Source organism: Streptomyces sp. NPDC055506 (assembly GCF_053643595.1).
In genome coordinates, this window is the sequence record NZ_JBSHKH010000050.1 from 1 (window position 1) to 53,359 (window position 53,359).

Here is a 53,359-nt window from a genome sequence, read left to right on the forward strand (position 1 = left end):
GCGTCTCCTCACCGAGGAGGCGCGGTCCGGGCCGCCGCGCCGTGCGGCCCTGGCCGAACTGACGGACGACTGGCTCACCGGTCTGTTCGCCGCGGGCGCGGAGGGACTGCGCGGGGCCTCCCTGGTCGCCGTCGGCGGCTACGGACGCGGCGAGCTGTCCCCACGCAGCGACCTCGACCTGCTCCTGCTGCACGACGGCAGCGACACCAAGGCGGTCGCCGCCCTCGCCGACCGGCTCTGGTACCCCGTCTGGGACCTGGGTCTGGACCTCGACCACTCCGTGCGCACGCCCGTCGAGGCCCGCAAGACGGCCGGCGAGGACCTCAAGGTGCAGCTCGGCCTGCTGGACGCCCGGCACATCGCCGGCGACCTCGGCCTCACCGCCGGACTGCGCACGGCCGTGCTGGCCGACTGGCGCAACCAGGCGCCGAAACGCCTCCCCGAACTCCAGGAACTGTGCGCCGAGCGCGCCGAGCGCCAGGGCGAGCTGCAGTACCTGCTGGAACCCGATCTGAAGGAGGCCCGGGGCGGGCTGCGCGACGCCACCGCCCTGCGCGCCGTCGCCGCCTCCTGGCTGGCCGACGCCCCGCGCGAGGGCCTCGCCGACGCCCGGCGCCGGCTCCTCGACGTACGGGACGCCCTGCACCTGGCCACCGGGCGGGCGACCGACCGGCTCGCCCTCCAGGAGCAGGACCAGGTGGCCGCCGAGCTCGGCCTGCTCGACGCCGACACGCTGCTGCGGCAGGTGTACGAGGCGGCACGGGTCGTCTCGTACGCCAGTGATGTCACCTGGCGCGAGGTGGGGCGCGTGCTGCGGTCGCGCGCTGTGCGGCCCCGGCTGCGCGCCATGCTGGGCGGTGGCAAGCCCGTGACGGAGCGGTCTCCGCTGGCCGAGGGGGTGGTGGAGCAGGACGGCGAGGTGGTGCTCGCCCGTGCCGCGCGCCCCGAGCGCGACCCGGTGCTGCCGCTGCGCGCCGCCGCGGCCGCCGCGCAGGCCGGACTCCCGCTCTCCCTGCACGCCGTACGGCGCATGGCCGCCGCCGGGCGCCCGGTGCCCACGCCCTGGCCCGCCGAGGCACGCGAACAGCTCGTGACCCTGCTCGGCTCCGGCCGCCCGACCGTCGAGGTCTGGGAGGCACTGGAGGCCGAGGGGCTGATCACCCGGCTGCTGCCCGACTGGGAGCGGGTGCGCTGTCGCCCGCAGCGCAACGCCGTGCACCTGTGGACCGTCGACCGGCACCTCATCGAGACCGCCGTACAGGCCTCCGAGTTCACCCGCCGGGTCAGCCGTCCCGACCTGCTGCTGGTCGCCGCGCTGCTGCACGACATCGGCAAGGGCTGGCCCGGTGACCACTCGGTGGCCGGCGAGATCATCGCCAAGGACGTGGCCGCCCGTATCGGCTTCGACCGCCACGACGTGACGGTCGTCGCCACCCTCGTACGGCACCATCTGCTCCTGGTCGAGACGGCCACCCGGCGTGACCTGGAGGACCCGGCCACCGTGCGCTCCGTCGCCGAGGCCGTCGGCTCCCAGGGCACCCTGGAACTGCTGCACGCGCTCACCGAGGCCGACGCCCTGGCCACCGGACCGGCCGCCTGGTCGTCCTGGCGCGGCTCGCTCGTCGCCGACCTCGTCAAGCGGGTCTCGGCGGTGCTCGCCGGGGACGCCCCGGACGACCTCGAGGAGGGCGCGCCGACCGCCGAGCAGGAGCGCCTCGCCCTCGAGGCGGCGGCGACCGGCAGCCCGGTCCTCGCCCTGCGGGCACAGACCGAGCCGCCCGCCGGGCAGGAGCCGTCCGGCGACCCCGAGCCGCTGGGTGTGGAACTTCTCATCGCCGTCCCCGACCAGCCGGGCGTCCTGCCCGCCGTGGCCGGTGTCCTCGCCATGCACCGGCTGACCGTGCGCACGGCGGAACTGCGCTCCCTGACCCTCCCGGACGGCGTCGACGGCTCCGTGCTGCTGCTGGACTGGCGGGTCGCCGCCGAGTACGGCTCGCTGCCCCAGGCCGCCCGGCTGCGCGCGGACCTCGTGAGGGCCCTGGACGGCTCACTGGACATCGCCGGCCGCCTCGCCGAACGGGACGCGGCCTATCCGCGCCGCCGAGGCCTGTCCGCCCCGCCGCCCCGGGTCTCCGTCCACCCGGCCGCCTCCCGGCTGGCCACGGTGATCGAGGTCCGCTCCCAGGACGCCCCGGGCCTGCTGTTCCGCATCGGCCGCGCCTTGGAGGACGCGAGCGTACGGGTGCGCAGCGCACATGTCTCGACACTCGGCGCCAACGCCGTGGACGCCTTCTACGTGACCGGCCCGGAGGGCGCGCCCCTGCCCGGGGACGAGGCGGTGTCGGTGGCTCGGAAGCTGGAGGAGACACTGCGTGGGTGAGGCCGACCCGGCGACTTGTCACGCCGGGATACCCTGGAGGGCGATTCCCTGTAGCCACCAACCCTGAGGACCGCGAGCGCCGTGTTCGATACTCTTTCCGATCGCCTCTCAGCGACCTTCAAGAACCTGCGCGGCAAGGGGCGTCTCAGCGAAGCGGACATCGACGCCACGGCCCGGGACATCCGGATCGCGCTCCTCGAGGCGGACGTGGCGCTGCCGGTCGTCCGGGCGTTCATCAAGAACGTCAAGGAGCGCGCCCTCGGTGCCGAGGTCAGCAAGGCGCTGAACCCCGCCCAGCAGGTCCTCAAGATCGTCAACGAGGAACTCGTCACCATCCTCGGCGGCGAGACCCGGCGCCTGCGCTTCGCCAAGCAGCCGCCCACCGTGATCATGCTGGCGGGTCTGCAGGGTGCCGGTAAGACCACCCTGGCGGGCAAGCTCGGCCGCTGGCTGAAGGAGCAGGGCCACTCGCCGCTGCTGGTCGCCTGTGACCTCCAGCGCCCGAACGCCGTGAACCAGCTCAGCGTCGTCGCCGAGCGCGCGGGCGTCGGCATCTACGCGCCGGAGCCGGGCAACGGCGTCGGCGACCCGGTCAAGGTCGCCAAGGACTCCGTCGAGCACGCCAAGTCCAAGGTCCACGACATCGTGATCGTGGACACCGCCGGCCGCCTCGGCATCGACCAGGAGATGATGCAGCAGGCTGCGGACATCCGCGACGCCGTCTCCCCGGACGAGATCCTGTTCGTCGTCGACGCGATGATCGGCCAGGACGCGGTCAACACCGCCGAGGCCTTCCGCGACGGCGTGGGCTTCGACGGCGTGGTGCTCTCCAAGCTCGACGGTGACGCCCGTGGTGGTGCGGCCCTGTCGATCCGGCAGATCACCGGCAAGCCGATCATGTTCGCGTCGAACGGCGAGAAGCTCGACGACTTCGACGCCTTCCACCCTGACCGGATGGCCTCCCGCATCCTCGACATGGGTGACCTGCTCACCCTGATCGAGCAGGCGGAGAAGACGTTCAGCCAGGAAGAGGCCGAGAAGATGGCCTCCAAGCTGGCGTCCAAGAAGGGCCAGGACTTCACCCTGGACGACTTCCTGGCCCAGATGGAGCAGGTCAGGAAGATGGGCTCCATCTCCAAGCTGCTCGGCATGCTCCCGGGCATGGGCCAGATGAAGGACCAGATCCAGAACCTGGACGAGCGGGACGTCGACCGTACGGCCGCCATCATCAAGTCGATGACCCCGGCCGAGCGCCAGGAGCCGACGATCATCAACGGCTCGCGCCGCGCCCGTATCGCGCGTGGTTCCGGTGTCGACGTCAGCGCGGTGAAGAACCTGGTCGAGCGGTTCTTCGAGGCCCGGAAGATGATGTCCCGCATGGCCCAGGGCGGCGGCATGCCCGGGATGCCCGGCATGCCGGGCATGGGCGGCGGTCCCGGCCGGACGAAGAAGAAGCAGAAGCAGGCCAAGGGCAAGCAGCGCTCCGGCAACCCGATGAAGCGCAAGCAGCAGGAGCAGGAGGAGGCCGCCCGCCGGGCCGCCGCCGCCGAGGGCGGCAGCGCCTTCGGACTGCCGCAGCAGGGCGCCAAGGACTTCGAACTCCCCGACGAGTTCAAGAAGTTCATGGGCTGACGGCCCCACTTGGCACGACACCGAGGGCGCCCCCCTTATCTTTCCGAAGGGGGGCGCCCTCAGCGCTCTGTCAGCGGTCCGCGGGTCAGGCGCCGGGGAACTTCCAGACGTAGGGCTCGCCGTCCTCCTCGGACCAGTTGACCTCGATGCTCTTGGCGTTGGCCGGGATCACGTACGTCTCGCAGAAGACATGGCTCTCGCCCTTCTTCCAACTGTCGACGTCGTACGGGTCCTCGCAGCCCGCGGCGTCCTCGGAGGCGCCGATGAGGACGGTGCCGCGCTGTCCGTCGGCGGAGACCGTGGTGCTGTCGTGCACGTCGGAACCGTCGGTGAGGGCGGGGCCGCTCTTGTGCGTGTACTTCAGGTACGCGGTGGCCAGCACCTTGCCCTTGACCTTGTCCGGTTCCGAGACGGCCTTGGCGGCCTCGGCCTCGGTGCCCACGTCGACCTTCTGCGCCAGGATCTCGTAGGTGACCTTGCCCGGGTCCTCCTCGACCGTGCCCGTGGCGCTCTCGCCGCTTTCCATCTCGCCGCCGGACGTCGGCTCCGGCGAAGGGTAGACCTTGGCCTTCTCGGTGGCCGGGCTCTTCGCGTCGGCGTTGTCGTCGCCGCCACCGCAGGCGGTGAGCGACAGAGCGAGGACGGCGACGGGCGCGACGAGACGCAGCGCGGTCTTGTGGTGCGGCAAAGCAGCTCCTGTATGCAGATGTGTAGATCCCCCGAGCAGTGGATCAGATTAAGCGGTCATGATCCACTTGAGGGCGCCAGAAGCACCGCACCGTGCTTTCTTCACGCCATTCACACCTGCACCGGACACAGTCCGATCTTTATGGAACCCGGGCGATCAGATACCGAAAGACATTGGGCATCCACACGGTTCCGTCCTGCCGCTGGTGCGGATGCAGTGCCTCGGTCAGCTCCTTGTCGACCTGCACCTGGTCGGTCGCGGTCATCGCCGCGTCGAACAGCCCCGTCGACTTGAGCCCGCGTACCGCGCTGTCCACGTCCGCGTAGCCGAAGGGGCACGCCACCCGTCCGGACCCGTCCGGCTTGAGCCCGGCCCGCTGGGCGACGTCCTCCAGGTCGTCGCGGAGGGCGGGACGCCAGCTGCCCGTATTGCGCAGCGGCTCCGCCAGCTTCGTGGCCACCCGCAGCACGGACGCCGTGGCGCACCGCTCCGGCGGACCCCAGCCGGCCAGCACCACGGCCGCACCGCGCTCGGCGAGCGGCGTCGCCTCCGCGAGCAGCCCGCTCATCCCCTCCGAGTCGCCCGCCAGGCACCCGATCGGTTCGAAAGCGGTCACCAGGGTGTACGCCGGAGCACCCGATGCCGTCGCGTCCCGGGGCGAGCCCGCGATCAGCCGGGCCTCCGCCCGCGCGCGCGTGCCCCACGCCTCGGGCCGCAGCCGCTCCCGCGCGAAGGTCATTCTTTCGGGGGAGGAGTCGACACCGGTGACCGCCGCTCCCCGGGCGGCGGCCATCAGCAGGGCGAGCCCGGAACCGCAGCCGAGGCCGAGCAGCCGCGTGGCGGGACCCACGTCCAGTCGCTCGTGTACGGCCTCGTAGAGCGGCACGAGCATCCGCTCCTGGATCTCGGACCAGTCACGCGCGCGTGCACGCAGGTCCACGCGGGGTGCGGCCCCCGCGTGAGGCACGTGCTGCCGCACGAGCGTAGGTGTCATAAGTAAGCGCCCCAATCCGCCGAGAGTTGCCTCTTGCCCGATTCCATGGCCCCCGTGACAGTGCGCTCGCACTACCCCCGTATGCCAGGAAACTCCCCCCTCGACCTGTCGTCCAGTGGAATGCGCCCGGGCATGTGAGTTGTCATGTGCCTATGGCGAGATTTCACATTCCGGCAACTTGGGCCCGTACCATCTCGCCATGGCCAAGGCACCCGTTCTCACCTCCCAGGCGGACGATTTCCCGCGCTGGTACCAGGATTTGATCACCAAGGCGGAGCTCGCCGACAACGGTCCGGTGCGCGGCACCATGGTCATCCGACCGTACGGGTACGGCTTGTGGGAGCGGATGCAGTCCGAGATGGACACCCGCATCAAGGAGACGGGCACCCAGAACGCGTACTTCCCGCTGCTGATCCCCCAGTCGTACCTGACCAGGGAGGCGGACCACGTCGAGGGCTTCGCGCCCGAACTGGCCGTGGTCACCCACGGCGGCGGCAAGGAACTCGAAGAGCCCGCCGTGGTCCGGCCCACCTCCGAGATGATCATCAACGACTACTTCTCGAAGTGGGTGCAGAGCTACCGCGACCTGCCGCTCCTCATCAACCAGTGGGCGAACGTCGTGCGCTGGGAGCTCAGGCCCCGCCTGTTCCTGCGCACGTCCGAGTTCCTCTGGCAGGAGGGCCACACCGCGCACGCCACGTACGAGGAGGCGCGCGACTTCGCCGCCCACATTCACCGGCGGGTCTACGAGGACTTCATGGTGAACGTGCTCGCGATGGACGTCGTCCCGGGCCGCAAGACCGTCAAGGAGCGGTTCGCCGGCGCCGTCAACACCCTCACGCTCGAAGGCATGATGGGCGACGGCAAGGCCCTCCAGATGGCCACGAGCCATGAACTGGGCCAGAACTTCGCGAAGGCCTTCAACACCCGGTACCTGTCCAAGGACGGCCGGCAGGAGCTGGTCTGGCAGACCTCCTGGGGCTCCACCACCCGCATGATCGGCGCCCTGGTGATGATGCACGGCGACGACAACGGCCTGCGCGTCCCGCCGCGGCTCGCGCAGATCCAGGCCGTCGTGCTCGCGATCAAGGGCGACGACGCGGTTCTGGCCAAGGTCCGCGAACTCGGCGACCGGCTGAAGGCGGCCGGTGTCCGCGTCCAGGTCGACGACCGCACCGACACCCCCTTCGGCCGCCGTGCCGTCGACTGGGAGCTCAAGGGCGTCCCGGTGCGCATCGAGGTCGGCCCGCGCGACCTGGAGAACGGCACGGCGATGCTGGCGCGCCGCATCCCGGGAGGCAAGGAGCCGGTGTCCCTGGACTCCCTGGTGTCGCTGCTGCCCAAGATCCTGGAGGAGGACCAGGCGCTGCTGCTGAAGCAGTCCCGCGAGCGCCGTGAGTCCCGTACCACCGAGGTCTCCACGTTCGAGGAGGCCGTCGAGGCGGCCACCGCCGGCGGCTGGGCACGCATCCCCTGGTCCGTGCTCGGCGAGGAGGGCGAGTCCAAGCTCGCCGATCACGCCGCGACCGTACGGTGTCTGGTCACCGAGGACGGGGCGGTGCCGGACGCCGACGACGCACCCGGTAACGTCGCCGTCGTGGCACGCGCTTACTGAGCGGGACGCAAGGCGGCCGAAACGCCTCTTGCGTACGCGCGAACCCCTGCTTCCCCGGCGCGTGGACTGATCTACGCGCCGGTGCGTACGCGGAACTACGCACCACCTTGTGGTGAGCTGCGAGGCTTCTCCACAGATCAGCGCACGCGCCCTCGTCAGGTCGCATCAGAGGCAACTGACGGGTACGTGCAAATTATTTGGGATGGCCCGGAATCGGAACACTGTGGCCCCCCGGCTCGTTGTCATTACGTGAGCACGACACAGACACCACCTGTTCTCGCCGCAGAGCTGGCACAGGCGTGGGCCGATATTCAGCGGTACCACCCCGAGTTGCCCGACCTTGCCGCGCCAGAGTCCCTGATCGGGGAGTCGTCGTCCGCGTGCGGTCACGAGCTCTCCTTCGAGCGACTGCTCCATGAGGCAGTCCATGGCATCGCCGCCTCGCGCGGCGTCCGCGACACCTCCCGTGCCGGCCGCTACCACAACCGCAGATTCCTCGCGATCGCCGAGGAGCTGGGCCTGGACCACCCCGAGGAACCGCATCCCAGCAGCGGTTTCTCCCTGGTCACGCTCACCCCCGAGGCGAAGCGCCGCTACCGCCCGACGATGGAACGCCTCCAGCGCGCCCTGAAGGCCCACACGGCCGCGACCTCCTCCGACACCTCCCGCACCTTCCGGGGCCCGGCCGCACGCCACGGCTCCTCCGGCGGCGGCGTACGCGTCAAGGCGGTCTGCGACTGCGGCCGCAACGTCCGCGTGGTGCCGTCGGTGCTCGCCCAGGCGCCGATCGTCTGCGGTGGCTGCGGCAAGCCGTTCCGTATCCCGGACGTCGTGGGGGCGGGAGCCGTGGCGGGCTGACGTCGGCACCGGCATCTCGTGGCTGCCGGTCGAGACGCGCTGCCGGGGTGTGCACCCGACGTACCTAACCTCCGCGCCGGGTGCCGGCCCGGCATGCCCGGGCAGCGGCGCACCCCCGGCAAGGCGGCCCGGCGGGGTGTGGCACAATGGCTAGCTGTACTCGACAGTCGCACAGGACCCCTCTCTCCTCCGGCTGACGCGTCCATCGGGCACTCGGGTACCGCAACCCCACGCGGCTTCTCTCGCCGTGCCCAACCACGTCAAATCCAGGAGAATCCACTCCCGTGGCAGTCAAGATCAAGCTGAAGCGTCTGGGCAAGATCCGTTCGCCTCACTACCGCATCGTCGTCGCCGACTCCCGTACCCGCCGTGACGGCCGGGCCATCGAGGAGATCGGCAAGTACCACCCGACGTACAACCCGTCGGTGATCGAGGTCGACGCCGAGCGTGTGGCGTACTGGCTGGGTGTCGGCGCGCAGCCGACCGAGCCCGTGCTTGCCATCCTCAAGAAGACCGGCGACTGGCAGAAGTACAAGGGCGAGCCCGCCCCGGCTCCGCTGCTGCAGGCCGCCGAGAAGTCGGCCCGCCCGTCGTTCGAGGCCCTCGGTGGCGAGGACGAGGGCAAGGGTGAGGCGATCACCCAGAAGAAGAAGGCTGAGAAGAAGGACGAGGCGGCCGCTGAGTCCGCGTCGACCGAGGCCTGAGCATGCTCGAGGAGGCTCTCGAGCACCTCGTGAAGGGCATCGTCGACAACCCTGACGATGTGCAGGTCGCCTCGCGCAACCTGCGCCGCGGCCGGGTGCTCGAGGTCCGGGTGCACCCGGACGACCTCGGCAAGGTGATCGGCCGCAACGGCCGCACCGCACGCGCCCTGCGCACCGTCGTGGGCGCCATCGGCGGTCGCGGTGTCCGCGTCGACCTCGTCGACGTGGACCACGTCCGCTGACGCTTATCGAAACCGGCTCGGGCCGGGGAGGGCCCACAGGGCCGTCCCCGGCCCGCAGTCGTATGACAGGAGAGTTGGACACGTGCAGCTGGTAGTCGCACGGATCGGCCGTGCCCATGGCATCAAGGGTGAGGTCACCGTCGAGGTCCGTACCGACGAGCCGGAGCTCAGGCTCGCGCCCGGCGCCGTACTCGCCACCGATCCCGCCACCACGGGACCGCTCACCATCGAGACGGGACGCGTCCACAGCGGCCGCCTCCTCCTGCGCTTCGAGGGCGTCAGCGACCGCACCGGCGCCGAGGCCCTGCGCAACACCCTCCTGATCGCCGAGATCGACCCGGAGGAACTGCCCGAGGGCGAGGACGAGTACTACGACCACCAGCTCATCGACCTCGACGTGGTCACCGCGGACGGCACGGAGGTCGGCCGGATCACGGAGATCTCGCACCTGCCCTCCCAGGACCTGTTCATCGTGGAGCGCCCCGACGGCAGCGAGGTGCTGATCCCCTTCGTCGAGGAGATCGTCGCCGAGATCGACCTCGAGGAGCAGAAGGCCGTCATCACCCCGCCGCCGGGCCTGATCGACGACCGCGCCGAGATCGCGTCCAGCCGGGACGAGTCGTAATGCGCCTCGACGTCGTCACGATCTTCCCCGAGTACCTGGAACCGCTGAACGTCTCACTCGTCGGCAAGGCACGCGCGCGTGGACAGCTCGACGTCCATGTGCACGACCTGCGTTCCTGGACCTACGACCGTCACAACACCGTCGACGACACGCCCTACGGCGGCGGCCCCGGCATGGTGATGAAGACCGACCCCTGGGGGGACGCGCTCGACACCGTGCTGGCCGACGGTTACGAGACCGGCTCCCGCGAGCCCGCCCTCATCGTGCCCACGCCCAGCGGGCGCCCCTTCACCCAGGAACTCGCCGTCGAGCTCTCCGAGCGCCCCTGGCTGATCTTCACGCCGGCCCGCTACGAGGGCATCGACCGGCGGGTCGTGGACGAGTACGCGACCCGGATGCCGGTGTACGAGGTGTCCATCGGCGACTACGTCCTGGCCGGTGGCGAGGCGGCCGTCCTGGTCGTCACGGAGGCCGTGGCGCGGCTGCTGCCGGGCGTCCTGGGCAACGCCGAGTCTCACCGGGACGACTCCTTCGCGCCCGGTGCCATGGCGAACCTGCTGGAGGGGCCCGTCTACACCAAGCCGCCCGAGTGGCGCGGCCGGGACATCCCCGACGTGCTGCTCAGCGGCCACCACGGCAAGATCGCGCGCTGGCGCCGGGACGAGGCGCTGAAGCGTACGACCGCCCACCGGCCCGACCTCATCGAGCGGTGCGACCCCAAGGCCTTCGACAAGAAGGACCGCGAGATGCTGTCCATCCTGGGCTGGTCACCGGACCCCGCGGGGGAGCCGTACGGCCGATTTTGGCGCAGGACCAAGGGCATGGAACAATAGGTCGCTGTTGTGCGTCCGTCCGGCGTGCGCCCCTGCCACAGGGGGAGATGACGCCCGTTCCGACGCGTACAGCCCTGATCCGAAACACCTAGATTCCGTTGATGACCTGTGGCATCAGCGAGGAAAGCAGACGAAATGTCTCACCTGCTCGACACCGTCGACTCCGCGTCGCTGCGCAGCGATGTCCCCGCCTTCCGCCCGGGCGACACGGTCAACGTCCACGTCCGCGTCATCGAGGGCAACCGCTCCCGTGTGCAGCAGTTCAAGGGCGTTGTGATCCGCCGCCAGGGTTCCGGCGTGCGCGAGACCTTCACGGTCCGCAAGGTCTCCTTCTCCGTCGGCGTCGAGCGCACCTTCCCGGTGCACACCCCGATCGTCGAGAAGATCGAGCTCGTCACCAAGGGTGACGTCCGCCGCGCCAAGCTGTACTACCTGCGCGAGCTGCGCGGCAAGGCCGCGAAGATCAAGGAGAAGCGCGAGAACTGAGCGCTCTCCGGGGTTCGCGTCGGGGCCGGATAACATCTGGCTCCGATGGACACCGAAGCACAGCAGACGGAGCGCGACCGCTCCTCCCGCCCTTCCGACTCCGAGGAGACCTCGGACCCAGGAGGGCCGGAGGAACGGTCGCGTTTCGCGTTGGTGTCGCGTGTCAGTGCATGGGTTCCGGGCGGCCGGATCACTCTGACCTTGTTGACCTGCCTGATTTTCCTGCTGCTGCTCAGTACGTTCGTGCTGCGGCCGTTTCAGATCCCCAGCGGATCCATGGAGCGGGGATTGAGGATCGGGGACCGGGTTCTCGTAAATAAGTTGGCGTACCGTTTCGGTGCCCAGCCGCGGCGGGGAGACATCGTCGTGTTCGACGGGACGGGGTACTTCGGGCACGCGGACTACATCAAGCGCGTTGTCGGTGTGGGGGCGGACCGCGTGGTCTGCTGCGACAAGAAGGGGAGGATCCAGGTGAACGGCCGGCCGGTCGACGAGTCGGGCTTCCTGTACCCCGGAGACAGCCCATCCGCGGTTCCCTTCGACGTCGTGGTGCCCGACGGCACCCTGTTCGTGCTCGGCGACCACCGCGCCGACTCCAGCGACTCCCGCGACCACCTCGGCTCCCCGGGCGGCGGCATGGTCCCGGTCGGCGAAGTGATCGGCCGCGCCGACTGGATCGTCTGGCCCTTCGGCCACGCCACCCGGCTGCAGCGCCCGGACACCTACGCGCGCGTGCCCGCTCCCGCCGCCGGTAGGGCGGGCGCCCATGGGTAACCGCGGCAAGCCGCGCGGCGTCGCCACGAGCGCCGCGGAAAACCTGCTGCCCACCGGCGCCCGGCGCGCCGCGAGCCCGTCCGGCGGACGTACCCGCGCCGAGCGGCGCAAGCTCCAGCGCAAGGTCAAGCGGCGCCGCAGGCGCGGTGCCGTCAAGGAGATACCGCTCCTCGTCGGCGTCGCCGTCCTCATAGCCCTCGTGCTGAAGACGTTCCTCGTCCAGGCCTTCGTCATCCCGTCGGGCTCCATGGAGCAGACGATCCAGATCGGCGACCGCGTCCTGGTCGACAAGCTCACCCCGTGGTTCGGCTCCGAGCCGCAGCGCGGTGACGTCGTCGTCTTCAAGGACCCGGGCGGCTGGCTCCAGGACGACCAGACCGCCACCCCGAAGGAAGACCCCGTCGTCATCAAGCAGGTCAAGGAAGGGCTCACCTTCATCGGCCTGCTGCCGTCCGAGGACGAGAAGGACCTCATCAAGCGGGTCGTCGGCGTCGGCGGCGACAAGGTCAAGTGCTGCGACACCCAAGGCCGCGTGACCGTCAACGGCATCCCACTGAACGAGGACTACCTGTACCCCGGCAACGCCCCGTCCGACACGCCGTTCGAGATCACGGTCCCCCAGGGGCGGTACTGGGTGATGGGCGACCACCGGAACAACTCCGCGGACTCCCGCGCCCACCAGGACACCGACTACGGGGGCACGGTCTCCGAGGACGAGGTCGTGGGCCGCGCCATGGTCATCGCCTGGCCCTTCGGTCACTGGAACATGCTGGAGGAACCGAATACCTACGCCTCCGTGTCCGACTCGGCCACCGGGTCGACCGCTGCCGCCCCGCTGTCGCATAGGGTTGCCTCCGACGATTCGAACGGAACGATCCAGCTCCCGACCCCTGCGGAACTCCCGCTCGTTATGGGAGTGGTGGGCCTGCGCCGTGTATGGGGCAGGCGGCGGCACAGAGTGAGGAGTTGGCGTGGGGGATGTGGCGGTCGGCGCACGGTCCGGACACGACGGCGAGGAGCATCGCGGGCGCCCCGCGGAATCCGTCGTCCCGGCCGCGGACAGCGCCGTGACCTCCGGGAATGACTCCGGGGCAGCCGAGGGTGACAGGGTGACAGGCGCGCACAGCACAGCGGATGGCCAAGGGCCGGGCGGTACGAACCGGACGCCGAAGAAGGCACGCTCCTTCTGGAAGGAACTGCCCATTCTGATCGGCATCGCGCTGGTGCTGGCGCTGCTGATCAAGACCTTCCTGGTGCAGGCGTTCTCCATCCCCTCCGACTCGATGCAGAACACGCTCCAGCAGGGTGACCGCGTCCTGGTCGACAAGCTCACCCCATGGTTCGGCTCCGAGCCCGAGCGCGGCGAGGTCGTCGTCTTCCACGACCCCGACAACTGGCTGGCGGGTGAGCCGACCACGGATCCGAACGCCCTGCAGACCTTCCTCAGCTGGATCGGCCTCATGCCGTCCGCGGAGGAGAAGGACCTGATCAAGCGGGTCGTCGGCGTCGGCGGCGACACGATCGAGTGCAAGGGCACGGGCCCGCTGACGGTCAACGGCAAGGCGCTGGACGAGCGGTCGTACGTCTACCCGGGCAACACGCCGTGCAGCGTCGACGACCAGGGCGGCCAGTTCAAGGTGAAGGTCCCCGAGGGCTCCATCTGGGTCATGGGCGACCACCGGCAGAACTCCCGGGACTCCCGCTACAACCAGGCGGACCGGCACAAGGGCATGGTCCCGGTGAAGGAGGTCGTCGGACGGGCCGTCGTCATCGCCTGGCCGATCAACCGCTGGGACAACCTGCCGGTGCCGGACACCTTCGACCAGTCCGGTCTGAACGCCCAGCCGGCCGCGGCCGACTTGACGGTGGCGCCGCAGGGGCTGGCGCTCGCCGGTGCGGTGCCTGTGGTGCTGTGGTGGCGCCGGAAGCGGTGATTCCGACGGCGGGCTGACCCCGGCTGGTACCCCCGGGTAGGGTGCGGACCCATGGGTGGCGAGAGCATGACGCACACGGCCCCGCGCAGCGGTGGCACAGGTACGGGCCCGGTGGGCAGCCGGACCGGACAGCGGTTGTCCGGGCTGGCCGTCGCGCTGGGCCTCGTGCTTTTCCTCGGGGGGTTCGCCTGGGGAGCGGTGGTCTACCGGCCGTACACCGTGCCGACCAGCTCGATGACGCCGACGATCGACGCGGGGGACCGGATCCTCGCGCAGCGTGTCGACGGTGATCAGGTGCGCCGCGGCGATGTCGTCGTCTTCAAGGACGCGACCTGGGCCAACGCGCCGATGGTCAAGCGCGTGGTCGCCATCGGCGGCGACACGGTCTCCTGCTGCCAGGACGGCAAGCTCAAGGTCAACGGCAAGGAGATCGACGAGCCCTACCTGCCCAAGGGCACGGCGGCCGAGATCAGCAACTTCCCGACCGTGACCGTCCCCAAGGGGCGGCTGTTTCTGCTCGGAGACGAGCGCGGCAGCTCCGTGGACTCCACCGCCCACCTGACCGACGCCGCGAGTGGCACGGTGGCGCGCTCCGCCGTCGACGCCCGCGTCGACTCCGTCGTGTACCCCATGAAGGGCATGCTGGAGCGCCCGACCGGCTTCGAGGCGCTCGGCAGCCTCTCCTCGCCCGGACCGCTGCGGACGATCACCGCCGCGGTGATCGCCGGCGCCGTGCTCGTCCTGGGCGGGGGCGCCTACGGCCCGATCGCCAAGCGCGCGGGCGCGGCCCGTGCCCGGCGGGGCAGTGCGGAGCCCGCGGGTGTCCGCTGAGGCTGTGGGGGCGGGTCAGGACTCCTACGAGGGCGGGCTGCGCAAGGTCGCCCGGGTGGTGCTGCTCGACCCGCAGGACCGCATCCTGCTGCTGCACGGGCACGAGCCGGACGATCCGGCCGACGACTGGTGGTTCACCCCCGGCGGCGGAGTGGAGGGCGACGAGACCCGTGAACAGGCTGCCCTGCGGGAACTCGCCGAGGAGACGGGCATCACCGAGGTCGAGCTCGGCCCGGTGCTGTGGCGGCGGAAGTGCTCGTTCCCGTTCGCGGGCCGCCGCTGGGACCAGGACGAGTGGTACTACCTGGCTCGTACGGACCGCACGGAGATCGCCGCCGCCGGGCTGACCGAGCTGGAGCGGCGGAGTGTCGCCGGAGCGCGCTGGTGGACGTGTCCGGAACTGACCCGGGCACATGAGACGGTGTATCCGACCAGACTCGCCGGGCTGCTGCGTACGCTGCTCGACGAAGGTCCCCCGGCCAGGCCCGTGATCCTTGACCCGGAAATCGTCTAGGGGCTCACAGGACTGGCGCACAATGGTGGGATCGCACGGCTGAAGGGGAACATGCCATGAGCGCCGAGGACCTCGAGAAGTACGAGACCGAGATGGAGCTGAAGCTCTACCGGGAGTACCGCGATGTCGTCGGTCTGTTCAAATACGTGATCGAGACCGAGCGGCGTTTCTACCTGACCAACGACTACGAGATGCAGGTGCACTCGGTCCAGGGTGAGGTGTTCTTCGAGGTGTCCATGGCGGATGCCTGGGTGTGGGACATGTACCGGCCGGCGCGGTTCGTGAAGCAGGTTCGGGTTCTTACGTTCAAGGACGTGAACATCGAGGAGCTGAACAAGAGCGACCTCGAGCTGCCGAGTGGGTGACGGAGTTATCCACAATCACTGAGCCTTCCACCAAGATCCACTTCATGGGGGCGGGTGCGTGATCGTTGGCGCCGGAGGTGGTGCCGACATGAACGCACAGCGGGCGCGCAGCGCCATGGGCAAGTACGGCGAGAGCCTGGCCGCGCGGCGGCTGGCCGAGGCCGGTCTGACGGTGGTGGAGCGCAACTGGCGCTCCGGCCGGACGGGTGAGATCGACATCGTGGCCAGGGACGGTGACGTCCTGGTCGTCTGCGAGGTGAAGACCCGCAGGGAGGGTCCCTTCGAGCATCCGATGGCGGCCGTGACCCCGCAGAAGGCGGAGCGGCTGCGGGATCTCGCCGAGCGGTGGATCCAGAGCCACGGGGGCGCACCGCCCGGCGGGGTCCGCATCGACGTGGTCGGCGTGCTGCTGCCGTACCGCGGCGCGGCCGTGGTCGAGCATGTGCGGGGGGTGGCCTGATGGGATTCGCCCGTACGTGTTCGGTGGCGCTGGTGGGCGTCGAGGGCGTGGTCGTCGAGGTCCAGGCCGATCTCGAACCGGGCGTCGCGGCGTTCACGCTGGTGGGGCTGCCCGACAAGAGCCTGACGGAGAGCAAGGACCGGGTGCGCGCCGCGGTCGTCAACTCGGGCGCGGCCTGGCCGCAGAAGAAACTCACGGTCGGCCTGAGCCCGGCCTCCGTCCCGAAGTCCGGCAGCGGCTTCGACCTGGCCGTCGCCGCGGCGGTCCTCGGCGCGGCGGAGCGCATCGATCCCCGGGTCCTCGCCGACATCGTGATGATCGGGGAACTGGGCCTTGACGGGCGGGTCCGGCCGGTCCGCGGGGTGCTGCCGGCGGTGCTGGCGGCGGCGGACGCGGGGTATGAGCAGGTGGTGGTGCCGGAGTGCGCCGCCGCCGAGGCGTCCCTGGTGCCAGGGGTGTCGGTGCTGGGCGTCCGGAGCCTGCGGCAGCTGATCGCCATCCTGGCCGACGAACCCGTGCCCGACGAGGAGCCGGACGAACAGGGTCGCCCGGACCCGCTCCTCGCCGGCCTGCGCGTGCCCGGTACGGGCGCGGCCACAGGCATGCACAGCGTCGGAGCGGCCCAGCACGACCACGGTCACGACCTCGCGGACGTCGTGGGGCAGACCTCGGCGCGCACGGCCGTGGAGGTGGCCGCGGCGGGCGGGCACCACCTGTTCCTCGAAGGGCCTCCCGGCGCGGGCAAGACGATGCTCGCGGAGCGGCTGCCGGCCATCCTGCCCCTGCTCGGCCGGCAGGAGTCGCTGGAGGTCACCGCGGTCCACTCGGTGGCGGGCCTGCTGCCCCCGGGCAAGCCGTTGATCGACGTCGCTCCCTACTGCGCCCCGCATCACTCGGCCACGATGCAGGCACTCGTCGGCGGCGGCCCGGGTGTCGCGAGGCCCGGTGCGGTGTCGCTGTCCCACCGGGGAGTCCTCTTCTTGGACGAGACGCCCGAGTTCAGCAGCCGGGCCCTGGACGCCCTGCGCCAGCCGCTGGAGGCGGGGCATGTCGTGATCGCGCGCAGCGCGGGAGTCGTGCGCTTCCCTGCGAAGTTCCTCATGGTGCTCGCGGCCAACCCCTGCCCGTGCGGCCGGTTCTCGCAGCGGGACGATCTGTGCGAGTGCCCGCCCTCGGCGATCCGCCGCTACCAGGCCAGGCTCTCCGGCCCGCTCCTCGACCGGGTCGACCTGCGCGTCGAGGTGGACCGCGTCACCCGCACCGAGCTGACCGCCCTCGGCGCGCGGGGCGACTCCACGGCCACGGTCGCCGACCGGGTACGGGCGGCCCGGGAACGGGCCTCGGAGCGCCTCGCCGGCACCCCCTGGCGCACCAACAGCGAGGTACCCGGCCGCGAGCTGCGCAGCCGCTGGTACGCGGTGCCCGGCGCCATGGACGAGGCCGAGCGGAACCTGGAGCGGGGTGTCCTGACCGCCCGTGGACTGGACCGCGTCCTGCGGGTGGCCTGGACCGTCGCCGATCTCGTCGGCCATGACCGGCCCGACGCGACGGACGTCGCCCTCGCGCTCCAGCTGCGCACCGGTGTGCCGCGGGGCGTCCCGATGGCCATCGGAGCGCTGACGTGAGTGCCGTCGGCGAACCGGACGACGAACTGCTCGCCCGGGTGTTCCTCACCCGGGTCCTCGAGCCCGGGGACGAGGCCGGTGGGCGGTGGGTGCGGGAGTTCGGGGTCGGGGAGGTGGTTCGGAGGCTGGTGGAGGGCCGGCAGGGCCTGCCCGGGATCAGCGGCAAGCGGTGGCAGGGGCTGCTGGCCAGAGCCGAGACGGCACGGCCCCGAGAGGACCTCGCCGTCGCCCGGGAGGCCGGGGTGCGGTTCGTGTGCCCCGGGCACCCGGAGTGGCCGGGACAGCTCGACGACCTCGGGGATGCCAGGCCCATCGGGCTGTGGGTGCGGGGGCGGGCCGGTCTGCGGATGTGGGCGCTGAAGTCCGTGGCCGTCGTCGGCGCCCGGGCCTGCACCGAGTACGGGGCGCACATGGCGGCCACCCTCGCCGCCGGCCTCGCCGAGCAGGGCTGGGTCGTGGTGTCCGGCGGCGCCTACGGAGTCGACGGCGCCGCCCACCGCGGCGCCCTCGGCGCGGGCGGCGCCACCGTCGCCGTCCTCGCCTGCGGCGTCGACCGCCCCTACCCGCGCGGACACACCCAGCTGATCGGCAGAATCGCCGAACAGGGCCTGGTCATCGGCGAGTTGCCGCCCGGCGACCATCCGACACCGAGCCGCTTCATCCTGCGCAACCGGGTGATCGCGGCCCTCACCCGCGGCACCGTGGTCGTGGAAGCCGCCCACCGCAGCGGCTCCCTGGTCACGGCGCGGGCGGCACAGCGCCTCGGCCGTCACACGATGGGAGTACCGGGCCCGGCCACCAGCGGGCTCTCCGCCGGAGTGCACGAACTTCTGCGCGGCGAGGCGGCCCTGGTCACCGACGCCGCGGACGTCGTCGAGCTGGTCGGCACCATCGGACAGCTGGCTCCCGACCGGCGCGGCCCTGTCCTGCCCCGGGATCTGCTCGAACCCGCCGCCCGACAGGTGCTCGCCGCCCTCCCGGGCGGCCGGGCCGCCGGGCCGGACGAGATCGCGCGCCGCGCACAGACCACACAGGAGGACGCGATCGCGAGACTGTACGAACTGCGGGCACTCGGTTACGTCGAACGACACGGCGATGGCTGGAAGTTGACACGCCAGGCGGTGATGTCGGTCCGCGGCGGTCCCGGACCATGCTGACCGCGCGTGTTCGGCCGTCCGGGGGAACCTCGACACCCCTTGGAAATGCGCCCAGTTGGGCTCCTCCGGTGATCACGCTGAGCGACCGCGGCGCTCCGCCGGAGCCCCTGCGGAACGTATCCGGGTCCGCCTTGGCCTCCGTTCTTCGCACACCGCGACACCGCAGTCACGCTACGCTCACGAGGATCCCGACACGGACAGGCAACTCGACATCAGACAGACAGCTCACCCTGGCAGCACCACTCCGCAGCAGAACGGCACAAGGCGACGAATGCCCCAGCACACCTCCGGGTCCGACCGGGCGGCGATCCCCCCAGCCGCCCGTGACGGTGGCAGCGTACGGCCGCCCGCTCCCTCGACGCTCGACGAGTTGTGGCGGTCGTACAAGGCGACGGGGGACGAGCGGCTGCGGGAGCAGCTGATCCTGCACTACTCGCCGCTCGTGAAGTACGTCGCGGGACGCGTCAGCGTGGGCCTGCCGTCCAATGTGGAGCAGGCGGACTTCGTCTCGTCCGGGGTGTTCGGGCTGATCGACGCGATCGAGAAGTTCGACATCGACCGGGAGATCAAGTTCGAGACGTACGCGATCACCCGGATCCGCGGCGCGATGATCGACGAGCTGCGGGCGCTCGACTGGATCCCCCGCTCGGTGCGGCAGAAGGCACGCAATGTGGAGCGGGCCTACGCCACGCTGGAGGCGCGGCTGCGGCGGACGCCGACGGAGGGCGAGGTGGCCGGCGAGCTGGGCATCGCGGTGGAGGAACTCCACGCGGTGTTCAGCCAGTTGTCGCTGGCCAACGTGGTGGCCCTGGAGGAGCTGCTGCACGGCGGGGGAGAGGGCGGTGACGGGCTGAGCGTGATGGACACGCTGGAGGACACCGCCGCCGACAACCCCGTGGAGGTCGCCGAGGACCGGGAGCTGCGGAGGTTCCTGGCCCGGGCGATCAACACGCTGCCCGAGCGGGAGAAGACCGTGGTCACGCTCTACTACTACGAGGGCCTCACCCTGGCCGAGATCGGGAACGTGCTGGGCGTGACCGAGAGCCGGGTCAGCCAGATCCACACCAAGTCCGTGCTGCAGCTCAGAGCGAAACTGGCGAGCTTCGGGCGCTGACCTGGGCGGATGCCGATGGGTCGAGGCGAGCCACTCCCGTCGGGCGCGACGCGTCCGTAGAGTGTTGACGTGCCAAGGATTCGAGCGGCCTCCGTGGCCGAGCACCGGTCGATGCAGCGAGCCGCCCTGCTGGACGCGGCTCGTTCCTTGTTGTCCGAGGGCGGTACGGAGGCGCTGACCTTCCCGGCCCTCGCCGAGCGGACGGGCCTCGCGCGATCGTCCGTCTACGAGTACTTCCGGTCACGGGCGGCCGTGGTCGAGGAGCTGTGCGAGGTCGACTTCCCCGTCTGGGCGGCGGACGTGTGGGCGGCGATGGAGCGGGCGGAGACGGCCGAGGCCAAGGTCGAGGCGTATGTGCGCCGACAGCTGGAGCTGGTCGGGGACCGGCGGCACCGGGCCGTGGTCGCGATCTCCGCGAGCGAGCTCGATGCGGGGGCCCGGGAGAAGATCCGGGCGGCGCACGGTGGGCTGGTCGCGATGATCGTCGAGGCGCTGGCCGAGATGGGGCATGCGCAGCCTCGGCTGGCGGCGATGTTGTTGCAGGGGGTTGTGGACGCGGCCGTTCGGAGGATCGAGCTGGGGGCGGCGGAGGAGCCGGACGCCATCGCGGAGGCGGCGGTGAGTATGGCGCTGCGGGGTGTGCTGGGCTGAGGGGCGTCGGGGCCGGCGCCGGGTGGGTGCGCAGCCCGGCGTAGCGGGGTGCAGCCTGCGCCCACCCGTGCCGCCCCAGCGGCACGACTGCCCGCAGGCTCAGGGGCTCAGTACACCGGCAACAGCCTCGACGGGCCCCTGTGCAGGAGCCACGGGGGCAGTAGCGACAACGGGTTCAAGTACGTCTCGCCTCTGCGCAGGCCCCAGTGCACACACGTGGTCGTGCAGTGTGAGCCGGCGGCTTCCACCGTGCCGATCACCTCGCCCGGTTCCACCTCCTCGCCCTCCTCCACCGTCGCCGTCACCGGTTCGTGTGTCGTGCGCAAGGGTGGATCGCCGGTCCCCGTGAGTTCCACTGACACGACCCCCTTGCCGGCCACCCGGCCCGCGAAGGACACCCGGCCCCCGGCCACCGCCCGTACCGGCGTTCCCGGCGCTGCCGCCAGGTCCACGCCCCGGTGGCCCCGGCCGTACGCCGTCGCCGGGGGTTCCCAGCCGCGGAGGACCTGCGGGCGTAACCCGACGGGCCACGCGCGTCCCAGCGCCGGGACGGTGGGGTCCGGGGCGGGCGCCGCGGCGAACAGCCGCGGCGGCGGGGACAGCAGGACGGCCGTCGTCAGAACCAGCAGCAGGATCAGCCGCGTACACGTACGCACACATCGCTTCGCTCGCATGCGCAGAGCGTCCCGTACCACCGCCGGTCACCGTGCGTGGCTGTGGACCGTTGTTCGGTTGTGGACAACGGCGTCACCCGGTACCCCGCGGGTCCCGTACACTTCTGGTGGCGACCCGGGTCACCGGGTCGACTTCGCACGCCCCGATACGCACCCCGGCAACGGGCTGTATCAGCGCCCCTCGGTCCCTCGTGGAACGGCGCGCAGTGGGCGTCAGGCGCGGAAGCCGTCCGGCATCCGCGGCACAACCGAGAAATTCAAGGAGATACGGCCATGGCCGTCGTCACGATGCGGGAGCTGCTGGAGAGCGGCGTCCACTTCGGTCACCAGACCCGTCGTTGGAACCCGAAGATGAAGCGCTTCATCTTCACGGAGCGCAACGGCATCTACATCATCGACCTGCTCCAGTCGCTGTCGTACATCGACCGCGCCTTCGAGTTCGTCAAGGAGACCGTCGCCCACGGCGGCACGGTCATGTTCGTCGGCACGAAGAAGCAGGCGCAGGAGGCCATCGCCGAGCAGGCCACCCGCGTCGGCATGCCCTTCGTCAACCAGCGCTGGCTGGGCGGCATGCTCACCAACTTCTCGACCGTCTACAAGCGTCTGCAGCGCCTCAAGGAGCTCGAGCAGATCGACTTCGAGGACGTCGCCGCGTCCGGTCTGACCAAGAAGGAGCTTCTCGTGCTCTCGCGCGAGAAGGCCAAGCTGGAGAAGACCCTCGGTGGTATCCGCGAGATGCAGAAGGTGCCCAGCGCCGTCTGGATCGTGGACACCAAGAAGGAGCACATCGCCGTTGGTGAGGCCCGGAAGCTGAACATTCCGGTCGTCGCGATCCTCGACACCAACTGCGACCCCGACGAGGTCGACTACAAGATCCCGGGCAACGACGACGCGATCCGCTCCGTCACCCTGCTCACCCGCGTCATCGCCGACGCCGTCGCCGAGGGCCTCATCGCCCGTTCCGGCGTCGCCACCGGCGACAAGGGCGAGAAGGCCGCGGGCGAGCCGCTGGCCGAGTGGGAGCGCGACCTGCTCGAGGGCGAGAAGAAGGCCGACGAGGCCGCCCCCGCCGCTGAGGCCGCTCCGGCCGCCGAGGCTGAGGCTGCTCCGGCCGCCGACGCCGCTCCGGCTGCTGACGCCGCTCCGGCCGCCGAGGCCGAGAAGCCGGCCGAGGGCGAGAAGGCCGCCGAGGCCGAGCAGGCCTGACCCGTCAGTCCGAGGTGACGGCGGGAGCGGTACTCCATCCCACAGCGCTCTCGGGCGCGGTGAAGTCCGCTCCCGCCGTTCACCCGTAGGTCAGCGGAAGGACAGCGCCCTCCGGCTCCATGGGTGCGTATCCGCAGATCTTCGATCTTCCAGACTTCGAGAAAGATTCACAGACTCATGGCGAACTACACCGCCGCCGACGTCAAGAAGCTCCGTGAGCTCACGGGCGCCGGCATGATGGACTGCAAGAAGGCGCTGGACGAGGCCGAGGGCAACGTCGAGAAGGCCGTCGAGGCGCTCCGCATCAAGGGCCAGAAGGGCGTCGCCAAGCGCGAGGGCCGTTCCGCCGAGAACGGTGCCGTGGTCTCGATCATCGCCGACGACAACTCCTCCGGTGTCATCGTCGAGCTGAAGTGCGAGACGGACTTCGTCGCCAAGGGTGACAAGTTCCAGGCCGTGGCCACCACCATCGCCGAGCACGTCGCCAAGACCTCCCCGGCCGACCTCGAGGCCCTGCTCGCCTCCGAGATCGAGGCCGGCAAGACCGTCCAGGCGTTCGTGGACGAGGCCAACGCCAACCTGGGCGAGAAGATCGTCCTGGACCGCTTCGCGCAGTTCGGTGACGGCTACGTGACGGCGTACATGCACCGCACGATGCCCGACCTGCCCCCGCAGATCGGTGTTCTCGTCGAGCTGGACAAGCCGAACGCCGAGATCGCCAAGGGCGTCGCCCAGCACATCGCCGCCTTCGCGCCGAAGTACCTCTCCAAGGAGGACGTGCCGGCCGAGGTCGTCGAGTCCGAGCGCCGCGTCGCCGAGGAGACCACCCGCGCCGAGGGCAAGCCCGAGGCCGCCCTGCCGAAGATCGTCGAGGGTCGCCTCAACGGCTTCTTCAAGGACGCCACGCTGCTCGGCCAGCCCTACGCGCTGGACAACAAGAAGTCCGTCCAGAAGGTCCTGGACGAGGCCGGTGTCACCCTGAAGCGCTTCTCGCGCATCAAGGTCGGCATCTGAGTCCGTACCGCGATCGACGCCCGACCCCGATAAGGTCGGCAGCAGTCGTCCGTGTACGCCGTCACATGGGTGGCGGACGACAGCAGATCTGACAAGGAGGCCATTGCCGTATGGGATGCGAAACACGCCCCACCGGCAATGGCCTTCTTGGTATGTGCAACACGTGAAAGAGGCGGAATCCCCCATGACCACCAAGCCCCAGAAGAGCGACGACGGCAAAGTGCGCGGCCGGTTTCTGCTGAAGCTGTCCGGAGAGGCCTTCTCCGGTGGCGGGGGCCTGGGCGTCGACCCCGACGTGGTGCACAAGATCGCCCGCGAGATCGCGGCCGTCGTGCGTGACGGCGCGCAGGTCGCGGTCGTCATCGGCGGCGGCAACTTCTTCCGCGGTGCCGAACTCCAGCAGCGCGGCATGGACCGGGCCCGCTCCGACTACATGGGCATGCTCGGCACCGTCATGAACTGCCTGGCCCTCCAGGACTTCCTGGAGAAGGTGGGCGTGGACTGCCGTGTGCAGACCGCGATCACCATGGGGCAGGTCGCCGAGCCGTACATCCCGCTGCGCGCCGTACGGCACCTGGAGAAGGGCCGCGTGGTGATCTTCGGCGCCGGTATGGGCATGCCGTACTTCTCCACCGACACCACCGCCGCACAGCGCGCCCTGGAGATCGACGCCGAGGCACTGCTGATGGGCAAGAACGGCGTGGACGGGGTCTACGACTCCGACCCGAAGACCAACCCGGACGCGGTCAAGTTCGACCACCTCGGCTACGGCGAGGTCATCACGCGCGACCTGAAGGTCGCCGACGCCACGGCCGTCACGCTGTGCCGCGACAACAAGCTCCCGATCGTGGTCTTCGAGCTGCTGGCGGAGGGCAACATCGGGCGCGCCGTCAAGGGTGAGAAGATCGGCACGCTCGTCGGGGACGCGGCCGGCCGGGACTGAGGACCGGCCCGCACCACCCCGTCCGGGGGACGGACGGGACGGAGCCGGGCCGGGGGATGGACAATGTCCTGCCGGTCGGGAACCGTGCAGGAAGAAGACGCGACGCAGCCGGCCGCCGCCCCACATGGAACCGCAGCCGGGCCTACTCAAGACACGCAGGAGCAAGTGGTGATCGAAGAGACCCTCCTCGAGGCCGAGGAGAAGATGGAGAAGGCCGTCGTGGTCGCCAAGGAGGACTTCGCCGCGATCCGCACCGGCCGTGCGCACCCGGCGATGTTCAACAAGATCGTGGCCGACTACTACGGCGCGCCGACGCCGATCAACCAGCTGGCTTCGTTCTCCGTGCCGGAGCCGCGCATGGCGGTAGTGACCCCGTTCGACAAGACGGCCCTGCGCAACATCGAGCAGGCGATCCGCGACTCCGACCTGGGCGTCAACCCGAGCAACGACGGCAACATCATCCGAGTGGTGTTCCCCGAGCTGACCGAGGAGCGCCGCCGCGAGTACATCAAGGTCGCCAAGGGCAAGGGCGAGGACGCGAAGATCTCGATTCGCTCCGTGCGCCGCAAGGCCAAGGAAGCCATCGACAAGCTGATCAAGGACGGCGAGGTCGGCGAGGACGAGGGCCGCCGTGCGGAGAAGGAGCTCGATGACACCACCGCGAAGTACGTCACGCAGGTGGACGAGCTCCTGAAGCACAAGGAAGCGGAGCTGCTCGAGGTCTGATGAACGACTCTTCCTGGGGGGCGCCGCCACAGGCCGGGTACTGGGGTCCCACCGACCAAGGGCATGGCCACGGGCACGTCCAGAGCCCGGGCCATGTCCAGAGTCCTGGCCATGGGCACGTCCAGGGAGCCGCTCCGGCGGGTCCCGCATACGATGCGTATGAAGCGCCTCAGACTCGCCCCATGCCCATCGTGCCTGACGTAGCCGACCACGGCGAAAACCAGGATGACGGCCGGAGGGCTGCTCGGCTGAGCGGCCCCCCGGTCCGAAACGAGACGAATCCGGAACCCATGCCCGACGCCTCGCAGCCGGCACCCAAGCCGCCGAAGAAGAGCGCGGGCCGCGACCTGAGTGCCGCGATAGGAGTCGGGGTCGGCCTCGGCACGGTGATCGTCGCGTCGCTGTTCGTCGTCAAGGCCGTGTTCGTCGGCGTCGTCGCGGTCGCCGTCGTGGTGGGCCTGTGGGAGCTGACCAAGCGGCTGGACGAGCGCAAAGGCATCCGGGCGCCGCTCGTTCCGCTCGCGCTCGGCGGTGCCGCGATGGTCGTCTCCGGGTACGTCCGAGGCGCCGAGGGCGCCTGGGTCGCCATGGCGCTCACCGCGCTGGCCGTGCTCGTCTGGCGCATGACGGAACCGCCCGAGGGCTACCTCAGGGACGTCACGGCGGGCGTCTTCGCGGCGTTCTACGTGCCGTTCCTGGCGACGTTCGTCGCGATGATGCTGACCGCGGACGACGGGCCGCAGCGGGTGCTCACCTTCCTGCTGCTCACCGTCGTCAGCGACACCGGTGCCTACGCCGTCGGCTGGCGCTTCGGCCGGACCAAGCTCGCCCCGCGCATCAGCCCCGGCAAGACCCGCGAGGGCCTGCTCGGCGCGGTCTCCTTCGCCATGGTCGCGGGGGCGCTGTGCATGCAGTTCCTCATCGAGGACGGTGCCTGGTGGCAAGGCCTGGTGCTCGGCCTCGCGGTCGCGGTCACCGCCACGCTCGGCGACCTCGGCGAGTCCATGATCAAGCGGGACCTCGGCATCAAGGACATGGGCACGCTGCTGCCCGGTCACGGCGGCATCATGGACCGTTTGGACTCGCTGCTGCCGACGGCTCCGGTGGTGTGGCTGTTGTTCGTGCTTTTTGTTGGATCCGGCTGAAGTCAGGTCACGGCGCCGCGCCGCGGTAGCGGCACATGGATACAGCATGGACCGTTTGGACTCGCTGCTGCCGACGGCTCCGGTGGTGTGGCTGCTGCTCGTACTCTTCGTCGGATCCGGCTGAGCGGACCCGATCCAGCGAGCTCCCGTCCTTGTGGGCGGGAGCTCGCTGTCGTTCCGGGAGGCACCGGAGGGTCCTGAGTGGGACGATTCAGGTGTAGGTCGCAAAGGGGGACATCATGTCCATCATTCGACAGAGCATCGATGTCGACCGGCGTCCCGAGGACGTCTACGACTACGTCATGGACACCCCGCGCATGCCGGAGTGGCAACTGAGCGCCGTGTCCGCGGAACGCCTCGACGAGGGGCCCTTCGGCATCGGCTCCCGGGTCCGGGTCACCCGGCACATCGGTCGCCGTGTGATGCCGATGACCATGGAGGTCACGGAGTACGACCCACCGCACAGCTGGGGCATGCGCGGTGTCGACGGACCCGTCCGGCCGCGGGTGCACGGCGAGGTCGAGTCGTTCGACGAGGGGCAGCGCTCCCACGTGACGATCGACGTCGACATCGAGGGCCACGGCGTCGGCAAGGTCCTGGTACCGCTCGTCGTCCGCCCCCAGGTCCGCAAGGAACTCCCGCGCAACGAGCAGCTCCTCAAGAACCGGCTGGAACACACGGGCGACTAGAACGCCTCTCTCCGGGTGCCGCGGGCGGGGCACGGGCCACCGCTGACGATCTGCGACACTGGGTGGGCCATGCCTAAGCCCGGAGAACTCACTTTCGTCGCCCCCCGCGGAGCCAAGAAGCCGCCGCGGCATCTCGCCGACCTCACTCCTGCCGAGCGCAAGGAGGCCGTTGCGGCTGTCGGGGAGAAGCCGTTTCGTGCCAAGCAGCTCTCGCAGCACTACTTCGCGCGGTACGCGCACGAGCCGGAGCAGTGGACCGATATTCCGGCCGGTGCCCGGGGGAAGCTGCGGGAGGCGTTGCTGCCCGAGCTGATGAGCGTCGTGCGGCATCTGTCGACCGACCAGGGCACCACGCGCAAGACGCTGTGGCGGCTGTTCGACGGGACGCTCGTCGAGTCCGTGCTGATGCGTTATCCGGACCGGGTGACCATGTGCATCAGCTCGCAGGCGGGCTGCGGGATGAACTGCCCGTTCTGTGCGACCGGGCAGGCGGGTCTGGACCGGAATCTGTCCACCGCCGAGATCGTGCACCAGATCGTCGACGGCATGCGGGCGCTGCGGGACGGCGAGGTTCCCGGCGGTCCGGCGCGGCTCAGCAACATCGTGTTCATGGGCATGGGTGAGCCGCTCGCGAACTACAACCGGGTCATCGGGTCCATCCGGCGGCTCACCGACCCCGAGCCCGACGGGGTGGGGCTCTCGCAGCGCGGGATCACCGTCTCGACGGTCGGTCTCGTGCCGGCGATCCACCGGTTCGCCGACGAGGGCTTCAAGTGCCGGCTCGCCATCTCGCTGCACGCGCCCGACGACGAGCTGCGCGACACCCTCGTCCCCGTGAACACGCGGTGGAAGGTCCGGGAGGTCCTGGACGCCGGGTTCGAGTACAGCGCCAAGTCCGGGCGGCGGCTGTCCATCGAGTACGCGCTGATCCGGGACATCAACGACCAGGCCTGGCGTGGTGACCGGCTCGGGCGGCTGCTCAAGGGCAAGCCCGTGCATGTCAATCTCATTCCGCTGAACCCGACGCCGGGGTCGAAGTGGACCGCCTCGCGGCCCGAGGACGAGAAGGCGTTCGTGGAGGCCATCGCCGCCCATGGTGTGCCGGTGACGATCCGGGACACCCGTGGACAGGAGATCGACGGGGCGTGTGGTCAGCTCGCGGCCACCGAACGGTAGTCTGACCGTCGTACATACACCTTCATATTCCGACAGGGGAGCGCCACAGCGCTGAGAGTGCGGCACACGGCCGCAGACCCTCCGAACCTGGCCCAGGTCATTCTGGGTAGGGAGATCGGTCATCACTCGAGCTGTTGCGCCCTGCCCGGGACCCCTGAGTTCCCGGGCGGGGCCGCGTCTTCTCCTGGTCATCCAGGAGGAATCCAGTGGGCATCAAGAGAAAGCGGCTGACGGCTGTGGTCGTCGGGCTCGGGATGGCCGGCGCGCTCGCCGCGTGCGGGTCGTCCGGCGGCGACGAGGGGTCCGGCGACTCCAAGACCGTGACCCTCGTCAGCCACGACTCGTGGGCCGCGTCCAAGGGCGTCATCGCCGCCTTCGAGAAGCAGTCCGGCTACAAGGTCAACGTCCTGGAGGACGGCGACGCCGGGCAAGCCGTGAACAAGGCGATCCTGACCAAGGACAACCCGCAGGGCGACGTCTTCTTCGGCGTCGACAACACCCTGCTGTCACGGGCCCTCGACAACGGGCTGTTCCAGCCGTACGAGGCGAAGGGCTCCGAGCAGATCAAGGCCGAGTACCGGGCCGACCAGGACAAGCACCGGGTCACGCCCGTCGACACCGGCGACATCTGCGTCAACTACGACAAGAAGTACTTCGCCGACCACGAGCTGGAGCCGCCGAAGAGCTTCGACGACCTGGTCAAGCCCCAGTACAAGAACCTGCTCGTGACCGAGAACGCCTCCGCTTCCTCGCCCGGGCTCGGCTTCCTGCTCGGCACCGCCGCCAAGTACGGCGACGGGGGCTGGGAGGGCTACTGGAAGAAGCTCAAGGCCAACGGCGTGAAGGTCGTCGACGGCTGGGAGCAGGCCTACAACGAGGAGTTCTCCGGCTCGGCCGGAGGCAAGAAGGCCAAGGGCGACCGGCCGCTCGTCGTGTCGTACGCCTCCTCGCCGCCCGTCGAGGTCGTCTACGCCGACCCCAAGCCCAGCGAGGCGCCGACCGGGGTCGCGCAGGGCACCTGCTTCCGGCAGGTCGAGTACGCCGGGCTGCTGAGCAACGCGAAGAACAGCGAGGGGGGCAAGGCGTTCCTCGACTTCCTGGTCTCCCAGCGGTTCCAGGAGGACATGCCGCTCAACATGTTCGTGTATCCGGTGCGCGAGGGCGCCCAGGTGCCGCCGGAGTTCGTGAAGTTCGGGCCGCAGGCCGAGGATCCCGAGACCATGGACCCGGCGAAGATCGCCGACAACCGTGATCAGTGGGTCAAGTCGTGGACCTCACTCGTACTGAAGTAAGCCGGGCAGCCGTCCGCGAGGACCGGCGCGGGAGCGCGGCGCGGCTCGGGCTCATGGCCCTGCCCGTCGCGTTCTTCGCCGCCTTCTTCGCCTATCCCGTCGCCGCGATCGTCGCGCGCGGCCTGAAGGTCGACGGGGCCTGGCGGTTCGGGCGGATCGGGGAGGTGCTGGCGCAGTCCGACGTCCGGCACGTCCTGTGGTTCACCACCTGGCAGGCGCTCGTCTCCACCGCGCTCACCCTGCTGATCGCGCTCCCCGGCGCGTACGTCTTCGCGCGCTTCCACTTCCGGGGCAAGCAGGTGCTGCGGGCGGCCGTGACCGTCCCGTTCGTGCTGCCCACGGTCGTCGTCGGTACGGCGTTCCTGGCGCTGGTCGGGCGGGGCGGGCTGCTCGACGAGCTGTGGGGCGTACGGCTCGACACCACCGTGTGGGCGATCCTGCTCGCGCACGTCTTCTTCAACTACGCGGTCGTCGTACGGACCGTCGGCGGGCTCTGGGCACAGCTCGACCCGCGGCAGGAGGAGGCCGCGCGGATGCTCGGGGCGTCCCCGCTGAAGGCCTGGCGGCAGGTGACGCTCCCCGCCCTCGCCCCGGCCGTGGCCGCCGCCGCGCTCATGGTCTTCCTGTTCACCTTCACCTCCTTCGGTGTCGTCCAGATCCTCGGCGGGCCCACCTTCTCGACCCTGGAGGTGGAGATCTACCGGCAGACGTCGGAGATCTTCGACCTGTCCACGGCGGCCGTGCTGACGCTGATTCAGTTCGTCGCCGTGGGCGCCGTCCTCGCCCTGCACGCCTGGACCGTACGGCGGCGGGAGACCGCGCTGCGGCTGGTGGACGCGTCGGTGACCGCGCGCCGGCCGCGCGGCGCCGGGCAGTGGGCGCTGCTGGGCGGGGTGCTGCTGACGATCGTCGTGCTGCTTGTGCTGCCGCTCGCCGTGCTGGTCCAGCGGTCCCTGGACGCGCCCCGCTTCGGCTACTACCGCGCGCTGACCAGGGCCGACGGAGGGGTGTTCCTGGTGCCGCCGATCGAGGCGATCGGCAACTCGCTGGAGTACGCCGTCGCCGCCACCGTCATCGCCGTGGTGATCGGCGGCCTCGCCGCCGTCGCGCTCACCCGCAGGGACGCCGGGCGGTTCGTGCGCGGCTTCGACGCGCTGCTGATGCTGCCGCTCGGAGTGTCCGCGGTGACCGTCGGCTTCGGGTTCCTGATCGCCCTCGACGAGCCGCCGCTGGATCTGAGGTCCTCGTGGATCCTGGTGCCGCTCGCGCAGGCGCTGGTCGGGGTGCCGTTCGTCGTGCGGACCATGCTGCCCGTGCTGCGGGCGGTGGACGCGCGGCTGCGGGAGGCGGCCTCGGTGCTGGGGGCCTCGCCCTGGCGGGTGTGGCGGGAGGTGGACCTGCCGATGGTGCGGCGGGCGCTGCTGATCGCCGCCGGGTTCGCCTTCGCGGTGTCGCTCGGGGAGTTCGGGGCGACGGTGTTCATCGCGCGGCCCGACAATCCGACATTGCCGGTGGCCGTGGCGCGGCTTCTGGGCCGGCCCGGGGAGCTCAACTACGGCCAGGCGATGGCCCTTTCGACGATTCTGATGGTGGTGTGCGCCGTGGCCCTGCTGGTGCTGGAGAGGCTCAGGACCGCCGACCGGACAGGGGAGTTCTGATGCTGCTGGCGCTGGAGGGCGCGACGGTCCGTTTCGGCGGGCGGGCCGTGCTGGACGCCGTCGATCTGGAGGTCGCCGAGCACGAGATCGTGTGCGTGCTCGGGCCCAGCGGCAGCGGTAAGTCGACCCTGCTGCGGGCCGTGGCCGGGCTTCAGCCGCTCGACTCCGGGCGGGTGTCGCTCGACGGGCGCGACCAGGCGGGCGTGCCCGCGCACCGGCGCGGGGTCGGGCTGATGTTCCAGGACCACCAGCTGTTCCCGCAGCGGGACGTGGGCGGCAACGTCGCCTTCGGGCTGCGCATGCACGGGGCGTCCAAGCGGCAACAGGCCGATCAGGTCCGGGAGTTGCTGGACCTCGTCGGGTTGCCCGGCGCGGCTCGCCGGGCCGTCGCCGCGCTGTCCGGCGGGGAGCAGCAGCGGGTGGCGCTGGCCCGGGCCCTGGCGCCGAGCCCCCGGCTGCTGATGCTGGACGAGCCGCTGGGCCAGCTCGATCGGTCGCTGCGGGAGCGGCTGGTCGTGGAACTGCGGGAGTTGTTCGGCCGGTTGGGCACGACCGTGCTCGCCGTGACGCACGACCAGGGGGAGGCCTTCGCGCTGGCCGACCGGGTCGTGGTGATGAGGGACGGGCGGATCGCCCAGTCCGGTACGCCGCTTCAGGTCTGGCAGCGGCCGGCCGACGCGTTCGTGGCCCGCTTCCTCGGCTTCGAGAACGTCGTCGAGGCGACGGTGGGGGCGGAGGCCGCGGACACACCGTGGGGCAAGGTGCCGGTGCCGGAGGGCGCCCCGCAGGGCACCCGGACCCTCCTGGTACGGCCCGCGGGCGTACGCCTGGTGCCCGCCGGTGCGGGCCTGCGCTGCACGGTGACCGCCCGTACCTTCAAGGGCACCCATGTCGCCGTCCACCTCCAGCCGGAGGACGCCCCGCGTCTGGAGGCGGCGTGCGCGCTGCGGTCGGCGCCGGAGGTCGGGGACGAGGCCGGAGTGGAGTTCGACGCGGCCGAAATCGTCGTGCTCGACTGATCCTGGTCGCCTTAGGGTGCGGGTCATGACACTCCTCGCGCACGACCGCTACTGCGACGAAATCGCCCACCAGGTCGGCCTGTTGAGGTCGGTCGTGACCTCCGGCGCCGAGCTGTCCGCCACCGTGCCGACCTGCCCCGACTGGTCGCTGGAGGAGCTGGTCCGGCACACGGGCGGCGCCCTGCGCTGGGTGGAGCTCATGGTGCGGACCCGGGCCCGGGAGGAGGTGCCGGAGGAGCAGGTGCCCGGCGTCGAAGGGCCCGAGGCCCGGGGTGACGCCGCCGCGTTGGACGCGTGGCTGGGGGAGGCGGGCGAGCAGGTCGTCGCCGCGCTGCGGGAGGCCGGGCCGGACGCGAAGGTGTGGGGCTGGGCGGGGACGCCCACCGCCGGGTTCTGGGCCCGGCGGATGACGCACGAGGTCACCGTGCACCGCGCGGACGCCACGCTCGCCGCGGGGCTGCCCTACGAGGTCGCGCCCGACGTCGCCGCCGACGCGATCGACGAGTGGCTGCAGATCGTGGAGTACGTGCAGCGGACGGAGCCGCACGACGCGGCGAGGGAACTGCGGGGCCCGGGCCGCGGTATCCACCTGCACGCCACCGACACCGGGCCCGAGGTGAACGCCGAGTGGCTCGTCGCGCTCACCGAGGACGGTGTCACCTGGCGCCGGGGCCATGAGAAGGCCACGGTCGCCCTGCGCGGGCCGCTGACCTCCGTCCTGCTCGCGTTCTACCGGCGGCTGCCGCTGGACGCTCCGGAGCTCGAGGTGCTGGGGGAGCGGGAGTTGCTGGAGTTCTGGCTGGAGCGAGCGACGTTCGGGTGAGACGGACGTGGCCCGCCCCGTGGGTCACGGGACGGGCCACATCAAGGTGTGCGCAGGCGTCAGCTGTCGCTGTTCGCCCCACGACGGCGCATGCCGAAGAACACCGCGCCGCCACCGACGACGACCAGGGCCGCCGCGATCCCGGCGATGACGCCGGTGTTGGAGTTGGCGCCGGTCTCGGCGAGGTTGGAGTCACCGGCCGGGCCGGGCGCGTTGCCCGCCGGCGTGGTGCTCTCGCTCTCCGACGGCGTCGGAGCCGGGGTGTCGGTCTCCTCGGCCGGCTTCGAGGGAAGGGCCGACGGGGTCGGCGTGGCCGGGGGAGTCGCCGGCGGCGGCTCCTCCTCCTGCTTCTTGCAGGCGGTGGCCGGGGTGACGAGGTTCGGCTTGATGTCCTCGTCGACGTACGGGGTGGCCTTCACGTGGATGCGGTACTCCGCGTTGGGCTTCCAGTTCTCGGCGAAGGTGATGGTGGTGCCTTCGCGCGAGCCCTTGACCACCTGCTCGCCGACCTTCTTGGCGTCGGCGCCGTTGTTCTGCAGGTACACGGTGACCGTCGCCGCGATGCCGGCGGGGTCCACGTCGGTGACGGTGATGACGCCCTTGTCGCCGTCACACTTCGCCTCGGCGGAGAACTCGTTGATGTTGCAGGCCAGCGCGGTGCCGGAGGCACCGAGCGCGAGCGCGGCCGAGGCCGAGACGACACCGAGGATGCGCACGGCACGTGCGCGGCGGGATACGGACAGAACTGCCACGTTTGTCCTTTACAGGATGCGTAATGCGGGGGGCTGAGGCAGTGGTGACGGAACATCAGCACTACCTGGAGACTCACAGGTTTATAAGCGCCGCATAAGTAGTGTCAACGCATATGCAGCTTGCAAGCACTTGCTTTGCCTGCTTATTAACCGCCGAGACGTTTCAGCGCCTCCGGCGCCTCCTCGATGCGCTCGACCAGCGCGATCCGCGCCTCCATCGAACGCCCCCTGGCCAGCGACTGGAGCAACGGCCACGTCGGCAGCCTCTCCGTCCAGTGCGCGCGGTTCACCAGCACCATGGGCGTCGGCTCGCCGCGCGACTCATAGTAGTTCGGCGTCGCGTTGTCGAAGATCTCCTGTACGGTGCCGGCGGCGCCCGGCAGGAACACCACACCCGCCGTGGACCGGGCCAGCAGGCCGTCCTCGCGGGTGGCGTTGGCGAAGTACTTGGCGATGTGCGAGGCGAAGGCGTTCGGCGGCTCGTGGCCGTAGAACCAGGTCGGGATGCCGACGGAGCGGCCGCCCTGGGGCCAGCGGGTGCGTATCTCGAAGGCCGCGGCCGCCCACTGGGTGATCGACGGGGTGAAGCGCGGTGCCTTGCCGAGCAGTTCGAGCGACTCGGTGAGCATCTCGTCGTCGAACGGGGCCGCGTACGCGCCGAGGTTGGCCGCCTCCATCGCGCCCGGGCCGCCGCCGGTGGCGACCGTGAAACCGGCGCGGGCCAGTTCGCGGCCGAGCCGCGCCGCCCCCGCGTACTCCTCGGTGCCCCGGGCCATCGCGTGGCCGCCCATCACGCCCACCACCCGGGCGCCGGACAGGAGTTCGTCGAGGGCGTCCGAGACGGAGTCGTCGTGCACCGCGCGCAGCATGGACGCGTAGATGTCCCCGTCGGCCTTCGTGCCCTGGAACCAGGCGTAGGCGCGGGCGTCGGGCGTGGCCTCGTAGCCGTCCGGCAGGGAGGCGAAGAGCTCGTCCGGCGAGTAGACCAGGCCGCGGTACGGATCGAAGGGCAGATCCGGCACGGGCGGGAAGACCAGGGCGCCGTCGCCGCGTATCTTCGCGGCCGCGTCCTCGCGCATCGCGCAGCCGAGGAATATCGCGCCCGCGGTGTCCGTGGTGAGCAGTTCGCGCGTACGGTCCGTCAGGTCGACGGCTTGGACGCGGTGACCGGCGAGCGTGCCGCGCGCCGAGACGGTCGCGTCGAACTCCTCGAGCGTCTCGATCTCACGGTCGTCATGGTGGGCCGCATGGGCGGGCATCGTCTGCACCCGCCCATGCTGGCACAGCGTGTCTCAGCCCTGGACGGCCGCCGGGTCCATCCACACGACCTCGAAGGTGTGGCCGTCCGGGTCGTCGAAGGCGCGGCCGTACATGAAACCGTGGTCCTGGGTCTCGCCGGAGACGGAGCCGCCGGCCGCGACCGCCTTCTCCACGAGCTCGTCGACCTTCTCGCGGCTCTCCGAGCTCAGCGCGATCAGCACCTCGCTGTGCTTCTTGGAGTCCGCGATCTCCTTCTTGGTGAACTGGGAGTACTTCTCCTTGGTGTGCACCATCACGACGATCGTCTCGCTGATCACGACCGAGGCGGTGGTGTCGTCGCTGAACTGCTCGTTGATCGTGAAGCCCAGCTCCGTGAAGAACTTCTTCGAGGCCCCGAGGTCGCCGGTGCACAGGTTCACGAAGATCATCTGCTGGTACATGCGAAGTCTCTCCCTACGGGCTCTGTGTCGTTACGCGGGGATAGACCCGGGGCCGGTGCGGAACTCATCGCCGTCCGGAGATTTTTCTTGTACGGGTTTCAGCGCGCCAGCGGCAGCGCCGCCAGCTCCGCGACCGTCAGGGTGAGCGGGGCGAACAGGGCGAGCAGCGCGCCCGCGCGCAGGGCCGCGGCACTGCGCAGCATGGTCGCGGGGGCGCCCAGCCGCAGCAGCGCGGAGGTGGTGTCGGCGCGGGCCTGCCGGGCCTCGACGGCGGCGGTCAGGAGCGTCGCCACGGTGCAGCCGGTCACGAGCAGCACGCCGAGGATGGTGAGGGGGCCGAGCGACAGTCCGTCCGGGGCGTGCAGCAGCGCCATCGCGTAGGTGGCCGACAGCACCGCGCAGACCACGCCCAGGGGGCGGCCGATGCGGGTGGCCTCCGTCATGAGGATGCGCCCGGCCAGCAGCCGCAGCGCGCCCGGGCGGGCCGACTGGAGCAGCCGGCCGCACAGGTGGGTCAGACCGGGACCGACCAGGGCCAGGCCGACGGTGGCCAGGATCCAGCCCGCCATGACGCCGGGGGAGGCGCCGGAGAAGGCGAGGTCGGGCGCCTTGGGGGCGGTACGGCTCGCGTAGGTCTCCACGGCGAGCCCCGCGGCCAGGACGGTGATGCCCCAGGGGAGTCCGGAAGGGGCGGCGGAGGGGGCGCCGTCGGCGGTGACGGCGTCCGGCAGCCGCGCCTCGGAGAACGCCGAGGCGTCGGCGGTGTCCGGTGCAGCGGTGTGCCGGGCGGACGGCTGAGCGGGGTCCTCGATCGTGCTCACCGCGCTCCCGGGCTCCTCGACGACCGTCGCCGAGGCCGATTCGCCGGTCCGAGCCGCCGGGGGCCCGCTCTGCTGCCCGGTGGGCTCGCCGGCGGGAGCGCTCCCGGGCCGGGTGATCTGCCGGCCGAAACGGCCGTACGCCCCGAAGGTCTCGAGGGTGCTCACGCGCCGGTACGCGCCGAAGCGGCCGTACACCACCCTGGCCGCCGCGGCCGCCCGCTGCTCTCTGGGCCGCAGCGCCAGCACCACCGCGAGGGACGCGCCCGTGGGGACGAGCGCCAGCAGCGTCAGGGCTCCCGGCACCGGCAGCGGCTGGTCCGCGGCGAGGGCCTCGGCGGCCGCGCCGTCGAAGGGCAGGCCCGTCAGGTCGCCCCGCAGGTGCAGGAAGAACAGCAGGGCCAGCATCGAGCCCAGGGCGCAGGACAGGGCGGTCGTCGTCGCCGCGACGGCCATCAGGCGCAGCGGTCCGAGGCCGATCGCGGAGAGGCCGGGGCGGGGCTTGGTGGCGGGATCGGTGCGGGCCACCGCGAGGGCGAAGTACACCGTGGCGGCGAGGGGCGCCGCGCACCAGGCCAGGCGCAGCAGGGCGGTGCCGGGGTCGCCGGGGTGACCCAGCGCGTAGCCCAGGGCGCAGAGCAGCAGGAAACCCGTGCCCGCCGAGGCCGCCGCGACCAGCAGGCGGCGCAGCTGGACGGCGGGGTGGGCGGCGCGGGTCAGACGGAGAGCGAGCACGCCGCCCGGCCTTCCGGCTCGGTGGTCTCCGCGACCGGAGGCAGATGCACCGTCTGCACACGCCGCCCGTCCAGCAGGAAGACCGTGCGGTCGGCGAGGGCCGCGGTGTCCGGGTCGTGGGTGGCCAGGACGACCGTGATGCCGTGCGAGCGGGCCGCCGTGGTGAGGGTGCGCAGCGCGTGGGCGCGGTCGGCGCGGTGCAGGGGCGCCGTCGGCTCGTCGGCGAACAGGACCGAGGGCGCCGGGGCGAGGGCGCGGGCGATGCACACCCGCTGGCGCTCGGCCTGCTTCAGCTGGTGCGGGCGCTTGCGGGCGCCGTCGCCGATGTCGAGGCGCTCCAGCCACTCCAGGGCCGCCCGCTTGGCGCGGCGCCGGCTGGTGCCGCGCAGCATCAGCGGCAGGGCGGCGTTCTCCCAGGCGTTGAGCTCCGGGACCAGCGAGGGGACCGGGTCGATCCAGCCGAAGCGGTCGCGGCGCAGCCGCTCGCGGGTGAGGGCGCCCATGGTGTGCACGGGCACGCTGTTGAACCAGACCTCGCCGCGTCGGACTGGCGCCAGGCCGGACAGGCACCGCAGCAGGGTCGTCTTGCCGCTGCCGCGCGGGCCGCTGACGGCGAGAATCTCGCTCTCCCGGACGCCGAGGGAGACTCCGCAGAGCGCGGGCGAGCCGTCGTGGTGCTGGAAGTGCAGGGCGCGTGCCCAGAGCACGTCGTTGTCCGGCGGGGCCTCCATGGGCGTACACCTCGGTTCTGGTCGGAAATGCTGCGCTGTGTCCCTCGTACGGGCGAACGAGTGCAGAGGTCGCTGGTCACGCGCTCGCTCCCGGGTAGCGTGTGTCGTGGACAGCGCGTCGCGAGAACCAAGCACGTGCCGCCTCCTAGGCGTTTCTGCCGCCCGGGCTGGTCTCAACCCGGCTGGTGCTGATCGCGTCAGACTCGGTCGCTCGCTGAGCGACCGAGCAGCGTGAGCCAGGAATCCCCCGTGAGGGGGAGGAGTCAATGGGCACGCTAGGCAGCCCACGGCAAGCAGCCGGACAGCACGCGGCCCCGGGCGCCCGTTTCTCACTCGAACGGACGGCACCGGGGCCGTTGTTGATCATCCTTATGCTGATCACCCCTGAGGACGATCAGAGCTTCGTCCAGGCCTCCGAGAGGGTGGCCCGCAGGATCTGCTCGATCTCGTCGAACGTCGACTGGTCGGAGATCAGCGGCGGGGCGAGCTGGACGACCGGGTCGCCGCGGTCGTCGGCACGGCAGTACAGGCCGTTGTCGTACAGCGCCTTGGAGAGGAAGCCGTACAGGACGCGCTCCGTCTCCTCGTCGTTGAAGGACTCCTTGGTGTTCTTGTCCTTGACCAGCTCGATGCCGTAGAAGAAGCCGTTGCCGCGGACGTCGCCGACGATCGGCAGGTCGTGCAGCTTCTCCAGGGTGGCGCGGAACGCGCCCTCGTTGTCGAGGACGTGCTGGGTGAGGTTCTCGCGCTCGAAGAGGTCGAGGTTGGCGAGGCCCACGGCCGCGGAGACCGGGTGGCCGCCGAAGGTGTAGCCGTGCAGGAAGGTGTTGTCGCCCTTGTAGAACGGCTCGGCCAGGCGGTCGGAGATGATGCAGGCGCCGATCGGGGAGTAGCCCGAGGTCATGCCCTTGGCGCAGGTGATCATGTCCGGTACGTAGTCGAACTTGTCGCAGGCGAAGATCGTGCCCAGCCGGCCGAAGGCGCAGATGACCTCGTCGGACACGAGCAGCACGTCGTACCGGTCGCAGATCTCGCGGACGCGCTGGAAGTAGCCGGGCGGGGGCGGGAAGCAGCCGCCCGCGTTCTGCACCGGCTCCAGGAAGACCGCGGCGACCGTGTCCGGGCCCTCGAAGAGGATCTGCTGCTCGATCTGGTCGGCGGCCCAGCGGCCGAAGGCCTCCGGGTCGTCGCCGAAGAGCGGGGCGCGGTAGATGTTGGTGTTCGGGACCTTGTGCGCGCCCGGGACCAGCGGCTCGAACGGGGCCTTCAGACCCGGCAGGCCGGTGATGGACAGGGCGCCCTGCGGGGTGCCGTGGTAGGCGACCGCTCGGGAGATGACCTTGTGCTTGGTGGGCTTGCCGGTCAGCTTGAAGTACTGCTTGGCGAGCTTCCACGCGGTCTCGACGGCCTCGCCGCCGCCGGTGGTGAAGAAGACCTTGTTCAGGTCGCCCGGGGCGTGGTGCGCGAGGCGCTCGGCCAGCTCGACGGCCTTGGGGTGGGCGTAGGACCACACCGGGAAGAACGCCAGCTCCTGCGCCTGTTTGAATGCGGTCTCGGCGAGCTCGACACGGCCGTGCCCGGCCTGCACCACGAACAGGCCGGCGAGGCCGTCCAGGTAGCGCTTGCCCTGGTCGTCGTAGATGTAGGTGCCCTCGCCACGGACGATGGTGGGTACGGGGGCCTTCTCGTACGACGACATGCGCGTGAAGTGCATCCACAGGTGGTCGTACGCGGACTGGGAGAGGTCCTTGCTCACGGCTATCGGGTCCTCACGGTTATCGGGTTCCCCACATGTAGGTCTGCTTCTTGAGCTTCAGGTAGACGAAGCTCTCCGTCGAGCGCACTCCGGGCACGGCCCGTATGCGTTTGTTGATGACCTCGAGGAGGTGGTCGTCGTCCTCGCAGACGATCTCCACCATCAGGTCGAAGGAGCCCGCGGTCATCACCACGTACTCGCATTCGGACATGGCCGTCAGCGCGTCCGCTACCGACTCCACGTCGCCCTCGACGTTGACGCCGACCATCGCCTGTCTGCGGAAGCCCACGGTGAGCGGGTCCGTGACGGCGACGATCTGCATCACGCCCTGGTCGAGCAGCTTCTGGACGCGCTGGCGCACGGCCGCCTCGGAGAGGCCGACGGCCTTGCCGATGGCGGCGTACGGCCGGCGGCCGTCCTCCTGGAGCTGTTCGATGATGGCGAGGGAGACGGCGTCCAGCTGGGGCGAGCTGCCGTTCCTGGACTCGCGGGAGGACTCGCGGAGTTCCCGCGGCCCCTTCTGGTCTGCGCTTCGACTGGCCACGAGCTCACTGTGCACGAGGTCTCGTCACTTCCGCAAGGCGTGATCGATGAAATCCGTTGTTTTGATTGCCGAACCCTGCGGATTCCGCACGAATCAAGGGAGTGGGGGTGTTGAAAACGTGGACCTGGCGACTAGGGTGGGTGTCTCAAGTACTGGACATCCGAACTGGAGGGCCGGCAGTGAGCACCGAGCTTCGTCGTCTGCGCAATTACATCGGCGGTGAGTTCCGGGACGCCGCCGACGGACGGACCACCGAGGTGGTCAATCCCGCGACGGGTGAGGCGTACGCGACCGCTCCGCTGTCCGGGCAGGCGGACGTGGACGCCGCTATGGCGGCGGCCGCCGAGGCCTTTCCCGGCTGGCGCGACACCACGCCCGCCGAGCGTCAGAAGGCACTGCTGAAGATCGCGGACGCCTTCGAGGAGCGTGCCGAGGAGCTGATCGCGGCCGAGGTGGAGAACACGGGCAAGCCCATCGGGCTGACCCGCTCCGAGGAGATCCCGCCGATGGTCGACCAGATCCGCTTCTTCGCGGGTGCGGCGCGGATGCTGGAGGGCCGCTCGGCCGGCGAGTACATGGAGGGCCTGACCTCCATCGTCCGCCGTGAGCCGGTGGGCGTCTGCGCGCAGGTCGCGCCGTGGAACTACCCGATGATGATGGCCGTGTGGAAGTTCGCCCCGGCGCTCGCGGCGGGCAACACCGTCGTCCTGAAGCCGTCGGACACCACCCCGGCCTCGACGGTCCTCATGGCCGAGATCATCGGCTCGGTCGTCCCCAAGGGCGTCTTCAACGTCATCTGCGGCGACCGCGACACCGGCCGCATGATGGTCGAGCACGACACCCCGGCGATGGCCTCCATCACCGGCTCGGTGCGCGCCGGCATCCAGGTCGCCGAGTCCGCCTCCAAGGACGTCAAGCGCGTCCACCTGGAGCTGGGCGGCAAGGCGCCCGTCGTGGTCTTCGAGGACACCGACATCCCCAAGGCCGTCGAGGACATCTCGGTCGCGGGCTACTTCAACGCGGGCCAGGACTGTACGGCCGCCACGCGCGTGCTCGTCCACGAGTCCATCCACGACGAGTTCGTCTCCGCGCTGGCGAAGGCCGCGTCCGAGACGAAGACCGGTCAGCCGGACGACGAGGACGTGCTGTTCGGCCCGCTCAACAACCCCAACCAGCTCAAGCAGGTCGAGGGCTTCATCGACCGGCTGCCGGCGCACGCGCGCGTGGAGGCCGGCGGCAAGCGGGTCGGCGACAAGGGCTACTTCTACGCGCCGACCGTCGTCTCGGGCCTGAAGCAGGACGACGAGATCATCCAGAACGAGGTCTTCGGCCCGGTCATCACCGTCCAGTCCTTCTCCGACGAGGAGCAGGCCGTGACGTGGGCCAACGACGTCGAGTACGCGCTGGCCTCCTCCGTGTGGACCAAGGACCACGGCCGCGCGATGCGCATGTCCAAGAAGCTCGACTTCGGCTGTGTGTGGATCAACACCCACATCCCGCTGGTCGCCGAGATGCCGCACGGCGGCTTCAAGAAGTCCGGCTACGGCAAGGACCTGTCGTCGTACGGCTTCGACGACTACACGCGGATCAAGCACGTGATGACGTCGCTGGACGCGTAGTCACCCCGGTCGTCATACGACGCGGCCCCGGACGGTCTGTTTCCGTCCGGGGCCGCGGCGCGCTCAGCCGCTGTTCGCGCTCGACGGGCCGAAGAACTCGATCTCAGCGATGGCGACCTGCTTCTTCGCCGAGATGCCGTGGGCGGACTCGATGGTGAAGCGGACGGCGGTGACCTCGCCCACGCGGAAGGCACGCCGCTGGGGGCCCGCGCCCTGGTCGAGGGTGATCTGACGGGTCGTCTTCTTGCCGTCGGCTCCCGTGATCGTGGCCTCCAGGCGGTGCGGGAGCGCCGACTCGCGGAGCTTGTCGGGGCGGATGGAGACGCCCGGCGTGATGATCAGGTCCAGGAGCCGGGTCGGCTGGTCGAAACGGGCCTCCACCCACTGGCCCTTGCCCGATTCGGAGACGCCCGGGCCCCACCAGGTGTCGTTGAGCTTGTCGAAGGCCAGGTCCGGCTTGTGGCCCGGGAAGTAGCGGGACGCGGCGTAGCGGTCCGGGGACACCTCGGCGCGCTTGGCGAAGTGGTCGCGGGTGGCCTGGACGCCCTGCGGGATGTTGATCACCAGCACGATCAGCAGGGACAGCACGATCACGATGCCCAGCCAGGACAGGACACGGTCGAAGGCACGGCGCAGCCGGGGGCGGTCGCCCGCCCACGGGGCCTCCTGGCTGCCGAACGGGCCGAGCCGTCGCCACCAGGGGAGCCGGGCCGGGCCGGCCGGTCCGTCGCCGGCCATGGGCATCGCGCACCGGGCGCAGAAGTGCCGCTCGGGCCGGTTGCGGGTGGCACACCAGGGGCAGGGGGCGCCGCCGTCCATGCCGTGTTCCTGACCGGGGGCGCGTACGGCCTGCGGGCGCTGCGGTTCGGGGCGGCCGGGCAGGACCGGGGCGACGGAGGGGTGCGGGTCGGGCTGGGGTTCGGGTTCGCCGACCGGGATGAGGAGGCGGCGGGCGCGGTCGGTCATGCCGTGGGTGTCGGAGCCGGAGACGGAGCTGGATTCGGAGCCGGCGTCGGCGTCGGCGGGGTGGTGCGGGGTCCGGGTGGCCGGGGGGATGGGTTCGGTGGGGGCGGTTTCGTCCGGGAGGCGGTCGGTCGGGGAGGGAGCGCCGGGGCCGGTGGTGTCGTGGTGAGGGGCGGCGGCTCCGGGGCCGGTGGTCGTGTCCGGGTGAGCGGTGGTGTCGGGGCGGGCGTGGGTGACCGGGCTCGGCACGGTGGTGCCGGGCGTGTCCGGTGTACCGGGGTGGTCGCCCTGCCGTGAGGAGGCCGCGCCTTCGTCGGGGGCAGGGTCGGATGCCCGGGGGGTCGTGGCGGCCGTGCGGGTGGCGCGCTGGTGCGTCGCCGTGCCGGTGCCGTGCCGGTCGCGGGGTGCCAGACCCGTACCGCCGTCCGGCCGGGCGAAGGCGTCCCAGCCGGGCTCGGGCGCGCGGGAGGAGGCACCGGCCGGCTCACCGCCCGGCTCACCGTCGGGCCTCGCGTGGCCGGTGGGCGCCGAAGCCGTGGAGCCTCCGGCGGGTCCGGTGGTCCCGGAGCCCCCGGCGGGCTCGGACGCCCTGGCCGGCCCGGTGGAGCCGGGCTCGCCGGCAGTCTCCGGGGTCCGGGAGGGGCCGGAACGCTCAGCGGCCCGGCCCGGAGTGTGCGGCCCGGACGCCCCGGCCCGGGGGCCGGTGCTGCCCGCCGGGCGGTCCGTCCAGCTCAGTACCGCCCCGCAGGCGTCGCAGAAGGACTGGCCCGGCTCCGCGCGGGTGCCGCAGTCGGCGCAGTTCTGGGGGGTTGTCATGTCTCCCGGGTCCTTTCGGCGGGGGCACTGGCGGTCACCTGGACCGTGTACGGCATATGAGCGGGGCGGGCGGCGGACACGAGGGTCTCCAGGCGGTAGCGGTCCGCGGGGGTCGGGTCGGGAAGTCGTAGGTGGACGTGCAGACGGGGACGGGGCGCCCCCGGGAACGGGCCGAGCGGCCGGGCGCTCCACGCGGCGCCGCCGCTCTCGGTGATCTCGGGCGCCACGCCGAACGCGAGCCGGACCGCCTCCGACAGCCCGCGGCGGGTGCCGCGGATGCGGTGCAGATACGCGGCGGCGGCCACAGCCGCCCGCAGTCGTGCCTCGGGTTCGTCTCCCGCGGTCTCCGCGCCGACCCAACTCCCCAGCCACTGGGTGAAGTCGAGCGGGGTGAGGGACGGGCGGAAGTAGGTGTCGAGACAGTCCAGCACGCTCAGGATCGGGGCGATCACGTCGTCGAGCCCGCCGACGAACCGCTGGGCCAGGTCGTCGTCGGCGAACACCGCCGGCAGCATCGTGCCGATCGGCGAGGAGGATCCGAGGCCGTCGATCGAGCCCCTCATATGCGGCCCCCCATCAGATCCCCCTTCACGAACCGTCTCCGATCACCCGGACGCGGTGGTCGAACGAGAACACCAGCGACGGCGCGGACAGATCGATCCGGTCGGTCGGCTCGCCGCGTTTGCCGGTGAGCGGGTCCGCGGGGTGCAGGACCACCTCGTCGACCAGCTCCACCCCCGGTACGCGTTGCAGCACCGCGAACACCTCCCCGGCCTGGACCGGACGCCCGAACGGCCAGCCGGTGCCGTCCGTGCCGCCGGTCAGCGGATCGAGGTGCCGGTAGAGGGCGTCGTGCGCCTCCCGGCGCACCCGGTCGGTGTCGACACCCCGGAAGGCATGCACCGTGGCCACCACGGTGACGCCCTGGTAGTACGGCGGGCCCACCGCCAACCGGGTCCCGATCAGGCGCCGTTCGTCCAGATGCCGGGTGATGCGGTCCAGCAGCACGTCACCGGGCACGAGTTGTTCGAAGCGCAGTCGGCCGCCGGGGTCCGGCACGGCCTGCGGCACGACCAGCACCCGTACCGCGTAGGCACCGTGCTCGCCCTCCTCGCCCTCCAGGCAGGTGATGCGAGCCGTCTCCGGGGCGGCGCGACGGGCCAGCTCCTCGTAGTCGCGCAGCGTCACGGCACGCTCCTGGGCGCGCAGGGTGATCGGGGCCCGGACCTTCGCCTCCTCCACCGTCTCCCCGTCCACACCGCCGCGCGCGGCCTCGCGGTTGACGACCTCGGAGACGTACGGGATGGAGGTGCGCAGGACCTGTACGGCACCGCGCGCCACATTGCCCGCGCGGCCACCGCCCGTGCGGTAGCGGCGGGCCCGGACGGGCGCTCCCTTGGGGGCGACCATCCCGTACTGCCGCAGCGATCCGTCGGGTTCGCGCACGGCCGGGCCGAAGGCAATCTCGCCGGTCGTGGCGTCGAGGGTGATGTGCCGGTCGTACGGCCCGGAGCCCGCGAAGTTCGGGACGACCCGCCAGTCCGTCCAGCCGTCGTGCTCGGCGGTCTGCAGCAGCACCGGCGGGTCGTCGCCGACCACGGGCGCGTGCAGCAGGCGCAGCCGCTGCCCCGGCAGCCCGGTGGACTCGCCGAGCGCCTCGTCGTACACCGTCTCGGCGTGCACGGCGTCGGTCGTGCCGCCGATCGTGAAGGCCTCGGCGGCCCGCACGGTGGGCGAGGTGGTGTAGAAGGGCTGGTCCGGCCGGGGTTCGGTGACCCGGCAGCGCAGCCAGCCGGCCTCCTGGCCGGCGTTGCGGGACAGCACATGCCCGCCGGGGATGTGCAGGACCACCTCGCCGGGCCGGTTCAGGCCGCCCGTGCCGTCCCGGTCGACCTCACAGGGCTGCCAGCCGTCCGCGGTCCACGCCTCCCACACCAGCGGCGGCTGGCGCGGGTCCACGCCGACGCCGTCCACCCGGCTGTCCAGGTCCAGGGCGACCGCGCAGTGCGGGACCGCGGCGGTCAGGCCGAACAGCACCGCGTCTCCGGGGCCGGGCGACTCGGCGAAGACCAGCAGGTCCTTGTCCTCCTCGGCGAGGTCGGAGGTCCGGTCGGCCATCGGCTCACCCCGGTGCTGCACCAGCAGATGACGCAACGCGCAGGGCACCACCGTCAGTTCGCGCTCGGTGGCGAAGACCACCGCCTCCTCGCTCTCGGTGCGCAGCGTGGCGACCTCCGTGCCGACCGGCACCCACACCGTCTCCTCCTGCGGAGCCGACAGCCAGAACGTCACCTCGGTGCGGGCCGCGGACGGCGGGAACAGAGTGATGCCGACCAGGTCCAGGAACGCCAGGTGGTTCTTCTCCGGCACCCGGTTGAGCCGGTAGACGATCTGGTCGGCCATGTGGGCCACCGTCTCGACGAGGGTGACGCCGGGGTCGGAGACGTTGTGGTCCGTCCACTCCGGGGCGCGCTGCTGGATGTAGCGCTTGGCGTCGTCGACGAACTGCTGGAAGCGGCGGTCGTCGAGGTTGGGGGAGGGCAGTGCCATCAGCGGTCGCTTTCGGGGGCGTCGGGCTCGTCGTGGGACGGAATGGCGTAGAAGGGGAAGACCAGGCTGCGCGGGTTGTTGGTGCCGCGGATCGAGTACCGGACGTCGATGTACAGCACGCTCTGGTCGGTGCCGGCGGTGACCTCGACGTCGTCGACCTCGATGCGCGGCTCCCAGCGGTCCAGGCTGGCGTACACCTCGTGCTGGATACGGCCCGCGGTCTGCTCGTTGACCGGCGCGAACACCAGGTCGTGGATCGCGCAGCCGAAGTCCGGCCGCATCGGCCGCTCGCCCGGAGCGGTCGACAGGACCAGCCGGATCGCCTCCTCGATCTCCCGCTCCCCGCTGACCAGGGCGATCCCTCCGGTCGGCCCGATGCGCAGCGGGAACGACCAGCCGGAGCCGACGAACTGCTCGGCCATCAGTGGGCCACCTGCCTTCTCCTCATCCTGACGATCTTGAAGAGCTCGACGGTCGTCACGGCAGCGGATACGGCTTGCTGTTGACCAACACCGCGCCCTGCAGCGCGATGGTGATCGCCCGGATGCCGACATTCGCAATGGTGTTGACCTGGACCGTGCCACCCGCAGTGAACGTTGCCGCGCCGAGCGCCTTGAGATTGAGCGCGCCCATCGCGTCCACGGTGACCGCTCCGCCGAGCGACTTGAGGTTGACCAGCCCGCGGCCCTGGATGTTGACCAACCCGCCGCTCTTGATGTTCACGGACCGCCTCGCGCTCAGCGTGAGATCGGTACCGGCCTCGACCGACACCGACCGGCTGCCCTTGATCTTCACCGACCCCTTGCTGTCCACCACGATCTCGGTATTGGTCCGGTCCAGGTTGATGGTCAGCTGCTTGTCGCCGGAGGCCAGCCGGACACCCTGCTTGCGGAGGCCGGTCTTCTGGCTGAGCAGGTCCAGCCGGTTGCCGTCCCGGTCCGAGACGGTGTGCCGGCTCGCCTTCTTGCGCACGGTGTCGTGCAGCGGCACGTCGTTCACGGGCGTCGGCTTGTCCTTGCCGTTGTAGAGCCCGCCGATGACGAAGGGATGGTCGAGGGCTCCCCGGTCGAACGCGACGAGCACCTCGTCGTTGACGTCCATGGGGAAGATGCCGCCGCCGCCGAGGCCGCCCCACTGCACGGTCCGCGTCCAGTCGCTGACATAGCTGTCGTCGAGCCACGGGAACTGCAACCGGACCCGACCCTGCTTGAGCGGGTCGTTCACATCGGTGACCAGGGCGTTGGCCACGCTCGGCAGCCGCGGCGCGCTCTCGGCGCCACCTGAGGCGAGCCCGTACAGCGACCTCCACTGCCGCCCGCTGACCGTCACCCACGCCTCGTAGTGCCGGCCGTCGCCGAACACATGCCGCACGGACGTCGCCGTGTACTTGCCCTCGAAGGGCTCCCCGACGTCCGACAGCGTCACCGGAACCCCCGGGCGCAGCTTGGGGTTTCCGCGCGCGACGACCTCCATCTCGGCGAACGAGGAGGTGAGGTCGTCGGCGAGGGCGTCGGCGGCGAACTTCACCTCGTTCTGCCGGTCGTACGGCGTGCCCGTCTCGACCAGCTTGGCCGGCTTGAACTTGCCGGCCGCCGCGCCGGGTGTCGTGCCGATGCCGATGCCCGGGTTGTCGGTGGCGGGCGCGGTCGCCGTCAGCTTCTTCTTCGTCGTGACGTCCCAGCCCCGCGACTCGACCTTGCCGACCTGGTCGGCGGCGGTGACGGCGGACCGCAGCCGCAGGATGTCGTGCCCCGCCTGGAGCACGAACGGGCTCCGGTCGCCGTCGGTCTTCGGCGAGGGCGCCCCGGACGACGGCTTCGGCTTCACGAACTGGAACTTGCCGTCCGCGTCGACGGACATCACCATCTCGTTCTCGTCGGCGAGCCGGGCGAGGAAGTCCCAGTCGGTGACGTTCGACTGGCTGATGAACTCGTACACCGTCTTCGTCGACTGCACCCGCCCCACGGGCACCCCGCCCTGCGCGGCGAGCTTGCGCGCGATGTCCGACGCGCTCTGGTTGCGGTAGGCGGCCACCCGGCGGCGCCGCAGCAGCCGGTGCCCGAGGTCGTAGCCGCGGATCACGGTGAAGGTGCCGGTGCCGTCGTAGTCGGCCTCCAGACCCGTGACCTCGCCGGTCAGCAGCGGGTCGGCGGCGCCCTGGCCGTCGGACACCGGCGTGATGACCACCGGCGTGCCGAAGGTGACCTTCAGATCGCGCAGGAGGATCCGGTACGGGTCCCGGAAGGTCAGCCGGAACGCGGCCGGCACCCCGGCGCCCTGGTCGACGTAGCTGTCGACCAGCGCCCGGGCGAAGTCGGGCGGCACCTTGGCGCCCCCGAGCTTCACCTCGACGACGTTGGAGAACGCGGACTGCACCATTACGGACGTACCTCCTCGGCGGCGGGCAGTACCAGTTCCGCACCGGCCGGCAGCCGGGACGGGTCGTCGATGCCGTTGGCCTCGGCGATCGAGCGCCAGGCGGCGGCGTTGCCGTACTCCCGCCAGGCCAGCGACTGCAGCGAGTCGCCCGCCACGACCCGGTGCACGCGCTGCGCGGTGAGCGCGCCCGACGTCGGGTTCTGCCTCTTGGTCTTGCTGGGGATCTCGTGCAGCTGGAGCCGGCAGGTGGCCCGGATGGGCACGCCCGTCGTGCCGAAGAGGGAGTACGTCGCCTCCACCGAGCTCACGTACGCCGTGAACCGGGCCGTGGAGAACGACCCCCACTGGAACACCACCCAGGGCGGCGACGGCTGCTTCGCGGCGATGCTGGCGTTGGTCACCTCGCAGCAGGCGAGCAGCGACTCCACCTTCTTCAGCACGGTGTTGCCGGCCGGCTTGGCGGAGGAGTCCAGGAAGATCTCCACGCTCATCTCACGCGCCTCGGCGCCCATGAACTCCGGCAGGGAGCCGTCCCGTTCGATCTGCGCGGGCGTCGACTTCCACTGGGCGCGGCGGGTCAGGGACAGCTGCGCGGGATTGAAGTCGAAGCCGAAGGTCTTGATGATCCCGCCGGGCGTGGTGCTCTTGCCGACGGGGGGCTCGTGAATCGCGAGCGTCGCCTTGACGAGGCTCTTTCCGGCGCCCTTGCTGCTGGCTCGTGCCATGTCTCCGTGCCGCCCCTTCAGTCCGTGAACCCGTGGTGGGCGATCTCCAGGACCTCGGTCGCCACGGCCGGGTTGGCGGGGTCCAGGCTGGGACCGCTCCAGCTCACCGGCAGTACGTCGATCAGCCCCCAGCGGGCCACCTCCGAACCGTCCGCGCGCAGCGCCGCGATCTGGGCGGTGGGCCGCTTGATCCCGGTCTGCACAGACGAGATCCACTTGGCCACTTTCGTGGTGTCCGGGGTGAGGGGGCGGGTCAGCCGGATGGTGGAGAAGGTGACACGGGTGGGCAGCTGCCAGACGAACCCGTTGTTGCCGCCCTCCTGGCGCTGCTCGACCTCCACCTGGGACGACAGCCCTTCGCATCCGTTGAAGTAGCCGAGGCTCTCACCGTCGATGCTGAGGGTGAACCAGATGGTGGAGCCCGGGTCCTGGCGGGACATCGAGGGCCTTTCTGTATCAGTGGCGGGGGTCGCGGAGTCTGCCGATCCGCTCGCGGTCCATGCGGAGTTCCGTGCGTATCAGCCGGGTGATGCGGCCGATGAGGCGGTGGACCAGCTCGTCGAGCTGGAAGTCGGTGAGCTCACGGGGGTCGAAGCCGCCGTTGGGGATCTCTGTGTAGGCGGGTGGGGGTGGTTGGTTCGCGGACGCGGACGCGGACGCGGATGTGGGTGCGGGTGCGGGTGCGGAGTCCGAGTACGGGGGTGGGGGGTTGGGGCTCTGGTGTGGTGAGGGGGGTGTGTACGGGGGTGGTGCGGTCTGGGCTGTGAGGGTGTCGGCGATGGTGGCGGCCGCGGCTGCCGCGAGGGCGCCGGTGGTGTTCTTGGGGGCGTTCTTGGTGGTGGTCTTCGGCTTCTTCCAGAAGCGCTGGACTACGGGGAGGGGGGAGGTGGGGGTGTAGGGGGCTGGGGGCGTCGGCGCTGGGCTCACGGGGGCGCCCAGGGGGGAGTGGCGGGGCGTGGTGGGGAGCGGGGCCGGGGCCGCCGGCTGCTGGGGTGAGGCGGTGGGCAGTGGGGTGATCGGGGCGCCGAGGCCGAGGCGGGGTGTGTGGGTGTGCGTGTGGCGTGGGGCGGTGGGCTGTGCGGGGTCGGTTGCCGTGCGGCGGTCGGCTGAGGGGGTGGTGGGAGGGAGTGCCGCTCGCTGAACGGTGCGCACTGACGGTGGAGCGACGGGGGCTTTGGCAGTGGGGGGTGCGGGAGGGGTGGCGTGGGGCGGTTGCTGTGGTTCGGGGCTCGGTTCGGGGCTCGTGGGGGAGGGCGAGATGTCAGTGGGTGCCGGGGTAGGCCTGTCGACAGGAGGGCGTGGTGGTGCGGTGGGGGTGCCCGGCGGCGGTGTGGGCGTGGTGGCCTGTTGGCGTTGGACCGTTGGGGCGGGATGGTCTGACGGTGGTGTGGAGGTCGGGTGGCTGTCCCGGCCGGGTGTCGGTGCCGTGTTGTCGGTGGGTGACGTCGTAGCGGTGTTGTCCGGCCGCGTGCGGCGTGGCGCTTGGGCGGGGGCGGTCGGGGAGTGGGCCGGTCCGGTGCCCGGGGTGGTGGATGACGGCTGCGGTCGGGTGTGGGTGGCCTGTCGGCGTTGGACGGACGGGATCGGTGCGGCTGTGGCGTGAGCCGTGCTGTGCGGGTGCGGGGACTTGCCCGGCGTCGAGTCCGTACTGACCGACTGGGTGGGCCCTTGCGCCCCGGCCGGTCCTGACGGCGGCGTCACCGCACCCGGCCGGGGCACGGGCCCCTTCGGCTGCGTGAGTGCTGCCTCCGCAGCCGGGCTGTTCGTCGTACGGCTCGTGGGGGCCGGGCCCGAGGGGACAGTGTCGCGTCGGTCGGCGGTGTTCGGGGCGTCGCCATGGCCGGAGACCGCGCGCTGCACAGGGGCCGGGGCTGCTTGGCGGGGCGGGGGTGTGTCAACTGCCGGCGTCCGCCGCGTTGCCGGGAGCGTGCGGCGCTGTACGGGTGCCGCTCCTGCCTGAGTCCTCGTCAGGGAGTCGGGCCGGGACGGCCGGCTCGCCGGAACGGGTGTCACGTGGAGGCCAGGAACGGGGAGCGGTGCGGCGAACTCCGCCCTGGCGGGCGGCGGCATCGGAGACACCACGGGAACCGAGGGAGCAGCCGAAGCTACGGGAGTTGTCGAACGGGCGGTCGCCCCACGTGCGGCTGCCGGAGCCGGCCGCGAACCGCCACCCGAAGGTGCGGAGCTGCTGCCTCTACCCAGCCGCTGGACCACGGGCGCGTGCGCACCGGCAGCCCTCGCGCCCCGGCCGGCCTCCGCACTCGCGGCAGGCCCCGGGGCCATACGGGCTTCCGCCCCGCCGCCGACATGCTCAGGGCCTCCATGGGTGCCTGAGGCCCCGACAGTCTTGGAGGCCCCGGCACCCTGCGACGCCTCGGAAAGCCCCGAGGCCGGGGGAGTCTTAGAGCCTCCGGCAGCTTTCGGTGCCCCGGCACGTTTTGAAGCTCCGGGAGTCCCCGAGGTTCCGGGAGCCTCCGAGCTCCTGGCTCCCTTCGAGGCCGCAGGAGTTCGCGAGGCTCCGAGGGTGTTCGATCCTCCGGCACCTTCCAGTGCCCCGGGGGCCCCAGAGGCCCCGGCATCCTTCGATGCCCCGGGAGTCCCTGAAGGCCGGAGGGCCTCCGAGTTCCCGGCTCTCTTCGAGGCCGCAGGAGTTCGCGAGGCTCCGGGGGTGTTCGATCCTCCGGCACCCTCCAATGCCCCGGGAGCCTTTGCGGCCCGAGCATCCTTCGATGCCCCGGGAAGCCCCGAAGCCCGGGGAACCTCCGGCCTCTCGGCATCCTTCAAAGCCCTGGGAGTTCCCGAGGCCCCGGGAGCCTTTGCTCCTCCGGCACCTTCCGATCCTCCGGCACCCTTCAATGCCCTGGGGGCCCCAGAGGCCCCGGCATCCTTCGATGCCCCGGTGGGAATTGCCGAAGCCCGGGGGTCCTGCGAGCTGCTGGCACCCTTCGGGGCCTCCGGAGTTGCCGAGGCTCCGGCAGCCTTTGCTCCTACGGAACCCTCCGATCCTCCGGCACCCTTCAATGCCCTGGGACCCCCAGAGGCCCCGGCATCCTTCGATGCCCCGGCGGGAATTGCCAATGCCCGGGGGACCTGCGAGCTGCCGGCACCCTTCGAGGGCTCCGGAGTTGCCGAGGCTACGGGAGCCTTCGCTCCTCTGGCACCCTTCGCTCCTCTGGCACCCTTCGCTCCTACGGCACCCTCCGAGCCTCCGGCACCCTTCAACACCCCGGGGGCCCCAGAGGCCCTGAGAATCCTTGAACCCCAGGAAACTGTCGAACCCTCGGAGCCCTCCGCCCCCGAAGGCACCCCCGAGCCCCCCGAAACTCCAGCAGCACCCCCAGACCTGGCGGGACCGGTACCCGAACCAGCACCAGCCCGAGCCCCGTCAGCCCCAACCGCCCTCGCCGGAATCTCCCGCAACGGCACCGCAGGTGCCCGCTGTACCACCGGCTCCGGGCCGGTCAACGGCAAGGTTCCCGTGGGGCGTTCGAGGCCGAACACCGGTCGGCCCGACGTCGGGTGTGAGAGGTCGCCGAGCAGTGTGCGCGACTGCCCGTCGAGGACCGAGGGCGACGCCGTGCCCGCGAAGGTCGGGTTCTGCCACGTAGGCAGGCGCCCGCCGAACCCCGCGTCGGCGACCCCGGCCTCCCGCTCGGAGGCCAGGGCCCGCTGGATCGCCGGCAGCCTCGACCAGGCGGCGCTCACCACGGGGCCGGCACCCGTACCGGCACCCGGACTCGTGTCCGTACCGGTGGCCGCACCCGTACTCGCGGAACCACCGCCCACCGGTACCGCCTCAGCGGCAGCGACCCCGTCGCCACCCTCAAGCCCGCCGTCCCGCCGTCCCCGCAACCGGTCCAGGAACCCCATGCCTCAGTCCTCCGCCCCGGCCCGCGTGACCAGGGACGCGATCTCGGCCGTGTAGCGGCGGCGGTCGCGGTGTTCCAGGTCCAGGATGTCGTCCATGCTCCAGTGGAAGTGGTAGGCGACGTACGCGATCTCCTCGTGCAGCCGGTCGGTCGCGTACGTCACGATTCCCCCAGGCGGCTCCCGCCGAGTTCCACCTCGAAGGGCTCCGCGCAGTGCGGGCACTCCACGGCCGCGCGGGTGTGGCCCTCCGCGTTGATCTGGCGGTAGAAGTCCTGGAGGAAGGCGAGGTCCGAGGCGAACATGTTCTCCACGGTCCCGTCGTGCACATTCGGCAGCGTGCCGAGCCGGGTGATCACCCGGCCCAGCAGCACGACCGACAGGAACGCCGGGTTCTCCTGCACCCGTACGTCCCGCAGCGGCACGAGTTCGTCCCGGGCCGTCGACAGGCGCATCACACCGTCGCGGTGGACGGTGCCCGACTCGTCGACGTACCCGCGCGGCAGCTGGAAGGGGAACTCGGTGCGCAGTTCGTACTGTTGCTGCGGCGCGGCCTG

The 53,359-nt window shown here is 71.0% G+C and carries 52 protein-coding genes and 1 riboswitch; of the genes, 32 read left to right on the forward strand and 20 right to left on the reverse strand.

Annotation, left to right across the window (positions count from 1 at the left end):
* Window positions 1-2,380 (forward strand): [protein-PII] uridylyltransferase (locus ACWIF2_RS20255; RefSeq protein WP_454361903.1); only part of this gene is annotated, 2,380 nt, incomplete at its 5' end.
* An 81-nt stretch (window positions 2,381-2,461) separates the two neighbouring features.
* On the forward strand, window positions 2,462-4,012 hold the full coding sequence (ffh, locus tag ACWIF2_RS20260; RefSeq protein ID WP_454361904.1) for a signal recognition particle protein: 1,551 nt from the start codon (window positions 2,462-2,464) through the stop codon (window positions 4,010-4,012).
* 85 nt (window positions 4,013-4,097) lie between these two features.
* Here ffh and ACWIF2_RS20265 read toward each other — a convergent pair whose 3' ends face one another.
* Window positions 4,098-4,700 carry a hypothetical protein gene (locus ACWIF2_RS20265; protein WP_454361905.1) on the reverse strand — a complete coding sequence of 201 codons (603 nt, stop codon included), beginning with the start codon at window positions 4,698-4,700 and terminating at the stop codon, window positions 4,098-4,100.
* Between the two features lie 139 nt (window positions 4,701-4,839).
* Complete coding sequence (locus ACWIF2_RS20270) at window positions 4,840-5,694, reverse strand: methyltransferase domain-containing protein (RefSeq protein ID WP_454361906.1); 855 nt, start codon at window positions 5,692-5,694, stop codon at window positions 4,840-4,842.
* 199 nt (window positions 5,695-5,893) lie between these two features.
* On the opposite strand from ACWIF2_RS20270, the gene proS reads away from it, so the two are divergent.
* The 18 genes from proS (at window position 5,894) to ACWIF2_RS20360 (ending at window position 20,482) form a co-directional block, all read left to right on the forward strand.
* On the forward strand, window positions 5,894-7,309 hold the full coding sequence (gene proS / locus ACWIF2_RS20275) for a proline--tRNA ligase (protein ID WP_454361907.1): 1,416 nt from the start codon (window positions 5,894-5,896) through the stop codon (window positions 7,307-7,309).
* A gap of 249 nt (window positions 7,310-7,558) precedes the next feature.
* Window positions 7,559-8,167 (forward strand): hypothetical protein, encoded by a 609-nt coding sequence (locus ACWIF2_RS20280; RefSeq protein ID WP_184598513.1) that lies wholly within the window; start codon window positions 7,559-7,561, stop codon window positions 8,165-8,167.
* A 284-nt stretch (window positions 8,168-8,451) separates the two neighbouring features.
* Window positions 8,452-8,871 (forward strand): 30S ribosomal protein S16, encoded by a 420-nt coding sequence (gene rpsP / locus ACWIF2_RS20285; RefSeq protein ID WP_215118293.1) that lies wholly within the window; start codon window positions 8,452-8,454, stop codon window positions 8,869-8,871.
* A 2-nt stretch (window positions 8,872-8,873) separates the two neighbouring features.
* Window positions 8,874-9,113, forward strand: coding sequence for an RNA-binding protein (locus tag ACWIF2_RS20290; protein ID WP_003973401.1), 240 nt, complete (start codon window positions 8,874-8,876; stop codon window positions 9,111-9,113).
* Window positions 9,114-9,195: 82 nt separating this feature from the next.
* Window positions 9,196-9,738 carry a ribosome maturation factor RimM gene (gene rimM / locus ACWIF2_RS20295; RefSeq protein WP_382496900.1) on the forward strand — a complete coding sequence of 181 codons (543 nt, stop codon included), beginning with the start codon at window positions 9,196-9,198 and terminating at the stop codon, window positions 9,736-9,738.
* Window positions 9,738-10,571: a tRNA (guanosine(37)-N1)-methyltransferase TrmD gene (gene trmD / locus ACWIF2_RS20300; protein WP_454361908.1), complete on the forward strand. Its 834-nt coding sequence runs from the start codon at window positions 9,738-9,740 to the stop codon at window positions 10,569-10,571. Before rimM ends, trmD begins: the two co-directional genes overlap by 1 nt.
* Window positions 10,572-10,706: 135 nt before the next feature.
* On the forward strand, window positions 10,707-11,057 hold the full coding sequence (gene rplS, locus ACWIF2_RS20305; protein WP_030852073.1) for a 50S ribosomal protein L19: 351 nt from the start codon (window positions 10,707-10,709) through the stop codon (window positions 11,055-11,057).
* A gap of 45 nt (window positions 11,058-11,102) precedes the next feature.
* Entirely contained in the window at window positions 11,103-11,831 is a 729-nt protein-coding gene (gene lepB / locus ACWIF2_RS20310) for a signal peptidase I (RefSeq protein WP_454361909.1), read from the forward strand.
* Window positions 11,824-12,915, forward strand: a complete 1,092-nt coding sequence (lepB, locus tag ACWIF2_RS20315) for a signal peptidase I (protein ID WP_454361910.1) — start codon at window positions 11,824-11,826, stop codon at window positions 12,913-12,915. Before lepB (ACWIF2_RS20310) ends, lepB (ACWIF2_RS20315) begins: the two co-directional genes overlap by 8 nt.
* Complete coding sequence (gene lepB / locus ACWIF2_RS20320; RefSeq protein WP_454361911.1) at window positions 12,803-13,765, forward strand: signal peptidase I; 963 nt, start codon at window positions 12,803-12,805, stop codon at window positions 13,763-13,765. The genes lepB (ACWIF2_RS20315) and lepB (ACWIF2_RS20320) overlap by 113 nt, the downstream gene beginning before the upstream one ends.
* A 51-nt stretch (window positions 13,766-13,816) precedes the next feature.
* Window positions 13,817-14,596 (forward strand): signal peptidase I, encoded by a 780-nt coding sequence (gene lepB / locus ACWIF2_RS20325; protein ID WP_454361912.1) that lies wholly within the window; start codon window positions 13,817-13,819, stop codon window positions 14,594-14,596.
* Window positions 14,586-15,110: an NUDIX hydrolase gene (locus tag ACWIF2_RS20330; protein ID WP_382496886.1), complete on the forward strand. Its 525-nt coding sequence runs from the start codon at window positions 14,586-14,588 to the stop codon at window positions 15,108-15,110. The genes lepB (ACWIF2_RS20325) and ACWIF2_RS20330 overlap by 11 nt, the downstream gene beginning before the upstream one ends.
* 56 nt (window positions 15,111-15,166) lie before the next feature.
* Window positions 15,167-15,475 (forward strand): DUF2469 domain-containing protein, encoded by a 309-nt coding sequence (locus ACWIF2_RS20335; RefSeq protein ID WP_003993268.1) that lies wholly within the window; start codon window positions 15,167-15,169, stop codon window positions 15,473-15,475.
* Window positions 15,476-15,533: 58 nt separating this feature from the next.
* Window positions 15,534-15,935, forward strand: coding sequence for a YraN family protein (locus ACWIF2_RS20340; RefSeq protein ID WP_454361913.1), 402 nt, complete (start codon window positions 15,534-15,536; stop codon window positions 15,933-15,935).
* Window positions 15,935-17,560, forward strand: coding sequence for a YifB family Mg chelatase-like AAA ATPase (locus ACWIF2_RS20345; RefSeq protein WP_454361914.1), 1,626 nt, complete (start codon window positions 15,935-15,937; stop codon window positions 17,558-17,560). Before ACWIF2_RS20340 ends, ACWIF2_RS20345 begins: the two co-directional genes overlap by 1 nt.
* Entirely contained in the window at window positions 17,557-18,717 is a 1,161-nt protein-coding gene (dprA, locus tag ACWIF2_RS20350; RefSeq protein WP_454361915.1) for a DNA-processing protein DprA, read from the forward strand. The genes ACWIF2_RS20345 and dprA overlap by 4 nt, the downstream gene beginning before the upstream one ends.
* A 271-nt stretch (window positions 18,718-18,988) precedes the next feature.
* The gene (gene whiG, locus ACWIF2_RS20355) at window positions 18,989-19,831 is read left to right on the forward strand and encodes an RNA polymerase sigma factor WhiG (RefSeq protein ID WP_184598498.1); all 843 of its coding nucleotides are present in this window, start codon (window positions 18,989-18,991) and stop codon (window positions 19,829-19,831) included.
* Between the two features lie 93 nt (window positions 19,832-19,924).
* Window positions 19,925-20,482 (forward strand): TetR family transcriptional regulator, encoded by a 558-nt coding sequence (locus tag ACWIF2_RS20360; RefSeq protein ID WP_454361939.1) that lies wholly within the window; start codon window positions 19,925-19,927, stop codon window positions 20,480-20,482.
* A gap of 107 nt (window positions 20,483-20,589) precedes the next feature.
* Here the strand turns inward: ACWIF2_RS20360 and ACWIF2_RS20365 are convergent, their stop codons facing one another.
* A complete protein-coding gene (locus ACWIF2_RS20365; RefSeq protein WP_454361916.1) occupies window positions 20,590-21,156 on the reverse strand; it encodes a peptidoglycan DD-metalloendopeptidase family protein in 567 nt (188 codons plus the stop codon).
* Window positions 21,157-21,429: 273 nt separating this feature from the next.
* Between ACWIF2_RS20365 and rpsB the strand changes: the two genes are divergently transcribed.
* From rpsB to ACWIF2_RS20420, 11 genes are all read left to right on the forward strand, one after another.
* Entirely contained in the window at window positions 21,430-22,362 is a 933-nt protein-coding gene (gene rpsB, locus ACWIF2_RS20370; RefSeq protein ID WP_454361917.1) for a 30S ribosomal protein S2, read from the forward strand.
* A 177-nt stretch (window positions 22,363-22,539) separates the two neighbouring features.
* Entirely contained in the window at window positions 22,540-23,376 is an 837-nt protein-coding gene (tsf, locus tag ACWIF2_RS20375; RefSeq protein WP_432966992.1) for a translation elongation factor Ts, read from the forward strand.
* A gap of 184 nt (window positions 23,377-23,560) precedes the next feature.
* Window positions 23,561-24,319: a UMP kinase gene (pyrH, locus tag ACWIF2_RS20380; protein ID WP_454361918.1), complete on the forward strand. Its 759-nt coding sequence runs from the start codon at window positions 23,561-23,563 to the stop codon at window positions 24,317-24,319.
* Window positions 24,320-24,487: 168 nt separating this feature from the next.
* A complete protein-coding gene (frr, locus tag ACWIF2_RS20385; protein ID WP_382496871.1) occupies window positions 24,488-25,045 on the forward strand; it encodes a ribosome recycling factor in 558 nt (185 codons plus the stop codon).
* A 182-nt stretch (window positions 25,046-25,227) separates the two neighbouring features.
* On the forward strand, window positions 25,228-26,190 hold the full coding sequence (locus tag ACWIF2_RS20390) for a phosphatidate cytidylyltransferase (protein WP_454361919.1): 963 nt from the start codon (window positions 25,228-25,230) through the stop codon (window positions 26,188-26,190).
* 239 nt (window positions 26,191-26,429) lie between these two features.
* Entirely contained in the window at window positions 26,430-26,879 is a 450-nt protein-coding gene (locus ACWIF2_RS20395) for an SRPBCC family protein (protein WP_454361920.1), read from the forward strand.
* Between the two features lie 69 nt (window positions 26,880-26,948).
* Window positions 26,949-28,055 carry a 23S rRNA (adenine(2503)-C(2))-methyltransferase RlmN gene (rlmN, locus tag ACWIF2_RS20400; protein WP_454361921.1) on the forward strand — a complete coding sequence of 369 codons (1,107 nt, stop codon included), beginning with the start codon at window positions 26,949-26,951 and terminating at the stop codon, window positions 28,053-28,055.
* A 24-nt stretch (window positions 28,056-28,079) separates the two neighbouring features.
* Window positions 28,080-28,186, forward strand: a riboswitch (TPP riboswitch).
* Window positions 28,187-28,309: 123 nt separating this feature from the next.
* Entirely contained in the window at window positions 28,310-29,347 is a 1,038-nt protein-coding gene (locus ACWIF2_RS20405; protein ID WP_454361940.1) for a thiamine ABC transporter substrate-binding protein, read from the forward strand.
* Window positions 29,323-31,005 carry an ABC transporter permease gene (locus tag ACWIF2_RS20410; protein ID WP_454361922.1) on the forward strand — a complete coding sequence of 561 codons (1,683 nt, stop codon included), beginning with the start codon at window positions 29,323-29,325 and terminating at the stop codon, window positions 31,003-31,005. Before ACWIF2_RS20405 ends, ACWIF2_RS20410 begins: the two co-directional genes overlap by 25 nt.
* Window positions 31,005-32,024 carry an ABC transporter ATP-binding protein gene (locus tag ACWIF2_RS20415; protein ID WP_454361923.1) on the forward strand — a complete coding sequence of 340 codons (1,020 nt, stop codon included), beginning with the start codon at window positions 31,005-31,007 and terminating at the stop codon, window positions 32,022-32,024. Before ACWIF2_RS20410 ends, ACWIF2_RS20415 begins: the two co-directional genes overlap by 1 nt.
* A 25-nt stretch (window positions 32,025-32,049) precedes the next feature.
* Window positions 32,050-32,847 carry a maleylpyruvate isomerase family mycothiol-dependent enzyme gene (locus tag ACWIF2_RS20420; protein WP_454361924.1) on the forward strand — a complete coding sequence of 266 codons (798 nt, stop codon included), beginning with the start codon at window positions 32,050-32,052 and terminating at the stop codon, window positions 32,845-32,847.
* 59 nt (window positions 32,848-32,906) lie between these two features.
* On the opposite strand, the gene ACWIF2_RS20425 is transcribed toward ACWIF2_RS20420, so the two are convergent.
* The 7 genes from ACWIF2_RS20425 to ACWIF2_RS20455 form a co-directional block, all read right to left on the reverse strand.
* On the reverse strand, window positions 32,907-33,599 hold the full coding sequence (locus ACWIF2_RS20425; RefSeq protein ID WP_454361925.1) for an LAETG motif-containing sortase-dependent surface protein: 693 nt from the start codon (window positions 33,597-33,599) through the stop codon (window positions 32,907-32,909).
* 146 nt (window positions 33,600-33,745) lie between these two features.
* Window positions 33,746-34,867: an LOG family protein gene (locus ACWIF2_RS20430; RefSeq protein WP_454361926.1), complete on the reverse strand. Its 1,122-nt coding sequence runs from the start codon at window positions 34,865-34,867 to the stop codon at window positions 33,746-33,748.
* Window positions 34,868-34,891: 24 nt separating this feature from the next.
* Window positions 34,892-35,299, reverse strand: a complete 408-nt coding sequence (locus tag ACWIF2_RS20435) for a VOC family protein (protein WP_454361927.1) — start codon at window positions 35,297-35,299, stop codon at window positions 34,892-34,894.
* A 98-nt stretch (window positions 35,300-35,397) separates the two neighbouring features.
* Window positions 35,398-36,852 (reverse strand): hypothetical protein, encoded by a 1,455-nt coding sequence (locus ACWIF2_RS20440; protein WP_454361928.1) that lies wholly within the window; start codon window positions 36,850-36,852, stop codon window positions 35,398-35,400.
* Complete coding sequence (locus ACWIF2_RS20445) at window positions 36,834-37,583, reverse strand: ABC transporter ATP-binding protein (RefSeq protein ID WP_189728044.1); 750 nt, start codon at window positions 37,581-37,583, stop codon at window positions 36,834-36,836. The genes ACWIF2_RS20440 and ACWIF2_RS20445 overlap by 19 nt, the downstream gene beginning before the upstream one ends.
* Window positions 37,584-37,977: 394 nt before the next feature.
* Window positions 37,978-39,345 carry an aspartate aminotransferase family protein gene (locus ACWIF2_RS20450; RefSeq protein ID WP_454361941.1) on the reverse strand — a complete coding sequence of 456 codons (1,368 nt, stop codon included), beginning with the start codon at window positions 39,343-39,345 and terminating at the stop codon, window positions 37,978-37,980.
* 13 nt (window positions 39,346-39,358) lie between these two features.
* Entirely contained in the window at window positions 39,359-39,898 is a 540-nt protein-coding gene (locus ACWIF2_RS20455) for an Lrp/AsnC family transcriptional regulator (protein WP_454361929.1), read from the reverse strand.
* Between the two features lie 164 nt (window positions 39,899-40,062).
* On the opposite strand from ACWIF2_RS20455, the gene ACWIF2_RS20460 reads away from it, so the two are divergent.
* Entirely contained in the window at window positions 40,063-41,502 is a 1,440-nt protein-coding gene (locus ACWIF2_RS20460; RefSeq protein WP_454361930.1) for a gamma-aminobutyraldehyde dehydrogenase, read from the forward strand.
* Window positions 41,503-41,565: 63 nt separating this feature from the next.
* Here the strand turns inward: ACWIF2_RS20460 and ACWIF2_RS20465 are convergent, their stop codons facing one another.
* From ACWIF2_RS20465 to ACWIF2_RS20510, 10 genes are all read right to left on the reverse strand, one after another.
* Entirely contained in the window at window positions 41,566-43,281 is a 1,716-nt protein-coding gene (locus ACWIF2_RS20465; protein WP_454361931.1) for an NADase-type glycan-binding domain-containing protein, read from the reverse strand.
* Window positions 43,278-43,844 carry a phage tail protein gene (locus tag ACWIF2_RS20470; protein ID WP_454361932.1) on the reverse strand — a complete coding sequence of 189 codons (567 nt, stop codon included), beginning with the start codon at window positions 43,842-43,844 and terminating at the stop codon, window positions 43,278-43,280. The genes ACWIF2_RS20465 and ACWIF2_RS20470 overlap by 4 nt, the downstream gene beginning before the upstream one ends.
* 25 nt (window positions 43,845-43,869) lie before the next feature.
* A complete protein-coding gene (locus tag ACWIF2_RS20475; RefSeq protein WP_454361933.1) occupies window positions 43,870-45,831 on the reverse strand; it encodes a putative baseplate assembly protein in 1,962 nt (653 codons plus the stop codon).
* Window positions 45,831-46,253: a GPW/gp25 family protein gene (locus ACWIF2_RS20480; protein ID WP_454361934.1), complete on the reverse strand. Its 423-nt coding sequence runs from the start codon at window positions 46,251-46,253 to the stop codon at window positions 45,831-45,833. Before ACWIF2_RS20480 ends, ACWIF2_RS20475 begins: the two co-directional genes overlap by 1 nt.
* A gap of 55 nt (window positions 46,254-46,308) precedes the next feature.
* Window positions 46,309-48,210, reverse strand: a complete 1,902-nt coding sequence (locus tag ACWIF2_RS20485; RefSeq protein WP_454361935.1) for a VgrG-related protein — start codon at window positions 48,208-48,210, stop codon at window positions 46,309-46,311.
* Entirely contained in the window at window positions 48,210-48,935 is a 726-nt protein-coding gene (locus ACWIF2_RS20490) for a CIS tube protein (RefSeq protein ID WP_454361936.1), read from the reverse strand. Before ACWIF2_RS20490 ends, ACWIF2_RS20485 begins: the two co-directional genes overlap by 1 nt.
* Before the next feature lie 17 nt (window positions 48,936-48,952).
* Entirely contained in the window at window positions 48,953-49,375 is a 423-nt protein-coding gene (locus ACWIF2_RS20495) for a phage tail protein (protein WP_382496833.1), read from the reverse strand.
* A 16-nt stretch (window positions 49,376-49,391) separates the two neighbouring features.
* Window positions 49,392-49,862 carry an extensin gene (locus tag ACWIF2_RS20500; RefSeq protein ID WP_454361937.1) on the reverse strand — a complete coding sequence of 157 codons (471 nt, stop codon included), beginning with the start codon at window positions 49,860-49,862 and terminating at the stop codon, window positions 49,392-49,394.
* 2,946 nt (window positions 49,863-52,808) lie between these two features.
* A complete protein-coding gene (locus tag ACWIF2_RS20505; RefSeq protein ID WP_189728064.1) occupies window positions 52,809-52,967 on the reverse strand; it encodes a DUF6760 family protein in 159 nt (52 codons plus the stop codon).
* The coding region (locus ACWIF2_RS20510) for a hypothetical protein (protein ID WP_454361938.1) at window positions 52,964-53,359 on the reverse strand (396 nt) is incomplete at its 5' end. The genes ACWIF2_RS20505 and ACWIF2_RS20510, both read right to left, overlap by 4 nt.

Excerpts from the sequence above, each read along its gene's own strand:
- proS (WP_454361907.1), top strand. The coding sequence starts at position 5,894 with ATGGCCAAGGCACCCGTTCTCACCTCCCAGGCGGACGATTTCCCGCGC.
- lepB (WP_454361912.1), top strand. The coding sequence starts at position 13,817 with ATGGGTGGCGAGAGCATGACGCACACGGCCCCGCGCAGCGGTGGCACA.
- ACWIF2_RS20405 (WP_454361940.1), top strand. The coding sequence starts at position 28,310 with ATGGCCGGCGCGCTCGCCGCGTGCGGGTCGTCCGGCGGCGACGAGGGG.
- whiG (WP_184598498.1), top strand. The coding sequence starts at position 18,989 with ATGCCCCAGCACACCTCCGGGTCCGACCGGGCGGCGATCCCCCCAGCC.
- tsf (WP_432966992.1), top strand. The coding sequence starts at position 22,540 with ATGGCGAACTACACCGCCGCCGACGTCAAGAAGCTCCGTGAGCTCACG.
- rlmN (WP_454361921.1), top strand. The coding sequence starts at position 26,949 with ATGCCTAAGCCCGGAGAACTCACTTTCGTCGCCCCCCGCGGAGCCAAG.
- ACWIF2_RS20420 (WP_454361924.1), top strand. The coding sequence starts at position 32,050 with ATGACACTCCTCGCGCACGACCGCTACTGCGACGAAATCGCCCACCAG.
- trmD (WP_454361908.1), top strand. The coding sequence starts at position 9,738 with ATGCGCCTCGACGTCGTCACGATCTTCCCCGAGTACCTGGAACCGCTG.
- rplS (WP_030852073.1), top strand. The coding sequence starts at position 10,707 with ATGTCTCACCTGCTCGACACCGTCGACTCCGCGTCGCTGCGCAGCGAT.
- ACWIF2_RS20335 (WP_003993268.1), top strand. The coding sequence starts at position 15,167 with ATGAGCGCCGAGGACCTCGAGAAGTACGAGACCGAGATGGAGCTGAAG.
- lepB (WP_454361909.1), top strand. The coding sequence starts at position 11,103 with ATGGACACCGAAGCACAGCAGACGGAGCGCGACCGCTCCTCCCGCCCT.
- ACWIF2_RS20465 (WP_454361931.1), bottom strand. The coding sequence starts at position 43,281 with ATGACAACCCCCCAGAACTGCGCCGACTGCGGCACCCGCGCGGAGCCG.
- ACWIF2_RS20365 (WP_454361916.1), bottom strand. The coding sequence starts at position 21,156 with ATGCGAGCGAAGCGATGTGTGCGTACGTGTACGCGGCTGATCCTGCTG.
- ACWIF2_RS20345 (WP_454361914.1), top strand. The coding sequence starts at position 15,935 with ATGGGATTCGCCCGTACGTGTTCGGTGGCGCTGGTGGGCGTCGAGGGC.
- ACWIF2_RS20270 (WP_454361906.1), bottom strand. The coding sequence starts at position 5,694 with ATGACACCTACGCTCGTGCGGCAGCACGTGCCTCACGCGGGGGCCGCA.
- ACWIF2_RS20445 (WP_189728044.1), bottom strand. The coding sequence starts at position 37,583 with ATGGAGGCCCCGCCGGACAACGACGTGCTCTGGGCACGCGCCCTGCAC.
- ACWIF2_RS20470 (WP_454361932.1), bottom strand. The coding sequence starts at position 43,844 with ATGAGGGGCTCGATCGACGGCCTCGGATCCTCCTCGCCGATCGGCACG.
- ACWIF2_RS20490 (WP_454361936.1), bottom strand. The coding sequence starts at position 48,935 with ATGGCACGAGCCAGCAGCAAGGGCGCCGGAAAGAGCCTCGTCAAGGCG.
- ACWIF2_RS20480 (WP_454361934.1), bottom strand. The coding sequence starts at position 46,253 with ATGGCCGAGCAGTTCGTCGGCTCCGGCTGGTCGTTCCCGCTGCGCATC.
- pyrH (WP_454361918.1), top strand. The coding sequence starts at position 23,561 with ATGACCACCAAGCCCCAGAAGAGCGACGACGGCAAAGTGCGCGGCCGG.
- ACWIF2_RS20475 (WP_454361933.1), bottom strand. The coding sequence starts at position 45,831 with ATGGCACTGCCCTCCCCCAACCTCGACGACCGCCGCTTCCAGCAGTTC.
- ACWIF2_RS20415 (WP_454361923.1), top strand. The coding sequence starts at position 31,005 with ATGCTGCTGGCGCTGGAGGGCGCGACGGTCCGTTTCGGCGGGCGGGCC.
- ACWIF2_RS20495 (WP_382496833.1), bottom strand. The coding sequence starts at position 49,375 with ATGTCCCGCCAGGACCCGGGCTCCACCATCTGGTTCACCCTCAGCATC.
- ACWIF2_RS20395 (WP_454361920.1), top strand. The coding sequence starts at position 26,430 with ATGTCCATCATTCGACAGAGCATCGATGTCGACCGGCGTCCCGAGGAC.
- lepB (WP_454361910.1), top strand. The coding sequence starts at position 11,824 with ATGGGTAACCGCGGCAAGCCGCGCGGCGTCGCCACGAGCGCCGCGGAA.
- ACWIF2_RS20290 (WP_003973401.1), top strand. The coding sequence starts at position 8,874 with ATGCTCGAGGAGGCTCTCGAGCACCTCGTGAAGGGCATCGTCGACAAC.
- ACWIF2_RS20390 (WP_454361919.1), top strand. The coding sequence starts at position 25,228 with ATGCCCATCGTGCCTGACGTAGCCGACCACGGCGAAAACCAGGATGAC.
- ACWIF2_RS20485 (WP_454361935.1), bottom strand. The coding sequence starts at position 48,210 with ATGGTGCAGTCCGCGTTCTCCAACGTCGTCGAGGTGAAGCTCGGGGGC.
- ACWIF2_RS20435 (WP_454361927.1), bottom strand. The coding sequence starts at position 35,299 with ATGTACCAGCAGATGATCTTCGTGAACCTGTGCACCGGCGACCTCGGG.
- rpsB (WP_454361917.1), top strand. The coding sequence starts at position 21,430 with ATGGCCGTCGTCACGATGCGGGAGCTGCTGGAGAGCGGCGTCCACTTC.